Annotated in this window: 43 protein-coding genes and 1 pseudogene (2 of these 44 cut by a window edge); 19 read left to right on the forward strand and 25 right to left on the reverse strand. The window is 61.3% G+C overall.

From position 1 onward, the window contains the following. A protein-coding gene (locus ACILSR_RS15925; protein WP_395750779.1) for a galactitol-1-phosphate 5-dehydrogenase crosses the window boundary here: on the reverse strand, positions 1-572 show its 5' portion. The gene continues 565 nt to the left of window position 1, outside the view; only the first 572 of its 1137 coding nucleotides appear in the window; its start codon is at positions 570-572; the stop codon falls past the left edge of the window. 139 nt (positions 573-711) lie between these two features. On the opposite strand from ACILSR_RS15925, the gene ACILSR_RS15930 reads away from it, so the two are divergent. Further along, the gene (locus tag ACILSR_RS15930) at positions 712-945 is read left to right on the forward strand and encodes an addiction module protein (RefSeq protein ID WP_395750780.1); all 234 of its coding nucleotides are present in this window, start codon (positions 712-714) and stop codon (positions 943-945) included. A gap of 32 nt (positions 946-977) precedes the next feature. Then, positions 978-1241, forward strand: a pseudogene (locus ACILSR_RS15935) (type II toxin-antitoxin system RelE/ParE family toxin); the annotation flags it as partial. A gap of 26 nt (positions 1242-1267) precedes the next feature. Here ACILSR_RS15935 and ACILSR_RS15940 read toward each other — a convergent pair. Beyond that, positions 1268-1672, reverse strand: a complete 405-nt coding sequence (locus tag ACILSR_RS15940) for a peptide chain release factor family protein (RefSeq protein ID WP_395750781.1) — start codon at positions 1670-1672, stop codon at positions 1268-1270. Positions 1673-1901: 229 nt separating this feature from the next. On the opposite strand from ACILSR_RS15940, the gene ACILSR_RS15945 reads away from it, so the two are divergent. From ACILSR_RS15945 to ACILSR_RS15955, 3 genes are all read left to right on the forward strand, one after another. Beyond that, complete coding sequence (locus ACILSR_RS15945; RefSeq protein ID WP_395750973.1) at positions 1902-2699, forward strand: thymidylate synthase; 798 nt, start codon at positions 1902-1904, stop codon at positions 2697-2699. A 54-nt stretch (positions 2700-2753) separates the two neighbouring features. Next, a complete protein-coding gene (locus ACILSR_RS15950; protein WP_395750782.1) occupies positions 2754-3119 on the forward strand; it encodes a hypothetical protein in 366 nt (121 codons plus the stop codon). A 78-nt stretch (positions 3120-3197) separates the two neighbouring features. Further along, complete coding sequence (locus tag ACILSR_RS15955; protein ID WP_395750783.1) at positions 3198-4139, forward strand: alpha/beta hydrolase; 942 nt, start codon at positions 3198-3200, stop codon at positions 4137-4139. 17 nt (positions 4140-4156) lie between these two features. Here ACILSR_RS15955 and ACILSR_RS15960 read toward each other — a convergent pair whose 3' ends face one another. The 8 genes from ACILSR_RS15960 to ACILSR_RS15995 all read right to left on the reverse strand — a co-directional run bounded on the left by ACILSR_RS15960 (position 4157) and on the right by ACILSR_RS15995 (position 16730). After that, positions 4157-4900: a hypothetical protein gene (locus ACILSR_RS15960; protein WP_395750784.1), complete on the reverse strand. Its 744-nt coding sequence runs from the start codon at positions 4898-4900 to the stop codon at positions 4157-4159. A gap of 390 nt (positions 4901-5290) precedes the next feature. Next, positions 5291-6457, reverse strand: coding sequence for a glutamine-hydrolyzing carbamoyl-phosphate synthase small subunit (gene carA, locus ACILSR_RS15965; RefSeq protein WP_395750785.1), 1167 nt, complete (start codon positions 6455-6457; stop codon positions 5291-5293). Positions 6458-6955: 498 nt separating this feature from the next. Then, the gene (gene metG, locus ACILSR_RS15970) at positions 6956-8527 is read right to left on the reverse strand and encodes a methionine--tRNA ligase (protein ID WP_395750786.1); all 1572 of its coding nucleotides are present in this window, start codon (positions 8525-8527) and stop codon (positions 6956-6958) included. Positions 8528-8834: 307 nt separating this feature from the next. Beyond that, entirely contained in the window at positions 8835-9602 is a 768-nt protein-coding gene (locus ACILSR_RS15975; RefSeq protein WP_395750787.1) for a DUF4339 domain-containing protein, read from the reverse strand. A 71-nt stretch (positions 9603-9673) separates the two neighbouring features. Then, positions 9674-10384, reverse strand: coding sequence for a hypothetical protein (locus ACILSR_RS15980; RefSeq protein WP_395750788.1), 711 nt, complete (start codon positions 10382-10384; stop codon positions 9674-9676). A gap of 413 nt (positions 10385-10797) precedes the next feature. Next, positions 10798-14430 (reverse strand): c-type cytochrome domain-containing protein, encoded by a 3633-nt coding sequence (locus ACILSR_RS15985; protein WP_395750789.1) that lies wholly within the window; start codon positions 14428-14430, stop codon positions 10798-10800. Positions 14431-14505: 75 nt separating this feature from the next. Then, on the reverse strand, positions 14506-15453 hold the full coding sequence (locus ACILSR_RS15990; RefSeq protein ID WP_395750790.1) for a GYF domain-containing protein: 948 nt from the start codon (positions 15451-15453) through the stop codon (positions 14506-14508). A gap of 104 nt (positions 15454-15557) precedes the next feature. After that, a complete protein-coding gene (locus ACILSR_RS15995) occupies positions 15558-16730 on the reverse strand; it encodes a PQQ-dependent sugar dehydrogenase (RefSeq protein WP_395750791.1) in 1173 nt (390 codons plus the stop codon). A gap of 150 nt (positions 16731-16880) precedes the next feature. Here ACILSR_RS15995 and ACILSR_RS16000 point away from each other — a divergent pair, with 150 nt between their 5' ends. The 5 genes from ACILSR_RS16000 (at position 16881) to ACILSR_RS16020 (ending at position 20130) form a co-directional block, all read left to right on the forward strand. After that, complete coding sequence (locus ACILSR_RS16000; RefSeq protein WP_395750792.1) at positions 16881-17312, forward strand: hypothetical protein; 432 nt, start codon at positions 16881-16883, stop codon at positions 17310-17312. 76 nt (positions 17313-17388) lie between these two features. Next, positions 17389-17589 (forward strand): hypothetical protein, encoded by a 201-nt coding sequence (locus ACILSR_RS16005; protein WP_395750793.1) that lies wholly within the window; start codon positions 17389-17391, stop codon positions 17587-17589. Further along, the gene (locus ACILSR_RS16010; RefSeq protein ID WP_395750794.1) at positions 17586-17843 is read left to right on the forward strand and encodes a hypothetical protein; all 258 of its coding nucleotides are present in this window, start codon (positions 17586-17588) and stop codon (positions 17841-17843) included. The genes ACILSR_RS16005 and ACILSR_RS16010 overlap by 4 nt, the downstream gene beginning before the upstream one ends. A 43-nt stretch (positions 17844-17886) precedes the next feature. Next, complete coding sequence (proS, locus tag ACILSR_RS16015; protein ID WP_395750795.1) at positions 17887-19401, forward strand: proline--tRNA ligase; 1515 nt, start codon at positions 17887-17889, stop codon at positions 19399-19401. 153 nt (positions 19402-19554) lie between these two features. Continuing rightward, positions 19555-20130, forward strand: a complete 576-nt coding sequence (locus ACILSR_RS16020; RefSeq protein WP_395750796.1) for a hypothetical protein — start codon at positions 19555-19557, stop codon at positions 20128-20130. Here the strand turns inward: ACILSR_RS16020 and ACILSR_RS16025 are convergent. The 7 genes from ACILSR_RS16025 to ACILSR_RS16055 form a co-directional block, all read right to left on the reverse strand. Further along, positions 20127-21014, reverse strand: coding sequence for a YncE family protein (locus ACILSR_RS16025; RefSeq protein WP_395750797.1), 888 nt, complete (start codon positions 21012-21014; stop codon positions 20127-20129). The two genes, ACILSR_RS16020 and ACILSR_RS16025, sit on opposite strands and share 4 nt — an antisense overlap. Before the next feature lie 65 nt (positions 21015-21079). Beyond that, the gene (locus tag ACILSR_RS16030; protein WP_395750798.1) at positions 21080-21697 is read right to left on the reverse strand and encodes a redox-sensing transcriptional repressor Rex; all 618 of its coding nucleotides are present in this window, start codon (positions 21695-21697) and stop codon (positions 21080-21082) included. Positions 21698-21763: 66 nt separating this feature from the next. Further along, positions 21764-22555: a hypothetical protein gene (locus ACILSR_RS16035; protein WP_395750799.1), complete on the reverse strand. Its 792-nt coding sequence runs from the start codon at positions 22553-22555 to the stop codon at positions 21764-21766. Beyond that, the gene (locus ACILSR_RS16040) at positions 22552-23475 is read right to left on the reverse strand and encodes a hypothetical protein (protein WP_395750800.1); all 924 of its coding nucleotides are present in this window, start codon (positions 23473-23475) and stop codon (positions 22552-22554) included. The genes ACILSR_RS16035 and ACILSR_RS16040 overlap by 4 nt, the downstream gene beginning before the upstream one ends. Further along, on the reverse strand, positions 23472-24335 hold the full coding sequence (locus ACILSR_RS16045) for an ABC transporter ATP-binding protein (protein WP_395750801.1): 864 nt from the start codon (positions 24333-24335) through the stop codon (positions 23472-23474). The genes ACILSR_RS16040 and ACILSR_RS16045 overlap by 4 nt, the downstream gene beginning before the upstream one ends. Before the next feature lie 15 nt (positions 24336-24350). Next, on the reverse strand, positions 24351-24632 hold the full coding sequence (locus tag ACILSR_RS16050) for an acylphosphatase (RefSeq protein ID WP_395750802.1): 282 nt from the start codon (positions 24630-24632) through the stop codon (positions 24351-24353). Further along, positions 24629-26110, reverse strand: a complete 1482-nt coding sequence (locus ACILSR_RS16055; protein WP_395750803.1) for a hypothetical protein — start codon at positions 26108-26110, stop codon at positions 24629-24631. Before ACILSR_RS16055 ends, ACILSR_RS16050 begins: the two co-directional genes overlap by 4 nt. Positions 26111-26236: 126 nt before the next feature. Between ACILSR_RS16055 and folP the strand changes: the two genes are divergently transcribed. After that, positions 26237-27079 carry a dihydropteroate synthase gene (gene folP, locus ACILSR_RS16060; RefSeq protein ID WP_395750804.1) on the forward strand — a complete coding sequence of 281 codons (843 nt, stop codon included), beginning with the start codon at positions 26237-26239 and terminating at the stop codon, positions 27077-27079. A 12-nt stretch (positions 27080-27091) separates the two neighbouring features. Continuing rightward, positions 27092-27352 carry a hypothetical protein gene (locus ACILSR_RS16065; RefSeq protein ID WP_395750805.1) on the forward strand — a complete coding sequence of 87 codons (261 nt, stop codon included), beginning with the start codon at positions 27092-27094 and terminating at the stop codon, positions 27350-27352. Positions 27353-27921: 569 nt separating this feature from the next. Here ACILSR_RS16065 and ACILSR_RS16070 read toward each other — a convergent pair. The 3 genes from ACILSR_RS16070 to ACILSR_RS16080 form a co-directional block, all read right to left on the reverse strand. Beyond that, complete coding sequence (locus ACILSR_RS16070; RefSeq protein ID WP_395750806.1) at positions 27922-29058, reverse strand: hypothetical protein; 1137 nt, start codon at positions 29056-29058, stop codon at positions 27922-27924. A 71-nt stretch (positions 29059-29129) separates the two neighbouring features. Beyond that, a complete protein-coding gene (locus ACILSR_RS16075) occupies positions 29130-29591 on the reverse strand; it encodes a c-type cytochrome domain-containing protein (protein ID WP_395750807.1) in 462 nt (153 codons plus the stop codon). Between the two features lie 46 nt (positions 29592-29637). Continuing rightward, complete coding sequence (locus ACILSR_RS16080) at positions 29638-37821, reverse strand: MG2 domain-containing protein (RefSeq protein ID WP_395750808.1); 8184 nt, start codon at positions 37819-37821, stop codon at positions 29638-29640. Positions 37822-37940: 119 nt separating this feature from the next. Between ACILSR_RS16080 and ACILSR_RS16085 the strand changes: the two genes are divergently transcribed. The 5 genes from ACILSR_RS16085 (at position 37941) to ACILSR_RS16105 (ending at position 48604) form a co-directional block, all read left to right on the forward strand. Beyond that, positions 37941-39191: a polysaccharide pyruvyl transferase family protein gene (locus ACILSR_RS16085; protein WP_395750809.1), complete on the forward strand. Its 1251-nt coding sequence runs from the start codon at positions 37941-37943 to the stop codon at positions 39189-39191. 78 nt (positions 39192-39269) lie between these two features. Further along, the gene (locus ACILSR_RS16090; protein ID WP_395750810.1) at positions 39270-41648 is read left to right on the forward strand and encodes a PSD1 and planctomycete cytochrome C domain-containing protein; all 2379 of its coding nucleotides are present in this window, start codon (positions 39270-39272) and stop codon (positions 41646-41648) included. Positions 41649-41653: 5 nt separating this feature from the next. Further along, the gene (locus ACILSR_RS16095) at positions 41654-43045 is read left to right on the forward strand and encodes a DUF1501 domain-containing protein (RefSeq protein WP_395750811.1); all 1392 of its coding nucleotides are present in this window, start codon (positions 41654-41656) and stop codon (positions 43043-43045) included. Positions 43046-43145: 100 nt separating this feature from the next. Continuing rightward, a complete protein-coding gene (locus ACILSR_RS16100) occupies positions 43146-45878 on the forward strand; it encodes a hypothetical protein (protein ID WP_395750812.1) in 2733 nt (910 codons plus the stop codon). Then, positions 45875-48604 carry a carboxypeptidase regulatory-like domain-containing protein gene (locus ACILSR_RS16105; RefSeq protein WP_395750813.1) on the forward strand — a complete coding sequence of 910 codons (2730 nt, stop codon included), beginning with the start codon at positions 45875-45877 and terminating at the stop codon, positions 48602-48604. Before ACILSR_RS16100 ends, ACILSR_RS16105 begins: the two co-directional genes overlap by 4 nt. A 31-nt stretch (positions 48605-48635) precedes the next feature. Here the strand turns inward: ACILSR_RS16105 and ACILSR_RS16110 are convergent, their stop codons facing one another. Both ACILSR_RS16110 and ACILSR_RS16115 read right to left on the reverse strand, forming a co-directional pair. Continuing rightward, positions 48636-49520, reverse strand: coding sequence for an NAD(P)-dependent oxidoreductase (locus ACILSR_RS16110; RefSeq protein WP_395750814.1), 885 nt, complete (start codon positions 49518-49520; stop codon positions 48636-48638). Positions 49521-49538: 18 nt separating this feature from the next. Then, complete coding sequence (locus ACILSR_RS16115) at positions 49539-50363, reverse strand: MBL fold metallo-hydrolase (RefSeq protein WP_395750815.1); 825 nt, start codon at positions 50361-50363, stop codon at positions 49539-49541. A gap of 132 nt (positions 50364-50495) precedes the next feature. Between ACILSR_RS16115 and cphA the strand changes: the two genes are divergently transcribed. Both cphA and ACILSR_RS16125 read left to right on the forward strand, forming a co-directional pair. Beyond that, entirely contained in the window at positions 50496-52655 is a 2160-nt protein-coding gene (gene cphA / locus ACILSR_RS16120; protein ID WP_395750816.1) for a cyanophycin synthetase, read from the forward strand. Between the two features lie 121 nt (positions 52656-52776). Next, on the forward strand, positions 52777-53892 hold the full coding sequence (locus tag ACILSR_RS16125) for a hypothetical protein (RefSeq protein ID WP_395750817.1): 1116 nt from the start codon (positions 52777-52779) through the stop codon (positions 53890-53892). Here the strand turns inward: ACILSR_RS16125 and ACILSR_RS16130 are convergent. The 3 genes in view from ACILSR_RS16130 to ACILSR_RS16140 are tightly spaced (at most 11 nt apart) and all read right to left on the reverse strand, a layout consistent with a single transcriptional unit that may run on beyond the window. Next, positions 53887-55092: an acyltransferase family protein gene (locus tag ACILSR_RS16130; protein ID WP_395750818.1), complete on the reverse strand. Its 1206-nt coding sequence runs from the start codon at positions 55090-55092 to the stop codon at positions 53887-53889. The genes ACILSR_RS16125 and ACILSR_RS16130 overlap by 6 nt on opposite strands. An 11-nt stretch (positions 55093-55103) precedes the next feature. Continuing rightward, positions 55104-55583, reverse strand: a complete 480-nt coding sequence (locus ACILSR_RS16135) for a DUF1854 domain-containing protein (RefSeq protein ID WP_395750819.1) — start codon at positions 55581-55583, stop codon at positions 55104-55106. Further along, positions 55580-57671, reverse strand: the 3' portion of a protein-coding gene (locus ACILSR_RS16140) for an ABC transporter ATP-binding protein (protein ID WP_395750820.1). 128 nt of this gene lie beyond the right edge of the window; only the last 2092 of its 2220 coding nucleotides appear in the window; its start codon lies off the right edge, out of view — the gene reads right to left on this strand; the stop codon is at positions 55580-55582. Before ACILSR_RS16140 ends, ACILSR_RS16135 begins: the two co-directional genes overlap by 4 nt.

Consider the following 57671-nt stretch of genomic DNA (forward strand, 5'->3'; position numbering starts at 1 on the left):
ACCTCGGCTCCGTGATTGTGTCCGCAATCCTCGCCGCAGCCTTCGGTGTGGGCGTCTTGGAATGCCTCGCCCACTTCGATGCCATCGGCCAGATTCACCGCATGCAGGGCGATGGAGACCGGTTCGGCAAAGGCAGCCTTCTCATAGGAAAGCTCGTCGGGGATGCGGTACAGGATGCGTGTTGGCAGCGCGATCTTTTCCGCGAAGCAACCGTGACGACGGTATTCGCCGGGGGAGACGCCGAGCACCTTGCGGTTCGGGCAGAGATTGACGAAGCCCGCCTTGCACTCCTCGCACTCGCCGCAGTATTCGGTGGAGTCAAAGGTCACGCGGTCGCCGAGCGCCCAGCCTTCCACGCCTTCGCCCAGGGCGATGATTTCACCGGCTGCTTCATGGCCCATGACGATGGGCATCTGGCGGCGGCCGCTGCGGCCGTCCATGCCATGGATGTCACTGCCGCAGATGCCGCAGGCGGCCACCTTCACCAGCACCTCGCCAGCGGCGGGCGTGGGGTCGGGGAAGTTGGTGTCAAAGTTGAACTCGGAGGGGGCGGTAAGGACGAGCGCTTTCATGGTGGGGAGCGCGGATCATGCCTCGGGTGGGGCGGGAGGCAAGGAGGGATGTGACTGGGTGCGGGAGGATTCTTTCAAAAACCGGGAGCGGGAGCGCTGCCCAGTTGAAAAGAATCGCGGAAGCCTTTAAGCTCATCCCATGCCCACGGCTGACCTCGATCTCGCCAGCGTTCTCCAAAGCGTGCTCTCCATGCCACGGCCTGAGCGCTCCTACCTCGCCGAGCGTCTGCTGGTGAGCCTGGAGGATGACGACGAGATGCCTCCGCAATGGCGCGAGGAAATGGACGCCCGAGTGCAACGTCGTGAGCGCGGTGAAACCCGCTCCTACAGCCACGAGGAAGTCATGGCAGAGCTGGACGCCGCCATCGCCTGATGCGCCTCATTTAAACCAGCGAAGCCAGACTCGAAATCATTGAGGCCGGGGCCTATTACCGGCGCATCAGCAAGGAGCTGGCCCGTGAGTTCAAGCAACGCCTGGCCGCCGCGCTGGAGGATTGCAGGCACCACCCCGAAACATGGCGGCGTTTGGACGAGAAATACCGCCGCAAGCTCCTGAAGCAGTTCCCCTATGGGGTGATCTATCATCTGCCGCAACCCGACTGCGTCGAAGTGGTTGCGGTGATGCATTTCAGCCGCGAGCCGGACTACTGGCGTGGACGTAGCGTCTAGACATTCGCAGCGCTGTCAGTCGCGGCTCACTCGTCCCCACCCACCTTGCCGCGCCCTTCTTTAATGCCCGCCCGGTGTCTTTTACCTGCGACAAACCGCCGCTTCAGCCCGCGCGGCCGTGCGCGGGTCTGGCGGCGGAGTTTTTCGCGGTCGTTTTGGATTTCGAGCTGCGCGGATTGAAACACGGACTCCAGGCGGTCGCAGAGATCCTGACGGGCGATGAGGCGGTTCTGGGACTGCGAGCGCTCGCGCTGGCAGCGCACCTCGATGCCGCTGGGGACGTGGTGCAGCACCACGGTGGAGCTGGTTTTGTTGATCTTCTGCCCGCCCGCGCCGCCGCCGCGGATGAACGACTCCTCCAGATCCTCCTCACGAATGCGGAGTTTCTGCATGCGGGCGCGCAGGGTGGGATCATCAGGCAGGTCGGCCATGGGGGAACATCGGGGCAGGGGAGGGGGCGTGCAACTGGGGATGCGGGGGACGAGATGGCCGCAATGAGGCGCAAAAAGCCGCAAAAGGGGGAGTGATGGATTGAGTGAACGGGGGTCCGCTCATGAACTCCGGCTTTTTGTGTTTTCTGCGTCTTTTTGCGGCCACCCCTCCGGCATTCCCACTCTCCGAAACCTTTGCATCCTGCCCGCGCCCCGCTATGGCTGGACGATGGAAGAATATCACCGCCTGCTGCGCAAAGTGCTCGAACACGGAAGCTACCGTGAGGACCGCACGGGCACCGGCGCGTACTCCGTGTTTGGCGAGCAGAGCCGCTACGATCTCAGCACCACCTTCCCGCTCGTCACCACCAAGAAGCTGCACATGCGCTCCATCATTCATGAGCTGCTGTGGTTCCTCAAAGGCGACACCAATGTGAAGTACCTGCAGGACAACAAGGTCACCATCTGGGACGAATGGGCCGATGAAAACGGCGACCTCGGCCCCGTCTATGGCGCCCAATGGCGTCGCTGGCAGGGGGCCCCTGAGGCCGAGACGCACGACCAGATCGCCCGCCTGATCCACGGCATCAAAACAAATCCGTACAGTCGTAGGCACATCGTCAGCGCCTGGAACGTGCCGCACATCGAAAAGATGGCGCTGCCACCCTGCCACTGCCTGTTTCAGTTTTTCGTCGATCGCGGCAAGCTGAGTTGCCAGCTCTACCAGCGCAGCGCGGATCTCTTTCTCGGCGTGCCCTTCAACATCGCCAGCTACGCCCTGCTGACCATGATGGTCGCCCAGGTCTGCGATCTGCAGCCCGGCGAGTTTGTACATACTTTCGGCGACCTGCATCTCTACAAGAACCACCTCGATCAGGCGAAGCTCCAGCTCACGCGTGAGTGCCGCGCCCTGCCCGTGATGAAGCTGAACTCTGCGGTGCGGGAAATCGATGCGTTTAAGTACGAAGACTTCACCCTGGAAGGCTACGACCCACATCCGGCGATCAAGGCGGAGATTGCGGTGTGATTTTCCTCGGTTTGAGGGCATCATGGGTTTGAATCCAACCGACCCCGTCCTTGCATGATGCGTCTTCTTTTTGTGCTCTTGCTCTTGCTTTCGCTGTCAGGGCTGAATCCGGCGCATGCCAAACGTGCGCAAGTTGAGAAGGTGAGCCCTGTCGTGCATGAAGGCGTCCGCTACACTGCTCCGAACACCGATGGTAAACGCGGCATCGTGGAAGCGTGGGATGTGGCCAGCGGTCAAAAACTTTGGTCGGTCACCGTGTTTAAAATCTCCATCGATCCTCTTCTGGAGCAGGATGTGCAGTGGGTTTTTGTCAAAGAATTGAAGCTCGTCGGCGGGAAGCTGCTCGTCGTGGATGAAAATGGGCGGAAGTACCTGGTGGACTTGAAGTCACGAATGGTAACCAAATCCGAAGGCGAATAGCCCGCAGGGCAGGTTGCGGACAAAAGGCATTCATCTGGCCCGTTGAGGCATGGTTGCTCGTCTTGAGCGATCATCCTGATGAAATCCGCCCATTCCGTTCTCACCTCTCTTCTGCTGGGTTCACTCGCGGTTCTGAATGCCGCTGAACCCACCCCGCTCAAACCCACCTTCGCCGACGTGCCCTACGGCACGCATGTGAAGCAGAAGGTGGACTTTTACCAGGCGAAGTCAGACAAGCCGACGCCGGTGGTGTTTTTCATTCATGGCGGGGGCTGGCTGAACGGGGACAAGAATGGGTTCAATGGGCAGCGGCCTTATCTGGATGCGGGGATCTCGGTCGTGTCGATCGGCTACCGGCTGCTGCCGGAGGCGGCGGCAGATGGGCTGGTGCCGCCGGTGCAGGGGCCGCTGCTGGATGCGGCGCGGGCGCTGCAGCTTGTGCGCAGCAAGGCGGCGGAGTGGAACATCGACAAGGCACGCATCGGCGCGACGGGGAGTTCGGCGGGATCGTGCAGCGCGCTGTGGCTGGCGTTTCATCCGGACATGGCGGATGCGCAGAGCGCGGACCCGGTGGCGCGGGAGTCCACGCGGCTGTGGTGCGTGGCGGTGATCCGTGCCCAGACCTCGCTGGACCCGCAGCAGATGCGGGAGTGGATTCCCAACAACAACTACGGCGCGCATGCCTTTGGCTTCAAGGGGGAGGGCGGCAACAATGAGAGCGCGTATGCGGAGTTTCTGGCCAAGCGGGAGTCGATCCTGCCTTGGATCGCGGAATACTCGCCGTATGCGCTGCTGACGGCGGATGACCCGCCGGTGTATCTTCTCTACAACACGCCGCCCGCCATGGGGCAGCCGCAGGAAAGCACGGCGCACAGCGCGAACTTCGGCGTGGGCCTGCAGAACCAGTGCCGCAAGCTCAGCGTGCCGTGCGAGCTGGTTTATCCCGGCGCGCCGGAGGTGAAGCACGCGGACGTGGCGGCGTATCTCATCGAGCGGCTGAAAGCGCCGAAGGCACGCTGAGGCGGCGCGGTAGATGCCTACTTCGTGAGACGCTGGTCGGGGATGACTTCGGCGGTCATCTGCTTGAGGTGGGCGGCGAGGTTGGGATCTCCCTGGGCGGCGGCGTGCTCGGAGAGGGCGAGAGTCAGAGTGACGAGCCTGTTTTCAAAGTGCTGGCGGCTGGTGGCGGAGGCGGGGCTATTTGCAATGGCCTTCATCAGCTGCTGGTGCTCTTTGATTTTGCCCTGCAAAAACTTGGCGGTGTCGCCGCAGTGGCGGGCGAAGAGATCGATCTCGCCGGCGGAGAGCAGGGCGTCCTGCACGAAGCGGAAGCACTGCCTGGCAAAGGCAGGCTGTTTTTCGTCCAGGGTCTTGAAGAGTTTTACGGACGCGGCGTCATCGGAGAGCGTGCGGTTGATGGAGACGACGTCGTGAAAGATTTCGGGCTTGGCTTTGCCCTCCAGCGCGGCCTGCGTGCCCTCATCGCGCAGCTTGGTGAGAGCGGCCATGGCGGGCGGGTATTTTTCCCCCAGGTGCTTCCAGTAGGTGAGGGCAAAGGAAAGGCGCACGCCGTATTGCGCGGGACTGATGCTCAGGGCATTGGCGTGATACCACTGGTGGCGCTCCAGTGCGGCCTCGTATTCTCCTGCGCGGGTGAGGTCCTTGGCATCGTTGAGTGCTTGCGTGGCCGCATCCCCTTTTCCAGCGGCCTGGGAGGGAGAGACGGGACACACGGCTGCCGAGAAGGTCAGGGCGAGCAGGAGGGGGCGTAGGAAGCGCATCCGGCCATTACGGCAGGCGTGGCGCGGTTTGTCAATACGGCCGCGAGCGCCTGGGTAGGCGGTGGGCGCGGAGAGAGGTAGTTGTGCGGGGCTGTGAAGTCATACATCGCACCATTGAAAACGGGTCTATGACAAACCACCCAGACTTCAAACGGGGAGGTCCATGTTGGATCGTAGGTCGGCCGTGTTTGGCGTCGAAAACATTCCATGCTCCATCGCTTCACCGCCAAACCGCCCGACTGCGAGGAGGTTCGCAGGCCCCCAGTGTTTGCAGCACGCTCGCAGACGGGCGGGCTTACGCCACGACGGTCCTACGCGCATGCCAGCGCCGCTTGAGCCGTGCTCTCCATCGATCGGTGCTTGAGCAATCCTTGGCGTTTGTCTGCGCTCTTACCTGCCGGTCTCGATCATCCGGGCGAACTCCGCGAAGAAGTACTTCGCATCATGCGGGCCGGGGGCGGCTTCGGGGTGGTATTGAACGCTGAGCACGGGGGCCTCGCGGTGGCGCATGCCTTCCACGGTGCCGTCGTTGAGGTTGATGTGGGTGACCTCGACGTTGCTGGGGAGCGAGGAGGGATCGATGGCGAAGCCGTGGTTCTGGCTGGTGATGGACACCTTGCCATTGCGCAGGTCCTTCACAGGCTGGTTGCCGCCGCGATGGCCGAACTTGAGCTTGAAGGTCTTGCCGCCGTAGGCGTGGCCGAGAATCTGGTGGCCGAGGCAGATGGCGAAGATGGGCTTCTGGCCGATGAGCTGCTTCACTTCCTTGTGGATGTAATCCAGCGCGGCGGGATCGCCGGGGCCGTTGGAGAGGAAGATGCCGTCGGGATTGCGGGCCAGCACGTCCTTGGCGCTGGTGGTGGCGGGGACCACGTCCACGCGGAAGCCCTGCTGGCGCAGGCGGCGCAGGATGTTGCGCTTCACGCCGTAGTCATAGGCGATGATGTGGTGCTTGGCTTCGGGAAGGGGGTGGCGCACCTGGCCATCGGCTCCGGGAGCGCGGTTCTGGCTGGGGCTGGGGATGTCCCAGTCGCCACTCTCGGTGCCTTCGGGGTCCCAGAGGTAGGGGGACTTGGTGGTGACTTCCTTGACGTAGTCACTGCCTTCCATGGCGGGGCTGCTGGCGGCCTGCTTCACGGCCTCCTCCGCCGTGGCGGTGGTGGTGATGACGGCGCGCATGGCTCCGCGAGTGCGCAGGTGGCTGGTGAGGGCGCGGGTGTCCACTCCCTGGATGCCGGGGATGTTCCATTCCTTGAGGTAGGAGTCGAGGCTCTGGGTGCTGCGCCAGTTGCTGGGCACATCGCAGAGCTCTTCGATGACGAAGCCGCGCACGTGGGGCTGATCGCTCTCGGTGTCGAGGGGATTGACGCCGTAGTTCCCGATCATCGGGTAGGTCATGGTCACGATCTGCCCGCGATAGGAGGGATCGGTGAGAACCTCCTGATATCCGCTCATGGAGGTGTTAAAGCAGATTTCGCCGGTGTGCGTGGCATCGGCGCCGAACGCCGTGCCTTCAAACACCCGGCCGTCTTCGAGGGCGAGGAGGGCTTTCTTCATCAAGGTTGCTACGCTGGTCATAGCCAGAAGGACGGGGGGTGCAAGGGAGAAGGGGAGGAATGACGAATGACGAAATCCGATTGGCTGGAAATGCCGAGGGACGAATGCCGGAGAGGTGGCCGCAAAAAGACGCAAAAAGGCACAAAAAGGGAGGTGGAATTTGGAGTGCGGTCGCGCAAGGGGGAACGACTGGAGCTACCGCTTTCCGCCGTGGGGATAAGGGGGTGAAAACCGCTAAGCGCCCGAGGGTGGGAGCGTGGAGTGCTCGCAGGCCGGTGGGCATGCGGACGCCAGGAGATGCTCGATACCAGATGTCGAGCAAGGAATGAGGCCATGCCGTAGGATGGGTGTGGCGACATCCCGTCCGTCTGCGAGCGTGCTGCAAGCACCACGGCGTACGAACGTCCTCGCAGTCGGGCGGTTTGGCGGAGAGGGCGGTGGGGCGTGGGTGTGAGCTCGACGCCAAACACGCCCAACCTACGTCCGGAGCGCCGAGGCTCACTTCTTCTCCTCAGTCTCCAGCCTCGGGAAAAGGGGCACGGGCGCGCCGAGTTGGTGGCCGCTGGGGAGCAGGCCCCACTTGAGGTCGCTGATCTTGAAGCCGTCCGGCAGTGTCCAGCCGATCTGGGCACGGGCGGTGGCCATGGCGGTGGGCATGATGGGGCTGAGCAGCACGCTCACATGCGTGAGCGCCTCTGCCAGGTGGTAGAGGACGCTGTCCAGGCGGGCGGCCTGGGCGGGGTCTTTGGCGAGGGAGAAGGGCTTCGTGCTGTCCACAAACGCGTTCGCATGCGTGACGATTTTCCACGCGGCGGCGATGCCTTCGTGGATGTCCCAGCCGTTCATCTTTTCAAGGTAGAGCGGCAGCGCTTCGGCGACGGTCTGGCGCAGGGACTGGTTGATTTCGTCATCGTAGTCGCCGGGTGTGAGGACGCCTGCGCGATACTTCTGCGCCATGTTGATGGAGCGGTTGAGGAGATTGCCCAGGCCGCCGGCGAGTTCCTTGTTGTAGGACATGTCGATGCGCTCGCCACTGAAGTCGGCGTCGTAGCCGGTGGCGATGTCGCGCATGAGGTAGTACCGCAGGCCGTCGGGCGTGAAGGTGTCTGCGAGCACGTTTGGGTCGATGACATTGCCGAGGCTCTTGCTCATCTTGGCACCCTTCACATTCCACCAGCCGTGCACGACGAGCTTGGGGATCTGATCATCCGGGAAACCCAGGGCGTGCAGCATGATGGGCCAGTAAACGGCATGCGCGGGCACGAGGATGTCTTTGCCAATGATTTCGGCATCGGCGGGCCAGATTTTCTCAAACTGCGGCAGGCCTTCGTTGCCCACTTCATCGGCCAGATAACCGGCGAAGCTGATGTAGTTCGTCAGTGCATCAAACCACACGTAGTTCACGAATTTCTCGTCAAAGGGCAGCGGAATGCCCCAGCTCAGACGCTCGAGCGGGCGCGAGATGCAGAGGTCCTGCGCGGCTCCCTCGAGGGAATTGAGCACGTCATTGGCGCGATGTGGCGGGTAGATGAAATCGGGATTGCCACGGATGTAGTTTTTCAGCCACTCCACGTGGTCGCTCAGGCGGAAGTACCAGTTTTCCTCCTGCAGCTCGACGACTTCGCCCCACTCCTCGCCGAAGTTCCCATCGGGGCCGCGTTCTTTGTCGGTGAGGAACTGCTCCTGGCGCACGGAGTAGAAGCCGCCGTAACTCTTTTTGTAAAGCTGGCCGCAGTCGTGCAGCTTTTGCAGCATGGCCTGCACCACGCGCTTGTGCTTGATGTCGGTGGTGGCGGCCCAGCCGTCGTACCGCACGTTCAGCTTGTCCCAGAGCGCGGTGAAGTGCTGCGTGATGCCGTCGACGAATTCCTGCGGAGACTGCCCGGCTTTGTCGGCGCTTTTTTGCACCTTCTGGCCGTGCTGATCCACGCCGGTGAGGAAGTACACCTCGCGTCCATTCAGACGCTGAAAGCGCGCCATGACGTCCGCCAGCACCTTCTCGTAAGCGTGGCCGATGTGCGGCGGCGCATTGGTGTAGTCGATGGCGGTGGTGATGTAGTAGGGCTTCATGGTCAGGCGCGGGCCTTTCCATGCCGCCCTTCCGTGTGCAATTCAAGTGCGGCGTGCAATACGCTGGGAGCGCGGCGGATCGATGCTGGGAGCGCGGCACTCCGATGCCGCTCTGGTCAGCGTTCACTCAAACACACCTCCTCCCCAAGCCTCTCGGGTGGGCGGTGACGCAAGTGTCCTTGCTCCCTTTGGGTGCTGGCGGAGGGAGCAGACCGTGCGGCATCGAAGCCGAGCGAGGCGAGACAGACGAACGAAGTGAGCCCGAAGGGGAGCAGAGCGAATCAATGCCACGGTCCCAGGGGAGCGCTCAGCGCGGCTGCACGATGGAGGTGCTGGGCAGCAACAAGGCCACCAGAATCAACAATCCGATCAGGCAGATATAGATGACAATGATGATGCCGTAGAACTTCCAAAAGCGCCGCTGCTCCGCGAGAGCCTTCGTGAGGTGCGTAAACGACTGCGATTCCGCGAGCCGGGAAATGTTTGAGGCATAATTGCTCAGCTTCAGCGTCGGATACACGATGAGCATGCCCGTCACGCCATAGAAGAAGGCGGTGCCGACCACGATGCCCCAGCCACCATGGGTGCCTTGCTGGGACAACGCGTTGGCAAGGACGGATTGAAAGAGCAGGATGGCCAGCACGGCCCCAATGAAGAAAATGCAGACGAGCCACATCAGCACCGAGATCAGCCGCACCCAAGGCTTGGTGCCAGTGAGTTCCGCGATGACGGGATACGGCACTCCGCCGGTGGTCGGTTTTTGGGGCATTGCCCCACTGGCGGTGGGGGCGGCGTAGGGATTGACGCTTTGTGGCTGCGGCGCCGCGGGTTTCCGGAGCGGAGCGCTGGCGGGCGCGACAATGGTGCGGGTCTGCGGGGTGGCAGCTGCGGGGGCAGCGCTGGCGGGGGCCGTGGTGGTGCCGGCGAGTTCTGGCAGAGCCACCCATCCGTCCATGCCCTCGCGCCAGCCCCAGTCGGTCGCCTCAAAGTAGCCGGATTTGAGGCCTTCCTGGATTTGTGAGGCGTCAAAGGAGCCGAGTTCCTCGCCGTCGCGGGTGATTAAGTAGTCGCTCATGGATGTGAAGCTCTTAATAGCGCCCCGCCTCCCATGTCGAGGAATTTTTGGAGTGCATGGCGGGCGGTGGCTCAGTGAATCCGCGTCGCAAAAAAGGTCGTGAAGCCAAGCAGCAGAGCTGCGCAGAGGTAGAGGAGCGTGAGGATGCCGCAGAATCTCCAGACCCGCCGCTGCTCCGCGAGCGCCACAGCCAGGTCGGCGGGGGACTGGGTTTGCGACAGCCGGGCGATGTTGTCGGCGTAGTTGCTCAGCTTCAGCGCGGGATAAAGAAGGAGAAAGGTGAGGAGCGTGCAAACCGCCGCCACAAGGAGAGTCCGCGTGTCCCTGCTGAGGTGCTGCGCCCGCAGAGCGGCCCATGAGCTGTCTCCATTGAATGCCAGAAACAGACCAGCGAGAATGATCAGCACACAAACGATCGCCATGACCGAGGAGATGAGCCGCAGCCACGGCCAGGTGCGGGAGAGTTCTGACATCACGGATGGCGTGATCATGGCGCTGGCCGCAGCCCTTGCCTGGACCATGGTGGCGGCGATGGGATTGAGCGTCGCTGGTTTCGGAATGTCAGGTTCTTCAAGTGCCGGGCCCAATTCGAGTGAAGGAGCCTGGATGGAGGCAGGCGCCTGGACGGAGCCGACAATTTCCGTCAGCACCTTCCAGCCGTCGGCCTCGCACCAGGCCAGATCAGACACGCGAAAAAACTTGGTTTCGAGGCCCTTTTCAATCTGGGAGGTGGTGTAGGTGCCAAGGTCCTGACCTTCGCGTGTGATCAAATAGGCGCTCATGGGCATGCGGTTCCCAGCAGTGACCATGCCCAGATGGAGGGATGTTTTTTGGGGGGCGATGCTGGGAGCGAGAATCAATGCTGGGAGCGCGGCACTCCGGAGCTGGGAGCGCGGCACTCCGATGCCGCTCTGGTCGAGCGGCCGCAGAATTCCCAAGTCCGCCCAATGCCTCTCGGGTGGGCGGTAACGAGAGTGTGCTTGCTCCCTTGGGGGGGGCTGGCGGAATGGCAGACCGTGCGGCATCGGAGTGCCGCGGTCCCAGGGGGGCGCTCTGGTCGAGTGGCCGCAGAATTCCCAAGTCCGCCCAATGCCTCTCGGGTGGGCGGTGACGATTGTGTGCTTTCTCCCTTTGGGGGCTGGTGGAGTTGCAGACCGTGCGGCATCGGAGTGCCGCGGTCCCAGGATTCCCGGCGCTACTTCGGCAGCATGGTCAGGTACTGGTCGTTCATCTGCTTCACCTTGGTGCGCATAGGCTCGAGCTGGGGCTGGAGCTTGGCGAGTTCGGCGGTGGCTTCGGCGATGATCTTGTCCTTCTCGGGGATCTCCTTGGTGGCGGCGGCGATGGTGGCTTCGGCGTCGGATTTCTTCTTCTTGGCACCTTCGAATTCACCGCTGGCCTTGGCGACTTCGGCTTTCTTGGCGTCGAGAACCTTCTGCTCGGCATCGAGCTTGCCGTGGGCGGCGGCGTAGGCTTGTTCGAGGGGCGGCAGGGCAGTTTTGGCGGCGGCGATGGCGGCATTGATCGGCGCGATATTGGCAGCGTAGTCTTTCTCGATGGCGGCGGGAGCGGCCTGCTTTTCGGCGAGGGCCTTGCCCTGGGCTTCGATTTCCTTCTGAATAGCTTCGCGCTGGCCGCGCAGCGGAGCGGCCTGTTTCTCGGCGGTGGCGAGTTCGCTCTTGGCCTGGGCCAGCTGCTGCTCGGCAGTCTTCACGGCAGCAAGGGCTTTGTTGACGCTCTGGGTGCTGGCGGCACTGGCGGCCTTGGCGGCATCGCGGGCTTTGGACGCGTCATTGCGGGAGTTTTTCTTGGCGGCGGCTTCACCTTCGGCTGCCTTGACGGCATTGGCGATGTCTGCGGCGGCCTTTTCAGCGTCGGCGACCTTGGCGGTGAGGGCGGCATCGCCGGCTTTGGCAGCGAGTTCCTTCTTGGCTGCGGCCACGGCATCGGCGGCGGGCTTTCCTTTGCCACGGGTATCGTTCAGGGCCTTTTCAGCGGCGGTCTGCGCGGTCGTGGCGGCGGCCAGCGCGGCTTCCGCATCTTTCTCGGCCTTGGCTTTGGCGGTCTGATCTGCCGTGGCGTCTGCCTGGGCCTTTTTGGCGGCAGCCAGCGCGGCATCCTTCGGTGCCACGGCATCCTGCTTGGCCTTCACTGCTTTTTCAGGGGCAGCGAGCTTGGCGGCGACTTCGGCGAGGCTCTTCTTCTTGCCCTCGATGACCTTGGCGATGTCTTCGGCAGCCTTCTTGGCAGCGGCGATGCCTTCGTCCTTGGCTTTCGCAGCAGCCGCGAGTTCGGCCTCCTTGGTGGTGATGATGGTTTTCTGCTCGTTCACCTTGGCGGCGGCAACGGCGTCGGCATCACGCGTGGGCTTGATGGATGTCTCAAGACCGCCCTGCTCGCCCTGCAGCTTCTTCAGAGCGGCTTCCAGTCCAGGCTGTGCGGCGGTGGATTCTGCGATGGCTTTCTTGGACTCTTCGATGCGTGCGGCGGCAGAGACCTTGGCGGCTTCCGCATCTTTTTTGGCTTCGGTGAAGTCGTTGAAATCCTCTTCCAGCTTGGCGAGCTTTTCCTTCTCGGCCAGCACGCCGGTATTGAACTGGGCGGCCTTCAGTGCGGTGGGAACTTTTTGCAGGATGCCGATTTCATCGCTGGCAGACTTAGCGGCGGCCTGGGCTGCGGCGAGGGCGGTCTTGCCGGCGGCGGCGTTGCCTTCAGCACCTTTGATGCGATCCGGGCCTGCCTTCACGAGGGCGGGCAGCTTGGGCAGCTCGGCCTTCTTGGCGGCGATGCCTTCTGCGGTGGCTTTAATCTTGGCGTCGGTTTCCGCGATCAGCTTGTCCAGATCCGCAGGCGCAGCAGGGGCGGTGCCGAGTTCAGCCTTGGCTTTGGCGAGTGCGGCGGAAAGCTGATCGGCCCTGGCCTTGGCTGGGGCGATCTTCTGCTGCTCGGCTTTCGCAGCGGCGAGCTTGCCTTCGCTGTCTTTGACCTTGGCTGTGAGAGCGGCGTCTCCGGCTTTGGCGGCGAGTTCTTTTTTGGCTGCTTCGAGCGCTGCGGTGGCATCGGCCACGGCTTTGTCAGCGGCGGGCAGCTTGGCAGCCTCTGCAGAGACAGGGGCGAGCTCCTTTTCCTGCGCGGCGATCTTGGCGGATTTTTCGGCGAAGGCTTTGATGGCGGCAGTGCGTGCGGCCTTGTCCTGCTCGGCCTTGGTGCGTGCGGCTTTCAAGGTGGCAAGGGTCTTTTCGTCATTGGCGATCTCGCCAGGGAGGTTCTTGCTGCGAGCCTCGGTGGCGGCAACTTCCGCACGGGTTTTGGCCAGCGCTTCATCGCGTGCCTTGGCATCTGCCTCGGCGGATTTGATGGCAGCCTGCAGGGCGGGCAGCTTGGCGGTGAGCTCGGCCGTGCGCTGCTCGGTCTGCACGATGCGCTGGGAGATCTGCGAAGGATTGCTGGTGAGCTGGCCGGTCTCTGCGAGTTGTGGTGCGGCGATGTTCCAGATCTTGATCTCTCCGCGCCAGTTGGCGGAGATGGCGGATTTGGAATCAAACAGCGCCACGACTTTGGTGACGAGATCGCCTTGGCTGGCGGCTTCGCCGAGCTTGTTGCCATTGATATCCCAGACGCGGACGAGGCCGTCGTTGCCCGAGGAGACGATCTTGCCGTCCGGTGTGAAAGAGACGGACTGAACGCCGCCGCCGTGAGCGGCCCAGTTTTTCACCTGCTTGCCCTCATTCATTTCCCAGGTGCTGATGGTGCCGTCCATGGAGCAGGAGGCGAGGATGTTGGAGTCGGCACGCCAGGCGACGTCCACGCAGGAGCCTTTGTGCTGGCCGAGGATGTAGAATTCGCCGCCGTTGTCGGCTTCCCAGACGTTGACGTTGCCGTTGCGGTCGCTGGTGGCCAGCAGCACGCCATCGGGACTGAAGGCGGTGCTCATGACCCACTCGGTGTGCTTGTTGATGACGTATTCCTCTTCGCCGTTGGCGGTGTTGTACACCTTCACCTTTTTCGAGGGGCTGCCGAGGGCGATGAGCTTGTGGTCAGGGCTGATGTCCGCGGACATGACCTGATCGAACTCTTTTCCCACGGCTGTGATGCGTTTGCCGGTTTTGACATCCCAGACGACGGCGTGGCCGAACTTGCCACCGCGGCCGCCGCCCATCACGAGCAGAGAGCCATTGCGGCTGAAGCGCAGGCTGCGCGCGTAGCCTTCGGTGTAGGGGAAGATGCCCACGAGCTGCTTTGTGTCCGTGTCGTAGAGCAGGATCTGCTTTGGCGCGGCCAGCGCCATCAGCGAGGTCCACGGGCTGGCGGCCATGGCGGTGATGGCCGTGGTGTGCTGGGTGACGATGACAGGCTCCAGCAGAACGTGCTCTGGCTTGGCGATGGGGCCTTCCGGCTTGCCACCGGTGACGGCCACGGCCATGTCCACCTTCGGCTTGGCAGATTTTTTGGCGACGCTTGACTTGGTGTCCAGCACGCCGCCTTTGACCCATGCGGCGATGAGATCGAGATCCTTCGGTCCCAGCGGCGCGCCTTCCGGCGGCATGAAGGGCTCTTCTTTCTTGGCGCAAGTGCTCCAGATGCGGCTGCTGTCAGGATTGCCGGGATCGACAATGGAACCACCGCCGCCGCCGGTCATGAGGGCACCGAAGCTGGTCAGGTCGAGGTCGCCTTTTTTCTTGTCCGGGTTGTGGCAGGAGAAGCACTTGTTCTCCAGCAGCGGGCGGATGTGGTCCTGGTAGGTGATCTTCTCCCCAGAATCCTGGGCACGAAGGGACACTGCGGCGAGGGCCGCGCAAGTCAGCGAAAGGGTGGTTTTGGACAGCATAGAGGGGTGGCGTCCTGAATTACGCCACAGAAGGGCGGGGCCTTTCGCCGGTGGTGCGAGACACTGCAAATCTTGTCATTGCCCGGCCTTATCCTGCCAGTAGGCGTCGTCCCGCCAGTGAGCGCAGAGATTTCTCTGCTGGAGGAAGTTGCGGATGACGATGGTCAGCATCGTGACCGCCAGGATGATAATGGCCCATTCGGAGACAAGCTCCAAAGGCGTGAGATGCCCGCTGCTGTCGGTAGGGCTGGGTTCTTTAGCTCCGATGAGGTTCAGGGGGACGTGAATGAGAATCAACGTCTCCATGATAATGAGCAGGGGGCCGAAAGGAACGTGCACATTGATGACATCCCGGCGTTTGCGACTGTAATGCCGCAGGTCCCGCAGGCAGAACAGCGGCATGAACAGGCTGGCGATGGGCACGAACCACCAAAGCCCGGACGCATTGCTGCGGCGGATCATGTCTCCTCCATAAACCCGCTTCAGGGAGGCAAAGGCACAGCCCTGCCACACGGCGACGGCGATGGCGCTGAAGAGCGTTGCGAACAGGGCGGTCTGGTAGCCCACAGCTCCGGAGAAAAAAGAAAGGGATCTTGGCAGCCATTTTTGTTCGTTGGCCGCATTCAGTGCATCGGGAAGTCCCGCCAGAACCATCGACCAGCTGAGGATCTCAAAGAGCAGCGCCGCGCTGGCGAGGAACATGCCAAACCAAAGAGCGGGGTGCAGACTGGGGTCCGGCTGCACGTCCAGGGAAGCCTGTGGCGGTGCGTAAACAGCGGAGGCCGCAGGCTGGCTGTCATCGAAAGGCTGTGCATTCGTGAACGGTGCCGGGGCCTCGGACGGCGCGTCTGGCAGGGCTGGCATGCCTGCGATGACTCCGCCCAGAGCGGTCCATTCCGCCTCGCCCGCCTTCCTAACACGGGTGTCGTCCTGCAAGCGTCCGCGTTTGTGGAGGCCGTGCAGCATGGCATCGCTGATGGGGCCAAAGGTGGTCTCGCCGCGCAGGTAGTACCATTCATTCATGGAACTGGCAGCAAGGAGCTGTTGCCGGGCAAAAGCAAGAGCCAGACTGGGAGAGCGGGCTGCCAGCCGCGCTCTCCTGATGTCTCAAAGTGCCATCCGGTTGACTACTTGCCCAGCTTGTAGATCGCTCCGTTCCAGTCGAGCACCAGCATCTCGCCGGCGGCGTTGGCGCAGAAGGCGGTGGGCTTGACCAGCACGGTGGGCTTTTTCTTGGGATCGGTGGCAGGGGTCTGCGGGCTGGTGTAGAGAAGGTCATTGCCCAGTTCCTTGCCGCTGTCGTCCGTCTTGAGTGCCCAGATTTTGCCGAGGATGAAATCTCCATAGACATACTTGCCCTGGAGTTCGGGGAGCGCCTTGCCGGTGTAAACGATGCCACCGGTGATGCTGAGGCCGTCGGCGTGATTGTAAGCGTGGACGGGCTCGATGAGCTTGAGGTCGGCGGGGGGCGTGTCGGTGTTCAGCGGGAAGGCGGCAGGGCCTTCGCGATACTGCCAGCCGTAGTTGCCGCCGTTGGTGATCCAGTTGATCTCTTCCCAGATATCCTGGCCCACATCGGCGCACCAGAGGTGGCCTTTGGCGTCAAAGCTCAGTCCCCAGGGATTGCGGATGCCGTTCGCATAGATCTGCGGCAGCGCGTTCACGCCGCTGGCGTAGGGGTTGTCGGCGGGGATGCCGTAGGCCTTGGCGTAGTCGCGATTGTCCACGTCGATGCGGAGGATCTTGCCGTAGAGCGTGGCATTGAGCTGGGACATCTTGAGCTCGCCGTTGCGCTTCGAGTTGTCGCCCACGCCGATGTAGAGGAAGCCATCGGGGCCAAAGAGGATGTTGCCGCCGTGGTGGTTCCAGTTCACCAGCGGGATTTCGAGCAGGCTGCGCTCGGTGCTTTCGTCGGCTTTGTCGCCATTCGCCTTCATCTCGGTGATGATGAGGCGCTTGGGCTTCTGCATCGTGTAGCAGAGGTAAAAGAGGCCGTTGTCCTTGAACTTCGGGTGGAAGGCCAGGCCATTAAGTCCTTCTTCAAAAAGGCCGTCCTTTGCCTCCATGCCACGCGTGGAGAGATCGAGGAATGTCTTCGCCTCGGCGGCTGCTTCGTCTTTCGGCAGGATGAGGATTTTGCCACGCTGCAGCGCCAGGAATTCGCGCCCGCTGCCATCGTTCGGCACCACCACCGCGATCGGCCGCTCGGTGGGGAGCTTTTCATAAACACGGGTCAGCTTGTGGGTGTCGGCAGCAAGAGCCGCGGAAGAGAGGAAGGCGAGACAGAGAAGGGAGCGCATAGGTTCGAGATAGTCAGTCTATGCGGGCCGAGTCTTGCAGGGCAATGAAGATTTTTTCGCGGGGCGGGGAGAATCGAAATTGTCATCAAGGCACGGGTTTCATAGGCTGGCCACATTATGAAACCGGCTGCGTGCCATCTGCCCAGAATCATGCTGCTGATAGCCGGCCTGGGCTTTGTGGCGTGTAGAAGTTCACCAGCACTGTTGCCGTCTCGGCCAGCAGCCAAGTCAGAGCCCAGACCAGACTATTCCACCCGCCGCATCGGAGGTCGTGAAACGCTGAAGCTGCCCGGCATCGGCACCATTCACGCAGACCATCGGCTGGATGTGGAGAATGGCATGTTGATGTCTGGCCGGGTGTTTTTGGAAGTCGCATTGCCCCCTCCAGGTGAAAAACCCATGTTCCTGTATGCCTACGCAGACAGGGCCCGCTGCGAAACTAAGAGAACCATGCTCTATCTGGAGGGATGGGCAGTCGTCGAAGGCCCCCATTGGGTGGTTCGGGCTACAGAAGCTGACACGCGGATCGCTTTCGACGAGACTGGAAAAGTGACCATTGTAGGCAAACATGAAACTTTCTAAAACTGGGTGGGGCCTCCTTCGGAGTTCCTCCCAAGTTTCATTTGCCTTCAAGGGTCAAAGAAATAGAATCTAACTCATGAGTCTGGAAACCCTCATGGAAGAAGCGCGCAAGCTGGGCGAACAGGAGCGTCGCCGTCTGGCAGCCTTCTTGACGACGCTCAGGGGGGCTTCCGAACCAAGCTTCGCGGAGGAAATGGCCCGCAGGATTGATGACAATACGCCTGGACATTGGGTGACTTTAGAGGAGCTGACCAAGAGATACGCCGCTGATGCATGATCGAATATCGACTGCTGCTCGCGCATGAGGTCATCGTGTTTCTTGACTCTCTCAAGGCGGCGGATCGGAAGCGATTGATGAAGCGCTTTCTGGATATCACGAGCTATCCGGCGCGATATGCTGACTACGAGGAGCGTGACGCCGTGGGCCGTCGGCTCGATGTGCATATCCATGCAGGCTTCGCCATCGCCTATTGGGAGGACTTCGCCGACCGGCACTTGAAGGTCCTCGATGTCAGGCCAGCCGATCATTGACCGCCCGCGGTTTGCTTCTATCCTGCGCGTCCTAAATTATTCCATGAGCAACGCCACCGCCATCACCCCCACACGCGCCCAAGATTTTCCTGAATGGTACCAGCAGGTCGTTCGTGCCGCCGACATGGCGGAGAACTCCGAGGTGCGCGGCTGCATGGTCATCAAGCCCTGGGGCTACGGCCTGTGGGAAAACATTCAGCGCCAGCTCGATGTGAAGTTCAAGGCTACCGGCCATGTGAACGCCTACTTTCCCTTGCTGATCCCCCTGAGTTACCTGGAAAAAGAAGCGCAGCATGCCGAGGGCTTTGCCACGGAGTGCGCGGTCGTCACGCATCATCGCCTGGAGGCGCAGAAGCAGCCGGACGGCAGCACGAAGATGATCCCCACCGGCGAACTGGCCGAGCCGTTTGTGATTCGCCCCACTTCCGAGACCATCATCGGTGCCGCCTTTGCCCGCTGGGTGGAGAGCTATCGCGATCTGCCGCTGTTGATCAACCAGTGGTGCAACGTCATGCGCTGGGAGATGCGTCCGCGCCTTTTCCTCCGCACCGCCGAGTTCCTCTGGCAGGAAGGCCACACCGCGCACGAGACGGAGGCGGAGGCCATTGAGGAGACGCGTACCATGCACAAGGTGTATGAGGACTTCATGCGCAACCACCTGGCCATTCCCGTGATCCCTGGCGAGAAGACTGAGCGCGAGCGGTTCCCCGGTGCCGTGCAGACATTCACCGTCGAAGCCATGGTGCAGGACAGGAAAGCCATCCAGGCCGGCACCTCCCACTACCTCGGTCAAAACTTTGCCAAGGCTGCGAACATTCAGTTCCTTGGCCGCGACAATACCCGCCAGCTGGCCTACACCACGAGCTGGGGCGTGAGCACGCGCATGATCGGTACCCTGATCATGGCCCATGGCGATGACGATGGCGTCATCATCCCACCTCGCGTGGCTCCAAACCAGATCGTGATCCTGCCCGTGACGCCGAAGCCAGACACCCGCCAGGAAGTCATCGACGCCTGCGAAGCGCTGGCGCAGACTCTGCGCACGCAGACCTTTGCCGGCGAGCCGCTGCGCGTGCACGTGGACAAGCGCGACCTGCAGGGCGGTGCGAAGAACTGGGAGTGGATCAAGAAAGGCGTGCCGATGCGCCTCGAAATGGGACCGCGCGACATCACCAGCCGCAGCGTGGCCGTGTGCCGCCGCGATCAAGGCCCGAAGGCCAAGGAATTTGTGCCGAAGGAAGACTTCATCCAGTCCGTGACCGAGCGCCTGCAGGAGATCCAGGACGCCCTGCTCGCCCGCGCCACCGCGCTGCGGGACTCGAACATGAAGAAGCTCGAAACGCTGGAGGAGTTTAAAGCCTTCTTTGACGAGAAATCCGAAGGCGGCTTTGCCCTGATGCACTGGGCTGGCAGCAGCGCCGAGGAAGAGACGCTGAGCAAGGACATGAAAGTGACCATCCGCTGCATCCCGCACGGCGACCAATTTGCCGAAGAAGGGAAATGCTTCCTCACCGGCAAGCCGAGCACGCGGCGTGTGGTGTTTGCGCGGAGTTATTGAGTAAGGCCACGGCTGACAAATGGGATGTTCTGATCCAGACTTTTTCCTTGTCTGGACCAGACGATACGCAGAAAAGATTCAGCTATGAATTCTTTCAGGCGTTTACTGTGCCAAAGCATCTGTCTTGTTTCGGGTTTCATGGCGGCTTGCGTCATGAATCCTGACCATGTTCATCACACTGTAAAATTGACTCCCAAGCAAGAAGAGATGTACAGGCAGCGTGCTTTGCGTGGCGGATTACGCGATGGCAAATACGTCGAAGCCTCTCGAGACCGGCGAGGATTTCTTTACGTGACGGTCAGAGACTCGGAAACGGTGAATGGTTTGAAGCACGAGTTTAAGGAAGCCGTAATTACAAAGCCTTATTCTAAGGGTTTTTTTCGCTCGCTGTCACCGATGAAAGTTGTGGGTATCGATGAGAAATCTGAAACTGTCTTTCATATTCATGGAAAGGAGTTTCGTGTTCGTCATCACGATGGAATTGATGCATCAACCGTCGTGCAGATTGTGCGGGCTTTATCCAGCCGAAGTTTTTATTTTGACGGCAGTGTCGAAACCTCAGATAGACAGATTCTTCGAAAAACACTCGACACTATGAATGGCCAAATCAATTTGATCACAAAAGAGGCGGAAGGTTTTGTGATCATGTTTGACAACTTTGTTGGCCCAACCTTGGTGCGCAAAAATGGTAGATGGACCGTGACGAGTGTGGGAATGTTTACAAACTAGCGCAAAATCTCCCCCTTCGTCACATCTCCCGGCACGTCGAGCAGCATGATCTGATTGATGGTCTTGAATTGTTTGTGGTCAGCCACACTCCAGACGACCTTTTTGTCCGGGGTCACTTCGATGACCTGGGCCTGCTCGCCGATGTGGCCGTGGCCGAGATAGACGCAGAAGACGGTGTTGCCATTCGGCAGGCGCTGGCAGCCAGCCATGAGGCGCAGGGTGTTGCCGGGGATGTCGTTCTCCTTGAGCTCCCACACGATGTTTTCCTTGGCATCGATCTCGCGCACTTCGTGGCCGTCTCCGCAGGTGATGAGCAGGTGGCCTTCCGGCAGCGGCACGACTTCATGCGGATCGCCGGGGACTTTGATCTGGCGCAGCACTTTGCCATCGCCATCCAGTTCCACGATTTTCTCCTCGCCTTTGAAAGCGACGAGGTAGTGGCCGTTGGCGAGTTTGCGAGTGCCGCGGAACTGGTTGTGCAGCTTGATCTCGGGGGCTGCGGTCAGCTTGATTTCCTTGGCGATCTTGCCGGCGCGATCGACTTCGATGATGCGGCTCGTTCCGCATTCCACGATCATCACCTTGCCATCCGGCAGGGGCTGGCAGGCGTGCACTTCGACTTTCACATCGGTCGGCGCCTTGTATTCCCAGACGATCTTCTTGTCGGGCGTCACCTCCAGAGCGCCGCTGACGAAGCAGAAGAGGTAGTTTCCATTCGGCAGCTTCCAGCAGTCCTGCGGGCTTTTGCAGTCCCACTGCCACTCGATTTTACCCTCGGCGGATACCACGCAGACCTTGCCTCCGCCGTAGTCGCAGCAGAGAAACGGATGGGCTGCGGAAGCCGTAAGGGAGAGGGCGAAGAAAGCGGCGAGAAGGCGAAGCATGGCGGTGGTCGGTTGAGTAGGACCGACATCAACGCACGCGACGGCGCTTTTGCTTCAACGCATTCTTAGCGGATGAAGTAGCTCAGGTTCTCCAGCTCCACCGCCAGATCGACGCTGTTTACCACCACATGCTCCGGCACATCAAGCACGGTGGGGGAGAAATTGAGGATGGCCTGGATGCCGTTATGCACGAGATCGTTGGCCACCACCTGGGCGCTGCTGGCCGGAACGGTGAGGATGGCCATTTTTACATTCTGGCGCCGGATGAACTCTGCCATGTCGGTCATGGCGAGAATGGGCACATTGACCTGCGGCAGCTTGCGTGGGTTCAGGTCGAAGGCAGCGGCGACTTCGAAGCCTTCCTTGCGGAAACCGCCGTAGCGCAGGAGGGCGGACCCGAGATTGCCCACACCCACCAGGATGACGGGCTGCAGCTTGTTCTGCCCAAGCACATCGCCGATGGTGCCGCTGAGCGCATCCACATTGTAGCCCAGCCCTCGGGTGCCAAGCTGGCCGAAGTACGCCAGATCTTTACGCAACTGCGTGGACTTCACCCCGGCAGCCTTGGCCAGGGCCGCAGAAGACACGGTGTCCACCTGATTTTCACGCAGGCGCTGAAGGCAGCGCTGATAGATGGACAGGCGATAGATGGACTTGCGGGGAATGTCTATTTTGGCAGGCATTGGCTGGAACAATGTGAAAATTCACCCGAAAGCAACGAATGTCAACCGAGCTAGGGTGTCAGCCTATTAACGTTGCGGTCCCGCCTGGGGGTCGGCCGATTTCCGAATAGTAGGAGCATCTGGGATGCGCTGCGCCTGCGGAATGTTCAGATTTTGCTCCAGCATCTTGAGAAATTCGATCAGCCCAGGAGTGGCCTTTTTTTGGTCATAGAGCCTTTTTAGAATGGCGTAGCCCTTTTGCCACGAGGCTGGATCACTGGACTGCGCATAGGCATAGCCGGCGAAGCGCTCGGTGTAATTGAGCCCCCCATGCTGAAATGAATTCCAGTAGGCATCCCCGGAAGCCTTGAAGTCCTTGCTGCGGTTCCAGTGTGTGTCTCCAAGCTTCTGCCACAGCCTTGCGTTGTCCGGCAGGATCGTGAGGCCCTCGTTCAGGATGTCGATGCCGCGCTTGACATAGTCAGCATAGAGCTGTCCGCGCAGGGCGGGTTTCAGGTCCTGACTGTAGAGATAGTAGGAGGCCGCATTGTAGGCCATGTGCCAGGAGGCCTCGTCCCAGTAGCGGGGATTGCGCGGCTGCAGGCGGGTCACCAGCCGGTAGTAGCTGTCCACCTGCGCCCAGTTCACGTTGGTGAATTCCACATGGGCGCGCAGCTGAAAGATGCTGGCGGCCAGCCCGCGCAAACCTCCGAGCACGGCGGCCATCCCCATCTGCCCCATATTCTCTCCCACTCCCATGTGCAGAGGCTCATCCACGAGTTTCATGGCCCGCAGATGTTTCGTTATTCCCTGCTCGATGGGCAGCTTGACCAGGCCGAAGACCAGCAGGACGGCGGCGGCTTGAAGTTTGCGTTTCATAGCTCCTTCTCCGCAAAAACCAGGTGGGTGACGAAAAGATACACGGTGATGTACATCGCGGCGATGCCCGACATCTCATACACGGCGGCCAGCGGGACGATCTCGCCGTTCACCACGCTGTCCACAATGTCAAACTGGGCGAGATCAGGGGCAATGGAGGCGAGCGCGAGGGAGGCGATGCGCTTGGCAGTCGCGCCCAGGTGGGGCTGAAAGAAGAATTCACGAATCAGCGACTGACCATGGCCGATGATGGTCATGCAAAAGGCGATCACGATGGTGAAGAGCGTCGAACTCGAAATGCATGAAATCAGCAGCGTCAGCGTAGTGACCACGGCGGCCTTCAGGAAGATGGCGAATACCGCCCAGTGGAGGTTCCAGGTGAGGCCCTGCCTGGCCACGATGGCCTTCAGCTGCGCCACAGCTTCAGGCGTGGCCTGTTTGTCGGCCTCCAGGTGGGCGATGGCGGCGTCAAAGAGCAGGTGCTGCTGCATCCACAGAATGAGGCTGAGCATGGCATCCATGATGAGCAGACCCGAGGCGATGAGCAGCAGCACGCCGCAGAGCTTGCCCAGGAGGTAGTCAAAACGCGGCACCGGCTTGGAGAGGATGGTGTAGAGCGTACGGTCCTCGATGTCCTTGGGCAGCAGGAGCGCCGTGGCGACGATGCCAAACACGATGCTGAACAACTGCAGCGAGCCGAGCGACCACGTTTTGAGCTGGCTGAGCTGCTGCTCGGGATTGAATGCGGAGAAGCCAAAGCTGACGCCCACCAGGAGGATGCAGAACAGCACCAGGAAAGGCAGGATCTTCATGCGCATGAGCTGCGTCATGGTGGCAAGCGCCATGGTCCACACGCGCCAGGGCGAGAAGCTCACACGGGCCGTGGTGACAGCGGCTGGACTGGAGGAGGCGGTGCTCATGATTTTTTTACTTCGTTCGTGGCTGCGAGAAACAGGCGCTCCAGCGTGGTGCGTGGATTGCCGCTGCGCAGCAGCCGTGTTTCGCCGCCTTCCGCTTTGATCAAGGCCTCGATTTGGGCCAGCAGGGCAGGGGAGGCATTCTCCAGCACCATCTCAGTCTGGTTCTCCACCGAGATCAGATCCTGCAGCCGGCCTTCGCGCACCATGCGCCCATGCGCCATGATGCCCACGCGGTCGCACACCTCCTGCATCTGCTCCAGCAGATGGGAGGTGACCAGCACGGTGATACCGCGCTTACGGAATCCGATGATGAGATCGCGGATGGTGCGGGAGCCGGAAGGGTCCACGCCCGCGGTGGGCTCATCCAGCACGAGCAGCTTGGGCTCATGGATGAGAGCCTGTGCCAGGCCAAGGCGCTGCAGCATTCCTTTGGAGTAGCCGCCCACGCGTCGCGTGGCCGCATCTTCCAGTTCGGTGAGCGCCAGCATTTCATCGGCCCGAGATTTCAGCTGGGCACCGCTCATGCCGCACAGCCTGCCATAAAAATGCAGAGTCTCGCGGCCATTGAGGTGCTTGTAGAAATACGGATTTTCCGGCAAAAAGCCTACGCTGTGGCGGCTGGCCACATCCGTGCTCGGGATGCCAAAGATGCTGGTGCTGCCCTCGGTGGGTTTCAGCAGGCCCAGGATGGCCTTCATCGTTGTCGATTTGCCTGAACCATTGGGGCCGATGAGACCATAGACTTCGCCAGCCTGCACGGTGAGCGACACATCGTGCACCGCACGAAACGCGGCTTTGCCGATGTGACCTTTGAAAATCTTGGTCAGATGATTGACGGAAACTGCGGGCGTGGCGCTCATGGAGATTGGGACAGGTTAATCACGCAGAATGCTGAATCCACGCAAGTTCGGGTCTGCGGCGATGGCATTGACCTCGCGCCCTTTAATGTGTGAGCCCAGGCTGCTCTGCTGGATGTCTTCCAGAAAAGCTTCCAGCTCATCCGCTTCAAAAGCCTGCGCCATCATTTCCACGCGGCCGTCGGGCAGGTTTTTGACCCAGCCCGTCACATCAAAGCCGGAGGCGATGCGCTTGGTGCTGTAACGGAAGCCCACGCCCTGGACGCGGCCGGTGTAGAGAACATTTTTGGCGGTCATCATTTGATCAGAAGTTTCAAGGCGGCCCTGGCTTCTTCGCTCGCGGCCTCGATCAGCAGCACGCCGGACTCATCGCGATTTTTCAGCAGGCTGACGAACCGGCCCTGGACGGTAAATTCATTTTCGCCCTTGGTTTCATAGCGCTGCTTCAGGCAGTTGAGCATTGCCGTGTAAAACGCATCAGCGGAGGCCTTGTCCATGAAGAGCGTCTGCCATGCGGCGTGGTCGCGCTTGGCACCGCCATCGGCCGTCCAGGCCAGCAGGCGGTCTGCCACCAAGCCGCGTGCGCCGAGCGCCGCCGGTTCGTCGTCGTTGTAGGTGCGCAATGCGGTCACGCAGGCAAACTTGCCAAGACGGTCGTCGAGGTAGGGCAGCACGCCTTTGAGCTTAACGTCATCGAGTTGTACTTCCACCGTGGCCGGGTGCTCCGGATCGAGATACATTTCCGGCTCGATCACCTCCGCCGTGCTGACGGGGGGGCGGCTGTAAGCTGCATTGAGCTGGGCGAAGCTGTCTGCGCTGTGCAGGGTCTGGGCAAAATCAAATCCACGGCTGAACGGAAACAAATAGAGCTCCCGCAGAAAGGCCGGCATGGGCACCTGGTTCAGCGGATGGTCTGGATCTTCAGGCGGCAGATCATCCTTCGGCGCCGAAGCTGGCTTCTGCAGGGAATGCAGGAAGCGTGTGAGCGCCGCGTCCCCGGTGATCAGGGAATCGCGGGCCAGCCGCATGTCTGTTTTCAGTGCTCCATGCTGGGGCTGATAAAGGATGTCGCCGTACTCGCGCAGCAGCTGTCCGAAGGCGATGCCCAGCGGCTCGTTGGAGGTGATCGAAGGACCAGAGGCGGTGGCGGGATCGATGGTGAACATGGTCTCCGACTCCTCGTCATACCAGCCGCCCAGCTGGCGGGAGAGCATGGCGGCGCGTAGCGGAAGGGGATCGATGGCTTCAGGAATCCAGCCCAGTGCCGCGAGTCCGCGCGCGAATTTTTTGGCTTCATCATTCGGCTGCTGGCGTTTCAGCCAGGCCAGGATCACGAGCTCCACCTCCATCTGGCTCACTTCCGTGGTCACCAGCGGCAGCGCGCGCAGATTGCGCATCTTCATCATCTCCAGTCCCATGCCGACAAAGTCAGGAGCCACATCCTCGGCTTTCGCATCCATCTTCGGTGCGTTCTTCGCGCCCAGCATGCCCAGCTTCTGGATCATCTGCGCATTCTCGTCTTTCAGCGCGTCATTCTGTCCCTGAAGATATTCAATCTGCCCTTCCAGCAGCACGATCTGCTTTTTCAGGTCCTCCACGATCTTGTCGGCTGCCGCATTGGGAACCTCTTCGGACTTTGTGGGGGATGCAGCTGCGGTTTTCTCCGGAGTTGCGGAAGCCGTTGGTTTTGCAGGCTTCGTCTGCGGCAGCAAAAAGGCAGCCGCACCCCCGAGCGCGAGGAGGACAAAAAGCAGGGCGGCCGGGTTGATCTTCATCATGAAACCATGCAGCGGGAAAGCGGCGCGGGCAATACGGCGCGCTGTTTTTCCGCGTACTTTTCCACTTGGCGCACGCTTGATCCAACCCAACATACCCAGCACCGGGCGAAGCCGCCCTCTCCAACCATGTTTCGCTGGCGATTCGGCAACCACGACCTCGATCTCACCCATCGCGGCCTCATCATGGGCATCGTGAACGTCACGCCAGACAGCTTTTCGGACGGCGGCCGCTTCAACGATCCCGGCCGTGCTGTGGAGCATGCCTTCAAGCTGCTGGCGGAAGGGGCCGACATCCTGGACATCGGCGGCGAGTCCACCCGCCCGGGAGCCGAGCCGGTGGAGGAGGCTGAGGAACTGCGCCGCGTGCTGCCCGTGATCCGTGCCGTGCGTTCCCAGACCAAGGCGCTGATTTCCATCGATACCATGAAGGCGGCGGTGGCCCGCGCTGCGCTGGATGCCGGGGCCGACATCATCAATGACGTCACCGGTTTGCGTGGAGATGCCGCCATGCCGCGCGTCGCGGCACAGTCCGGGGCGGGACTCGTCGTCATGCACATGACAGGTACTCCACAGACCATGCAGAACCGCCCGCAGTATGACGACGTGGTGGCGGCCGTGGGCGACTACTTCACCACCCGCATGAGCGTGCTTCAAAACGAAGGCGTCGATCCGGAGCGCATCGTGCTGGATCCCGGCTTCGGTTTTGGCAAGACCTTGGAGCACAATCTGACGCTGATGCGTGAACTTCCCCGGCTGTGCGGGCTGCGGCCGGTGCTGGTGGGAATCTCGCGCAAGTCGAGCATCGGCCACGTGGTGCATTCGGACGCCATGGAGGACCGCTTCTGGCCCACCATCGCCCTCAGCGCCTATGCCCGCGAACACGGCGCAAGAATCGTCCGCGTGCATGACGTGAAGCCGAACCGCGAAGCGCTGCGGATGATGGAGGCGATTTTGCAAACGGAACGGTAATCCGTGATGGCCATGAATGACGAACCCGAGAGCCCTCGTCAGTCTTCTTACTATTCGGCCGTTTTGGCGATCTTGGTGGCGCTGCCTTTGCTCTATGCGCTCAGCATTGGTCCTGCCGCTTACTGCCTTTCCAAATTCAACGTTGGGCGGTCGACGGAGGACATGGTCGAGGCTTTTTATGCCCCAATTATCTGGCTCGCTGATCACACGTCCATGGAGAAACCCATTGATAGCTACATTGAGTGGTGGGAGTGGCTGGCTAGGAGGAGGTGAGAAAGCTTGCCTCGGGCACGCGAACCGATCTAACATGCAATCCTGATGAGCACGTCTTCCAGCACCTCCCAATCAACGGCCATCATGGTGCTTTTGGTGGCGCTGCCTTTGTTCTACATTCTCAGCATAGGGCCTGCTATCTATGCCGTTGAAAAGTTTCATCTCACATTCTCCATGAGGAGGCCTGTGAGTACGTTTTATTACCCGGTGCGATGGCTGCACGATCACACTCCTTTGAAGCAAGCCCTGGAGAGCTACGTGGAGTGGTGGATGCGGCTGGCGGGGATTCCACCCCCCGTGATGCCGAGCCGGTGAGGGAAGCGGAGGAACTAGCTTAGCATCGGGCCTGTGGCCTATCTCATGGATAAGTTTCATGCTCCCACCTCCTGGCATCTTTACGTTGGTGCTTTTTACCGGCCTGTTCGTTGGCTTCATGACAACACTTCGCTCAAGGAGCCGCTCGAAGCCTATGGAAGATGGTGGACAAACCTGATGCGGCGCTGAGCTCCACCACACGGATGGTATGAGGACGGTTGCGCCAGACTCAAACCGGCACAGCTGCCGACGGCTCACTCCCCAAACAACGGAATCCCCAGCTTCGTCGCCAGGCGCTTCGGCCTTCTCATCGCCTCGGCCATGCGCTGGGCTTCATCGGCACCGCGCAGGTCTTTGCAATCAGGGTGCGCTTCGGGAGATTCGATGAGGCCAAGCTGGTGCAGCACGTGGGCGGTGCTGTGTTTGTAAGGCGAGGCGCTCATGCGGTCGTCGAGGCGGAAGACGAGGTCTTCGAATGACTGGAAGGCTTCGAAGAGTTTATAAACGCGTGTGTCAAAGCGGCCGGTGCCGGTCTTGAATTTCTTGTCGGCCACGCTGTCGAGCAGCCACATGTCGCGGGCGGCGCAGATGAGCGGGCAGGCGCTGACGCCGGCGCCGATGAGCAGTGGCAGGCCGAGCTTGATGGCGGTGGCGATGCCGTAGTCGTCGCCGCTGTGCGGGGAGAAAGGCAGGTTCAGCCCTTTGCACATCGCGGCCCAGTAGTGGAAGTGCGGCTCATCGAGCGTGCTGACTTTGCCACCGACGTACGCCGGATGCAGCGCGATCTCATGGAACAGCCACGGATCAAACGGTGTGGCCCAGGGCACAAAGGAAGGCTCCAGCGCATGCGCGATGCCGGGGCGGATGAGGTGCTCGGCGATCTGAAAGTAGGCGTCGCGTCGCGGCTCATTCTCCAGCGTGTTGAGCAGCTTGCTGGTCATGATCATCATCTCGCAGTTGTCGTGCTCCTGCGCGATGTCCAGCAGCGGCCAGTAGCGCTCGGCTTTGAATGCGCTGTCATTCTCCGCACCGCGTGCGGTCACACCCGCGATGAAGCGCTGCGTGGGAAACTCCGCGCGGAATCGTTTCAGCACCTCGGCGTACAAATCATTGCTGAGATCAAAGATGTAACCGGTGTCTGCATTCAGCACGAAGACCATCTCCACGCCGTAGTGCTCGCCGCACTGCTGCATCCAGCGCACGCTTTTGGTGAAGCCCTCCCAGTCCGGCTTTTTGTCTTTGAATGGCAGCAGCGTGGCCACGCAGAGGCGCGCCTTGGTGCTGTGATCGACGAGTTCCTCCTCGCTGGTGTAGGCCCAGACCGTCTCGTTCCAGGCGGTGGAGGGCTTCAGGTCTGCAGGATTCGAAATGAGGGCGCGTGGGTCTGCCATGCGCTCAGTAGAGCATGAGCGTTCGCGGCGGCAAAGACGAATTGCGAATGCCGAAGATCGGAAAATCTGATTTATCGAATGATCTTCAGCGTGCCCGCTTTTCCTTCCGGCCACTGTGCCCCTTCCTTCACCCATTTGGTGAGGATGGTATATTCATCCTGGGTCAGGCGCTCGCCCACGGCGGGCATGACGCTGACTTTCTGGTGCACGGTCTTCACATTAGCCACCAGCAGGCTCGTCTCCGGATGACCGGGTACGATGACCGTGCCGAGGGCCTTGGTGCGCAGGGCCTCGCGGCGGTTTTCCAGGCTGATGTGGCCGGGCAGGGCCTTGCGGTTGTGGCACATCACGCATTTCGCCTCCAGCACAGGCTTCACATGCACCACAAAATCGACGGGGCCATGCTTGGCGGCATGGATGGCGTCTTTGCTCAGCACATTCTCGCCAAGGGGCTTGGTTTCCGAATCAGGAGGCGTGGTACAGGAGGCGAGTGCGAGGACGCAGAGCAGGCTGGAGAGGCGAAATAAGTGCATGGGTAAACAGAACTCTGGAAGATCAGTATGCAACGGGAAGAACTGCTCATTTCTTGAAGGCCTTCTCCGCTTTCACTCCCTTGCCTTCGTTTTTGAGCTTCTCCGACCACGCGGCGCGGTTGTCTGAATTGTTGAGGTCCAGTTTGCCACGCAGATTGAGGAGGTAGGCTTCCTTGCCTTCGGGCTTCGATTCCATGCGCCTTTCAATTTCGCGGTTGGCCATGGATGATGGAGCTGGAGGTTGCTGGGGAGGCGCGGCCAGCTGAATGGGCATGAGATTGCCGCTGCTGCGCAGGATGGCGTAGCGGGCGTCTCCGAGTTTGGCCACCACCACGGCCTGGCCGTGGATGCCGCTGGCATTGAAAGCGCCGCGCGGATCGGTGCGGCCCTTCTGCGGCTGCGCGATGCCGCTGGTGTCATAGGCGGCGATGTCGGCGTCCGCCACGTAGGCATTGCGCACGGTGTCGCGCACCTGTACACGCATGCCACCGTTTTCCGTGTCCTCATGCGCCTCCATCTCCAGGGTGGTGAGCAGCACCAGGCCGCTCGTCATCTGCGAGTCTCCACGGCAGATGACGAGGTAGGCGCCCTCGTCCTTCAGCGACAGCTCAATGCTGCGCTTTTTCCACGCGTAGTCCATGCCGTCTCCCAGGGGCACCTTCATCTCCGCCTGGGGCGTGATGCCGGAGAGATTCACGCTGCCGACGCTGCTCAGGTCCTTCTGCCGCTCCTGCAGCTTCATCAAATCCACGCGGTAGATGAGCAGCGCGGCCTCCTTCACATTGCGGTGCTCCAGTTCGAGCTTCACCGGCTCACCGGGTTTGGCGCGTGTGGCAAAGGGCAGCTTCACGGCCTTCTCCTGCAGCATTGTGATGGACTCGCGCGCGTCCTCAAATTCGTCCTTCACCTTTTCATACCAGCGCACCGCCTCGGCAAACTTGCCCTGCGCATGATGGATCTGCGCGGTGATGTAGCGCGCATTGGGCGCATCATCGCTGCTGCCCGCTGCCACGGGTGCGGCAGCCGCAAGCGCCTCGGGAAACTGATACTGCCAGAAGCGTCCCAGCGCCGTCATGTAGTGGAAGTTGTTCAGGAAGGAGCTTTTGGTGAAAGTGGTCGCGGCATTTCCTGCCGTCTGCACCACGCTGGCGTAGTCCTTCAGGTCAAAGAACACATTCGCCAGGCTGAAGGCGGCATCGTCCGCCAGATCAGCCTTTGAATGCAAGGTCAGCACACGCCGCAGGAGATCGCGGCTGCGCTCCAGAAGCTGTGTCTTCGTCCACTTCGCGGCGCCGGGACGTAGCGGAACAGACGATGGATCGGCGGCCAGCTCCTGAAAGCGCTGTCCCAGGCTGAAGAAGGCCAGGAGGCTGTCCGCGCCATCCGGGTATTCCATCCACAGCTGGATCTGATGCTCCGCACTGCCGGGAAAATCTCCGGCCGTTTCCATGGCGGCGCTGACTCCCGCATCACTCACAAAGCTGCTGTCCATCGTGGCGCGATACACGAGCCACGCGCGCTCAAATTCACCAATCTGGCGGTAGGCGGCGGCCACCTTCAAAATCTTGTCGAACGGAATGACGATGTCGGGATGGCGCTCGCTCAGCGCTTCAAAAAGCTCCACCACCTGCCTGGCGTCCATGCCTTCGCGCGAGGTGTGAATCCACAGGAGCATGCGCGCGATGTCGCGCTCGTGGTATTTCATGGCCTCCGCATCATTGCGCAGAAGTTCGAGGTGCGCGCGGGCTTCTTCGAGCGCGTTTTCATCGAACAGCAGCTCCGCGAGCTCCAGCCGCTCGAAGCCGTTCATCACATATGGATCGGTGGAGGGCTGGCCTGGAGGGAGGACGGTCAGTTTGCCATCGGGCCCCGTGTTGAATTGATCCTGACGGCAGGCATCGCGCACCAAGGTATGCGGGATATGGTAGGCGCCGGGGTGCAGCGCCATGAGATCGTAGGTGATGGCGGTGTCTCCGGTGAAGCTGCCAGGGATGAACCACAGGCGCAGCATGCCGGGCAGTTGCTCCACACGAGCTTGATTGGCCCTCAGCGAGGTGGGCACAAACAGGCATCCTGCGGGCAGCGGCTCATCGATGACGACGTAACCGGTCTGCGGCTTCTTCGGGGCCTTGAGTTCCAGCCTCACGCGCAGGCGCTGGCCATGGGCGGCGGCTGTCACTGGGGAACTGCTGCTGTTCTTCAGCGGCACATCGTGGTGGGTCAGTCCCTCATGCAGCCAGCGGCGCTGCGCGATGGTGGGAAGGGTGTCCACCGCGGCGGCTTTGGGATCGACCACCTCATCCTGAATGAATGAGACAAACAGGATCGGTTTCGCGGCGGGATTGGTGTAGGTCACGCTGAGATGGATCTTGCCATCCGGGCCTGCTTTCGGCACGGGGAGTGAGGCAGGCAGGGTCCAGTCATCCTTCACGCCGTCGATATGAAGCTGGAGGTTTTCCGCCTCCGGCACCTCATGCTGGCGTGTGCTGACGAAATGTCTGGCCAAAGCGGCCGTCCACAAGCCCTTCAGCGCAGAGTCATCTGCCGAGCCGAGACGATGCAGCAGCAGGTCACCGGCCTTTTTTGCCAGAGCGGAATCGGGAACGGTCCTCGCGGCGGCGTAAAGGATGATGGCGGTGGTGTCATCCGCATTGCTGAGGCGCGAGGTGGTCTTGCTGCCCGTCCATGCAGGCCTTGCTTCGAGGATTTTGAGCAGTTCCTTCGCTTCGTCCATCCGGCCCATGCGCTGGAAAGCCGCGGCCAGCCAGCCGAGCGCGGGATCATTCATTTTGGCGCGGTCACGATACATGCGGTTGGCCACGGAGAAGTCCGCCTCGTTAACACAGGCCATAGCGTGGAGGATGACGGCGGCTTTGTCCGGCTCGTCCGGAGGGATGATCGCCAAAGCCTTTTTAAGGTAAGCCGTGGCAGACTTGAGCGCGGCCTCGTCCACCTCATTTCCCAGTGCGCGCGCCTCCACCAGCGCCCATAGGGCCAGACTGGTGACCACGCTGTCGTGCTGCCATTGTACGTCCTGCCAGGGCCAGCCGCCACTCCGCTGCGTGATCTGCAGTGCCGAAATGTTTTTCTCGATCAGCATCTGAACGCCTTTTTTTGGCAGCGCTTTGTCGAAAGTTGCAAACACAGACACCTGTGCCAGCAGTCTGCTGGCTGCCGTTTGTGGAGTCCGCCCGGTGTTTTGCCACGCTGGCGCCAGCATGTTTTGCAGCAGCCGTCTCGGAGAGTCCACCACTCTTGCTGTCATGAACTGTCCTTTGCCCGGCGGGATGGCTTGATCGCCGGAGGCGGACAGCACGATGACCTCGGTGGTGGCGCTGGCTTTCTCCGCCGGTAGCACCTGCACCGTATTGCGGGTTTGAGCGGCTGCTTTTCCTTCATGCGCCACGTCCGCATCGAGCCAGGCCGTTTCTCGCATCATGGGCGTCACCACGGCATCAAAGCGCACGGTCTTCTGTCCGTCTTTGCTCACGCGGACTTCTTGAGATTGTGGATCGATTGGTTTGACGAAATTGCCCAAGATGCTGCTGAAGGTCAGCTTCACCGCCGTGTCCGCCATATTCGCTGGCGAACCGAAAAGAGTGGCCGCGGGCTGAAATGAATCTCCCACACGCAGCACTGAAGGCATGTCCAGCTTGGCGAAAAACTGCGCCTTGGTGATCAGCTCTTTTTCCGCCTCGCCCACCTCCGTCCTGACGGTGCAGCCGCGACTGGACAGACGCCAGGCCCCCGCAACGTCCGGCGTGAACACTTTGACCGTCACTTTGCCGGAGTCGTCTGTGACCAGCGGGCAATGCCACTGCACGTCCATCGCAGACGGCTTCGAGCCTGCAGTTTGGAAGAGATGGCCAACCACGGGAAAGGCACCGAGCGCGATCACACCGGTTTGCACGCCAATGCCGAGGTTGCCGCCTGCTAAAGCGAAACCACCGGAGCGAAGCCCCGCAGTGATCGCACCACCACCATACGGAAACGGGGCGATGCCTCCTTGCATTTCGAAGGCCGTCGGTGTGGTGGGTGTCTGCAGCGCGAGAAGGTTGTCGCCCACTCCATTGACGATCAAGCTGCCTCCGCCGGCGACGCTCAGTCCATTGGTCACCATGACGCCATTGGAGCCTGATTGAACAACAGCACCGCCGAGCGTGACGTTTTGTCCCGCTTGCGATGTATTGAGTAGTCCGAGGTTGTCGGTGCTTCCATTCACGACTGCCCGCTGCAACTGTCTGCGCCTGGCCTCCTGCTGATTCCACACATTGCGCTCGCGCTGCTCCATCTGGCGCAGCATCTCGGGGTGGGACTGCACCTCTTCCGCCACGCCAATGACATTGCCGGAATCATCTTTGGAAAGCAGCCGCGAGGCCGCGCGATGCTGGAAGGCTGCGGTGCTGCCGGTGCGAAGGCTGTTACTGCTGCGCAGGCCGCCGTGGAAAAACTCGTCCATGGGTTCGGTGTTGTCCGAATACTGGGCAAAAAGGGCGCTGCTGGCGAGGGCAAGGCTCAGTTCCGCCGCAACCGGTCTGCCGTTGGCATCGGTGGTGGTGAGAGTGATCTCGGCGGCTTCGCCGGGTTTCACAGGCTGGGCTGGCGTCTGAATTTCGATCTTCAGAGGGCGTTTCACCACGAAGCCGCGCCGTGCTTTGCGCAGCCTGGTTCCATCCAGGCAGGCGATGCCGACTTCAAACTGCGGCCAGTGTGCGGCGGCGATGGGGAAGGGGAGTTCATTGTGACCGACCCCCAGCTTGATGATGCGGTGCTCGATCATGTCCTCTCCTGCAATCGTGAGGAGAACCAGCGGTGCGCTGATGCGGCTGTGCGCATCCACCTTGAGCGTGCTGCCTTCATTGATCTCATCTTCCTCGCTGAAGAGGCGCAGTTTCGTCGCGTCATCAGGTCCGGAGGCCTGCAGGTCGTAATCAAGCTCGACGACATTGCCCCGCGCATCGGTGGTCTGTGCGACAAGCTTATGAGGCGCGGCGGACTGCAGCACCACCGTGGAACTGCCGAGGCCTGTGGTGGCGTCTGTTTGCAACGTAAACTCGGCGATGCGTGTCGGTGCGCTGGCCTGGGGCAGATACACCAGGCCGGGCAGCGCGGAGAGCACCGGATTGGCGGGCTGGTTGTCGAGACGCGAGAGTGTGATCTTCACCTCTGCCGCCGTGGGCTTGCCGTGATGATCGAGCGCCTTGATCCGAATGGGCGCGGGCTCTCCGGTGAGCGCGGGATCTGGCATGCGATCCCACTCCAGGCGCACACCCGCATGCAGCACGCTCACGGTGTGGTGGGCGCTGCGACGGCGCACCGGAAGCTCGGCGGAAAAGGTGACATACCCGCCCGGCTGGAATGCCGTGGTCTCCTGCGTGAAGTTAAAGCCGCCCGCCGCATCTGTTTTGCCTTCAAGCACGCGGCCGTCAGGCATGCGCAGGCGCACAGGCTCGTCCACCAGCGGAGCGCCCCAGGAATAGTTCACCCGCAATGTACCTTCGATGCGGTCGCCACGAAAAACCGCATCCGGTTTGGTTTCGATCACGGCGCTGATTTCCTCGATCTCGAACTCTCTGACCTCAAACGAAGCTTCATACTTTTCATCTCCCTCCACCGATTTTGCCCTGATGTAGAAAGTGTCCGAGGGAGTGGCGGAGGGCAGGGGCACGCTGTGGGTGAAGGTGCCAAAGTCGCTGAGCTTTGAGCGCATGCGGCGCAGGACGCGGCCTTCGCCATCGGTGATGCTGATGTCGTACTCACGTCCTGCGGGCACACTGTAGGAGCCATCCTGAACATCGCGAATGATGCCGCGGAAGTGGACGGAATCTCCAGCACGGTAAACAGGTTTGTCGGTGTAGATGAAGCCACGCCGGGAAAGCGCCACGCTGGCGCGGTCTGTGTCGCCGCCGGTGATCTCCTGCGTCATGCCGCGCAGATCGATCTGCTGGATGGCCTCTCCGCTGCCGGTGCGGACGTAGGCGCAGAGATCGGCGGTGGCGCGGATCATTTCGCCACGCAGGCGGAAGACGCCGTCCTTGCCGGTGCGGCCCTGGCCGATGATTTCCTTGCCGTTGCTCAGCAGGACCTCGGCATCGGCCACCACGGCTTCCTTGACGCGGTCCTGCACAAACACCAGCGCCTCGGTCCACGCGGACTGCACGATGAGGTCGATGTCGCTGCGGATCACGATGGTGCTGGCCTGCCAGTCTTCCCCTTCCACGCGGATGAGACACACGCCGGGCTTGGCGCCTTCAAATGGAACATCAATGGCCTGCTCGATGGGCTTGAGCCGCGTGTAGCCTTCCACCTTCACCTCCCAGGTTTTGTCCGGCTGGATGAGATCGATGTCGAGTGAGCCGATGCCTGATTCACCCTCCAGTCGATGGCGGCTGCGGAAATAGTCTTCAAGGTTGAGCGTGTATCGGGAGACCTTGAGGTTCTCGATGTTACGCACATTCACGCGCACCTGGGCGGTCTCGTTGGTGCGGAAAGTGCGCGGTGTGCTCAGTGCCAGCGAGCGTTGCGGCATCATCGCGGCGCGCTCGGCGGCCAGCTGTTTCCAGCCGCCCCAGGTGAGCCGCTGAAAGGTGTTTAGCGCATCCTCATGGCGGTCGAGGTGGTCCGCCTGGATGACGCCGGTGCGGTAAAGCGCCAGCGATGCCTCCTCGCTCTGCGGATGCTTGATGATGAGGCGCGCCCATTCGGCGACGGCATTTTCAAACAGCGCGGTGAGTTCGGGGGAGCGTGGTTTGCCCGCCTCCTTTTTGGCCAGGTCCAGCGCTGCTGTGTAATGCCACTGCCCATTGATAAAGAGCAGCTGTGCGCAGCGGGCATCCAGCGGATGCGCGGCGATGAATGCATCAAAGAGCTTGGTGGCCTCCGCACGGTCGCCGGCCGCCACGGCATTGAGGCAGATTTGAAACTCAGCCTCCATAATGCGCGACTGCGCCTGCTGCCAAAGGCTGCCATCAGGATGCTTGGCAATGTAGGCGCGCCATTGTTCGATGGCCTGCGGATACTGGCGTGCGGCAAAGCGCAGTGCGCCGATTTGGAAGAAAGCCATCTGCCGCCATGCCTCCAGGCGTTCTGCAGGAGTGCGCTTGTCCCTTTCATCCGCTGCGGGTGCGGGCCAGTCGGCGCGGTCGTAGAGCACCTTGCACGCTTCTATGGCATCGTCGCTTTTGTTCTGGGAGATCAATGCCTGAATGAGGGTGAATGCGGCCTCCGCGGAGCGCGGATGAGAGGGGTGCACCTTTAGAAACTGCCGCAGGCTGGCCACGTGCTTTGTCGCATCCATGGCTGGCACCGTGGAGAATCGCTCACCCTGTTGCACGACCTGGGTGCCCTGCTGCTGTGGAATAGCAGGGAATACCACGACGGTCAGCTGTCCCTGGCTGCGGCAGAGCAGCCATTCGATGTCTCCGACATCCGGTTTTGCTCCTGCTGCGGGCGCCTTGGCTTTCCACAGGGCCAGCACGTCCTCCGCGTAACGTCCGGCGCCTGCGCCTGCACCTGCCTGCAGCATGCCTTCGATGAGCATCTGGCGCACCTCCCAGCGATGTGTGCCGGTTTCCTTTGCTGCGGAAGCAGGCGGCGTGCTGCCGACGAGTCCTTTCCAGTCGGGATCAAACTCACGCAGGTAGGCGTCGCAGGCCTGCCCCAGTTCGTTGAGCTGTCTTAAATCGCGCACGCTGACTGCGGTTTGAAACAGCAGGTCCTCACGCACCTTGGTGCCGGTTTCGAGTTCAAGCGCTTTGCGGTACAGCGCCAGTGCCTTTGTCTGCGCTTCAAGGGACACGCTTTGCCCGGGCACCGCGGGTTTCTTGATCTCCTGAGCCAGCGTGACGAGAGAGTCCGCCAGCTTCTCCTTACGCGCGGTGGCAAACAGGCGTGTCGCTTCCGTGCTGTAAATGGCCTCGGCCTCCTGATGGCGCTTCAATTCAGCGAGGCATTGCGCTTTCAGGAAGAGGGCCTTGCGCTGCCATGCATGCCCTGCGGGAATGGCGTCGCAGTCGGCGATGGCGGTTTCATGCTGCTTCGATTCCGAACGGGCGACGGCGCGCAGGTAGTGCGCATAGCCAGCATCCACCGCGGCAGTGACGGCGGCGTCAGTCAGAGTGGTGGCGGCTTCGGTGTAGCGCTGCCGTTGCAGCAGCACCTCGGCATCATCGACTGGCGTTGCAGTCAGGGTTTGTGCGAGGGCGAGGAACAGAAGGAGTCGGTTGTGCATGGCGGCCTCAGTTGAGATTTGGCATTATGCGCATCAGAAATTGGCAATGGCAAGATGCATGAAGCCGTGGCAGTCAATTTACGTTCCGTTTACAGACAAATCGTAATCACCCACCAGCCATGCAGCGCCGCCATTTCCTCCAGACCAGTTTCATTGCCACCCTTGCGTCTTCCCTATACGCCGCCGCCGAGGGGCGCACACCCCGGCTTATCCTGCGCTCGTCATGGCAGACGGTGAACATCGGTGACATCGCCCACACGCCGGGCGTGCTGGCGCTGCTGGAAAAACATCTGCCGGAGGTGGAGGTGCGCCTATGGCCGAGCAATCTGGACAACGGCGTCGGGGAAATGCTCGCAGCGCGTTTTCCGAAGGTCAAAGTCATCCGGGGTGAGGATGTGAAGAAGTCCTTCGAGGAATGCGACTTCCTGCTGCACGGCTCGGGTCCTTCGCTCGTGGCGCAGGCAGACGTGGTGAAGTGGAGCCAGTCCACGGGCAAGCCCTATGGGGTGTATGGCATCACCTTCTCAGGCCAGCAAAGCTCGAAAGGCAAAACTCAGCCGGCGGTGAAAACCATCGATGTGCTCAGCGCGGCGAAGTTCGTGTACTTCCGCGACTCGGTTTCTCTGGAACTGGCAAAGAAGACGGGCTGCACCTGCCCGCTGCTGGAGTTTGGCCCCGATGGCGCCTTCGCTGTCGATTTAAAGGATGATGCGAAGGCCGAGGCCTTCATGAAGGAGCACGGTCTGGAGCAGGGCAAATTCCTCTGCTGCATCCCGCGCCTGCGCAATACCCCCTACTGGACCCTGCCGGAAAAGAAGGCTGCCATTGACGAGAAGAAAGACGCGCGCAACAAGGCCATGATGGACCACGACGGCAAGCCGCTGCTGGACGCCATCGTGAGTGTGATCAAGAACACCGATCTCAAAATCCTGCTCTGCCCGGAGGACAAGACGCAGATGAAAGTCGGCAAAGAGATGCTCTATGACAAACTGCCGGAAGAGGTGAAGTCCCGCGTGGTCTGGCGTGAAAGCTACTGGCTCACCAACGAGGCCATCAGCACCTACCGTCGCAGCGCGGGGCTCTTTGGCCACGAGATGCACAGCCCGATCATGTGCATCGGCAATGGCATCCCCGCCATCGTCTGCCGCTGGGCCGAGCAAACCAGCAAGGGTTACATGTGGCGCGACATCGGGCTCGGAGACTGGCTCTTTGATCTCGACAAGGAAGACGAGTTGCAAAAAGTCGCCGCCACCGTGCTGGCGATGGCGAAGGACCCGGCTGGCTCGAAGGCCAAGGCAGAAAAAGCGCGGGAGGTGGTCATGGCCCACTTTGCCGCCAGCATGAAGGTGGTGAAAAAAGTCTGGCAATGAGCTGATTTGAGGGAAATCGGGTCACCTGCTTTGACCCTTTTGGTATGATCAGCATCGCGGCTACGTTTAGTCTGCTGCATGAAGCTGTTTCCACTGCTCTGGGTGCTTCTCATCGCCGCAAAGGTGCACGGCGATGATCAGGTGGCTTTTTTTGAAGCGAAGATCCGGCCCGTGCTGGTGAAGCAGTGTTACGAGTGCCACTCCGCTGAGTCAGGCAAATCAAAGGGTGGGCTGATGCTGGACACGAAGCAGGGGATCCGCAAAGGCGGAGACACCGGCGCGGCGGTGGTGCCAGGAGATGCAGGGAAGAGCCTGCTGGTGGCTGCGATAAAACACAGCGATCCTGATCTCGAGATGCCGCCGAAAAAGCCGCAGCTGGCTCCTGCGGTGATCAGGGATTTTGAAACCTGGATCAAGGCCGGTGCGGTGGATCCGCGTGAAGAGGCTGGAAACGCAGCCGCCCGTCCGCCAGTCGATTTGGAATCGGGCAGGAAATTCTGGAGCTATCAAAAGCCACAGCGTGCTCCAGGGAGCATTGATGCATTCATCCAGTCGCGACTGAAGGAGAACAACCTGTCTCCAGCTCCTGAGGCTGAGCCGGTGGTACTGCTGCGTCGCTTGTGCTTTGATCTGACCGGTCTGCCTCCGACCCCGGAGCAGGCGGCGGCTTTTTCAATGGAGAAACTGGAGGCGACGGTGGATGCCTTGCTTGCGTCCAGGGAATATGGCGTGCGCTGGGGCCGTCATTGGCTGGATGTGGCGCGGTTTGCTGAGTCAAACGGGCGTGAGTCCAACCTGACTTTTCCGCACGCGTGGCGCTACCGCGATTATGTCATCGATGCGGTGAATGCCGATGTCCCGTTTGATCGCTTCATCACCGAGCAGATCGCCGGTGACCTGCTGCCGGCGAAAAGCGACGCAGAGCGTGCGCGTCTGCTCACCGCCACGGGATTTCTTGCCATGGGGCCGAAGGGCCTGAATGAGATGAATAAAGCGCAATTCGCCGCGGATGTGGCCGACGAACAGCTCGACACCGTCACGCGTGCGGTGCTGGCAAGTTCGGTGGCATGTGCGCGGTGCCATGACCACAAGACCGAGCCCTTCAGCATGGAGGATTATTACGGGCTGGCGGGCATTTTCAAAAGCACGCAGACCTATTATGGCAACTGGATCGACTCGGAGAACAACAATCACGGCCATCTCATCCGACTGCCAGATCTGCCCGGCCAGTTCATTCCGAAGCCCGGTCTCTCCGCCGCACGGGTGCAGCAGCTGAAGCAGGAGCTGGCAAAGCTCAACGCGGACGAGAAAGAACAGCAGGAATACCTGCTCAAAGCCAAGCTGGAAGGGCGGGATATCAGCAATGAGTACCACAAGATTCTCACCAACGCGATCCGCATCCTCTGGACGCGTGGCGGGGTGGAAGGGGCGCTGGAGACGGTGGATGACACGGGACGCTCACTGCCTTTGTGCATGGGGGTGCAGGACGCGAAACACATCGCGGATTCACCGCTCTATGAACGCGGTGAGATATCGCATCCTGGAAAGCTTATTCCGCGCGGCTTTCCACGGGTCATCGAGCTCAAGTGCCGCGCTCCCCTCCAAAGCAGCGGCCGTCTTGAGCTAGCACACTGGATCACCAGCCGGGATAATCCGCTGACTGCGCGAGTGATGGTGAATCGAGTCTGGCGGCATCTGTTTGGCGCCGGGATTGTCCGCACGGTGGACAATTTCGGATACAGCGGCGGGCGGCCGAGCCATCCCGAACTTCTGGATCATCTCGCGCTTCGGTTCATGGACGAAGGCTGGTCGATGAAAAAAATGATCAAGGAGATCGTGCTGACAAAGACTTACCGGCAGAGCTGCCAGGGGCGGAGTGACAGCGATCCCGACAATCTTTTTCTATCCCATGCCAGCAAAAGACGTCTGGACGCCGAGGCCATACGCGATGCCATGCTCGCTGTCTCCGGCACGTTGGACACTTCGCGCAGGCCCGGATCGTTGGTGGCGGAGCTGGACGGGCAGTCGGTTTCGCTGATCGGTTTCAATACGAAGCTGCCGCAGGATCTCGACGGTTCGCGGCGTCGTTCGATCTATCTGCCGGTGATCCGCGATCAGCTGCCGGATGTGCTGGAGCAGTTTGATGTGGCCAATCCGAATCTCGTCACCGGAGATCGCGACGTAACGAATGTGCCGCTGCAGGCGCTGTATCTTATGAACGGGCCGTTCGTGCAGGCTCAGGCGGCGGCGTTGGCGAAGCGGCTCACGCAGGAAAAATCGACGCTCGCGGAGCGCGTGAGCCAGGCATTCCTGCTTTGCTTCAACCGCAAGCCGGATGCGAAGGAGCAAAAGCTCGCGGAGGCGTTTTTCCAAACTCACGCAGCCGATGAGCCGAAGCTGCTGGAGGCATTCTGCCAGTCGCTTCTGGCCAGCGCTGAATTCCGCCTGATGGATTAAAGATTATGAACACGACTTTCTCCCGACGCGAACTGCTGACGACGATGTCGTCCGGCATCGGCTGGCTGGCCTTTTCAGCGCTGGCGCAGGCGAAAAGTGGCCTGGCGGCACGGGAGCCTCATTTTTCAGCGAGGGCAAAACGGGTGATCTTTCTCACCATGCGCGGCGGCCCCTCCCATGTGGACCTGTTTGATCACAAGCCAGAGCTGATCAAGCGTGATGGCCAGACGGCGTCGCTGGGGCGTGATTCGGCAGGCGCGAAGCTGTTTGGGCCGGTCCATCCGCTGAAGCAGTTCGGGAAATCGGGGCAGTGGATGACGACACTTTATCCCCGGCTGGCGAAGCACGCGGACGATCTGTGCATCATCAATTCCATGCACACCGATCTTCCGAATCATGCCCAGGCCTTCGGGCAGATGCACACCGGCAGCTTCCAGTTTGTGCGGCCTTCCATCGGAGCATGGACACTCTACGGCCTCGGGACGGAGAACGAGAATCTGCCTGGATTCATCACGCTGAATCCGCCGGCGGACAACGGCGGCGCGCAGAACTATGGCAGCGCCTTTCTGCCCGCAATCTGCCAGGGCACGCGCATTGGTGGCTCGCAGCTGCCGGAGCTTTATGCCGCGCTGCTGAACAAGGATGTGGCCCCGGGGCCGCCGATGAAAAACATCGTGCCGGCGGCGGCTCACGATATGCAGCGGGCGCAGCTCGACCTCATTCGCGGATTGAACGAGCGCAAGATGGAGCGCGACGGTTTTCATCCCGAGATCGAAGGGGCGATCGAGTCGTTTGAGCTCGCGTTTCGCATGCAGAGTGAAGTTCCTGGAGTGCTCGATCTGCGCAGCGAGCCGGAGCATGTTCTGAAGCTCTATGGCATCGGGCAGGGGAAGGATCAGTTCGCCCGGCAGTGCCTGCTGGCGCGTCGCATGGCGGAGGCGGGAGTGCGCTTCATCGAGATAGCCTCCCCTGGAAATTGGGATCATCACAATCGACTGCGCGAGTTGCTTGCCACCAATTGCGCCGCCACAGACCAGCCGATCGCCGCGCTGCTGACAGATTTGAAATCACGGGGCATGCTCAAGGACACGCTGGTGGTGTGGGCCGGTGAGTTTGGCCGCACGCCGTATGCGCAGAGCGGGGACGGCCGTGATCACAATCACAAAGGCTACTCCATCTGGATGGCGGGTGGCGGGGTTAAAGGCGGCCTGACCTATGGCTCGACGGATGAAGTGGGGCATCAGGCCGAAGTGAACCCCATGCACATCCACGACTGGCATGCGACGATCCTGCATTTGCTCGGCCTGGACCACACCCGGCTGACTTTTGCCTATGGAGGGAGAAACTTCCGACTTACAAATGTCGGGGGCGAAGTGGCGCAGGGGATTTTGGCGTAAGATTCAGATTGCGCCTTCGATAGGCGCAACGGTAATATCGAACCAATCCCATACAGGCACGGTCTGTATGGATCAGGTCGTCTCAAACTCTGAAAATGCCATGCGTGACGGTTCTATTGATGATTCAGCTCGTGCTGCGAAACCACCGTCTAGATGGGGCGGCATTTTCATCGGCCTTGTACTCGGCGCTGCGATTGGGGCGGCGGGCCTTTATGTGACGAAGGTCGATCCTTCTCTGCTGGCGAAGGCGTCACCATCATCATCCCCGGCCCAGCCGGTCGCTGCGGTGCCTGCGGACGAAGAAGCACCGGTGCCGGTCAAGGACAATGGACTTCCGCACACCCCCTTCGAGAAGGGCGCGCTGCCGGCTGATGAACCCGTCGAGACCATCAAGATCACGCTCGGAGTGGGCACCGAGGGCGCGGCATTGAGCGAGCCGGTGGACGTGCATCTGGGACTCGGCTTTCCGCTTCGTCTCTATCCACTGGGCGGTGTGAAGCGTGAGCCGTCTTTTGCGGCGTTTCCGCACACGTCTTCGCTGGACGCAGTGACGAATGAAATCCAGCCGGGGCAGATGGCGACGTTTGAATTCTCCGCCAAGGGCGATGATGCGGGCCTGGATGCGCTGCGCACGTCCCGGCAACTGCTCACAGATGTGAAATGCGGCGACTTGCAGCGCATTGGCTTTGCTTCGCAGGGCCGCACTGACTGGGTGCTGGCGGGATATCGCATCGAAGTGAACGGCAAACTTTTTGCCGCCAATGGCAAGGTGGAGGCTCGTGCGCAGGAGCGTCTGGCTTCGAGCCGGGAAAGCCTCATGAAGATTCTTCCCGAGTACGAGGCAAAGACGAATGCGACGGCGCTGACAGAAGAACAGAAAGCGGAGCTTAAAACCGAGTACGCTCTGGTGCGTGCGCTGAGCGGTCGTGTGGTGGGTGCCTTTCCTTGGTATGAAGAAACGGACGAGTCCTTCAAGCCAGCGCCGCCGCCGGGATCCAAAGTGGAGAACCTGCGCATCACGCTCACCGGAGGCAAAGGGCCGCAGCAGGGCTCTCGCAATCCAGTCTATCTCGTGGCAGGCGGGCGCAAGTTCCTGCTTTCCTCCGAGGCTGATCCGCTGCGCGACGCCAACGAGCCGCAGCTCTTTGATCTGGCCGCGTTTGAGCTGGCCATGAATCCGCTGACGAAAGAAGTGCTGTCCGCACCGGGGGTGGGCATCATCGGCAGTGGCGGGCCGACGAACAAGGTCCCTGACCGTGCGCAGCTTCAGAGCGTGCTCATCGAGGCGGACGGGCAGGAAATTTACAACAGTGACAAGCAGCCGAATGATCAAAAGACGTTGCCGCAGCTGTGGCTGGCCCCTCCCGCGTTTTTCGATGAGTCAGGCGATCTGGTGAGGAGCACGCCGACTGCGGCGGAGGTTCCTGTGTGGAAATCTGGCATGACGATCACCGGGCCTCCGGCTGCAGTGCCGCCAGAGCCTCCACCTCTGCCGCCGCTGGTGAATGTTCCGCCGGTTCCACCGCTGCCACCGCCTCCGCTATTGCCACCCGTGCGCACCATATTGCCCGGAGGCCTGCCGCCGCCGGGAGGCGGGCTGCTGCCGCTGCTGAATGCGCTGGCTCCGCTTCTCTTCCCGCTGCCGCCTCCCGCTGCGCCGCTGATCAGCGGAGTTCATATCGCACATACAACGGCGCCGGTCTGTGATGGCGACGTAGTGACGGTGAAGTGGAATGTGGGGGGCAATATTTCAAACATCACCTCCTGGCGGGTCGATTTGTTTGCCGTGCTGCCGCACAAGGCAGTGCCGGTGCTGATCACACCCATGGCGACAAAGATTGGAGGATTTCCCGGTTCAACGAGCCTCGTGATGCCGCCGATCAGCCGTGCCGCGATCGCAGCTCTGCTGACGCCGAACTCCGCTGAGGCGCTCTACCTTTACGTGCAGCCGCGTGTCACTGCGCTGGGCCCCTTCGGCAACGTGTTGACGGCGGCCAATGGCGCCATGCTTCCCTTGTTTCCGGCCGGCACCACGACGGCCTCGGTGGGCCTGAAACGCGGAGGCATTCTGCCGCCATTCGGCCCCGGCAATGCGCCCGCACCGAGTTTTCAGGTGACGCCCGCGGTGACGCCACCGTTTCTGAAATGGCAGGGCATGCCCCTGGCGGATCCGCTGGCGGTTCGAAACGCCTGGAGCCTGACAACCCGGCACGGCAGCCATTTTGGCCTGCTGTTTGGCAGTCATGAAATTGTTCCCGGTGTGGTCACACTGCCCGCATGGAGCACCGCGGCACGGCCCACGGGCGGCGGCGGTGAGCTGATCACCATTCGGTTCGAGGGACTGGTGCCGATGCCCGCCGGAGCCAATGGCCTGCGCGCGGTCGCCTATGTCGCCTTTGTGGGCGGTTCCTCGCCTGCCACCACCGGGCAGGTGCTGGCGCGTGCGGAGCTAAGCAGCGGACCGGTACGGCGCAATGGCGCAGGCAATGTGATGCCGCTGCCGTGGGGCGCCCAGCCTTTCTTCACGCTGCAAACGACCACGCAGGTGCCCGCTGTGCCGCTGGCCAAAAATCAGCCGCTGCTGCTGGTGGACATGCCGCTGCGGTTTGACCGCATGGCGGTGAATAATTTTGCCGGCTACCCGCTCGATCCCGTGAACGGTGCCAGCTATTCTTTTGCCGCGCCGCCGTTCAATCCGGCTGCCTATACCGCCCAGGCGGGCACGGGCACCATGTACGTCACGCTCACCTATATGATCGCGCTTAACACCACGGATGCGACGGACGCCGTGGGAGTTCTCGGAGTCCGTCTCGTCCCTGACAACACGCCATGAAAACGCTTCTGCCTCTTTTCATTCTTCTGGGTGCGCCATTGCTTCATGCGGCCGATGGGGCCGTGCACGGTCGTGTTTACGGCCAGAATGAGAAAGGAGATAATCTCGGCCCGGTCGCGAATGCAAAAATCGAACTGCGAGGAGAAGACGGCGCTGGAATGGCATCCGTAACCACAAACGAATACGGCTACTATCAGATCGCCACGCTCGCGGCAGGCGCGTATCGTTACAAGGTCACGGCGGCCGGCTTTCGTGATGAAGATGAGAAGCGGGGCTTCGCCATGCCGCCGGACACGCGGGAGTTTGTGCATGATTTCCTGCTCTCGCGTGAGCCAAAGCCGGGCAGCGGCCCGGCGCAGTCAAACATCGTTCAGCCCGCCGTCCATGGCCGTGTCTATGGCCAGACGGAAAAGGGAGACAACCTCGGCCCCATCCCAGGTGCAAAGATCGAACTGCTTGCGGGCCAGGGTGGAAAAGTCGTTGCGACTGCGACGGCGGATTCACCCGGAGGCTACTATGAAATCAAAAACCTTCCGCCCGCGGATTACGCCTATCGTGTGACAGCCTCCGGCTTCGCGACGGAAGATGCCGGACGAGGCTTCACGGTTCCAAAAGCCACACTGGAATACGTGCATGATTTTCTTCTCTCCAAGGTGCCGCCCAAGCGGGAGAGATGCGATCTGGCCGTGCTTGTGGTGAAGCGCATCAGCAGTGGCAAGGACCGTGCGAATGATGCGCGGATCCCCGTGGCAGGGGCAAAGCTGCTGCTTCAGCCGGCAGGGAATCTGCCCACACCGCTGAACCAGCCTTTTATCACGGATGCAAAGGGTGAATTCCTCGCGAAGGATCTTGCGGAAGGCGGCTACAATGTCGCTATCGACGGGCCCGAGTGCGAGCCCTTTATTGGAACTCTGGCCGTGAAATGTGACAAGGACGGGGACGTGATTTTCGAACTCCAGCCATGCAATGAACTTCTGCACGGTTACGTCCGCACCATTTTGACCGATGGCTGGGGCACTTCGTCCCAGGCCAGGGCTGCCGCAGATCGCGGCTACCAGCGTGCGACGAAAGTGGATGCCAATGACTGCGGCGTAAACTACGCAGCCGCGCTCGCGCAGCTCAGTGCGGGAGACTACAGCGCCGCGCAGCAAAATCTCGCGGCGGCGATTGGCAAGAAGAGCGACAGCGCGAACTGGGATCGTGCCTGCGAAGCCCGCCTGTGGATGAATCTCTGCCTGCACCAGTCCGCGCAGGCCGTGCGTGAGATCCGCTCGCTTGCACAGAATCACTATGCGGCGCGCAGTGCCAGCCCTGCCGCGAAGGATACCGCTTACCTCTGCGGAGTCGGTCTCGGTTTGTTCAAAGGCCCCTGGCAGGATCATGCGCGCGCCGGGGACATCGCGCTCATGGAGACCGAACTGCTCACTGCATTTAAAGGCGATTTGCAGGGCGAAGTTTTGAAAGCGCGTGACAACGTGGCCGTCGAATACGGCAAGCTTAAAACAGCGCAGGATGCCGCGCGCAATGCGTTGTTGGCGGGCATCACCGAAAAGCGCAATGCAGAGCTCGCGCGCCTCGCCGAACGCCAGACCGCCATCAGCAAGGAGGTGGCGGCTCTGGATCCTGACATCCAGGCTCTGCAGGCCACCGTGGCCCAGTATGACCAGCAGTACCGCGTTCAGGTGGCCGGGTTCATGCAGCAGCAGCAGGCCAATGCCGTGCAGCTCCAGGCGCTGAATGCCCGGCTGCAGCAGGTCTCCGCCTGCATGGCGCAGGATCAGCTGAAAATGGCAGGTGCGGCGCAGCAGCAGATGCCGCAATCTCCCACGACGATGCAGCCAGGCATGCGCCCAGGAATGATGCAGCCCGGAGTCAATAATCAGGCCGTCATGGTGGAGATCCAGCAGCACCAGGTGGAGATTCAGCAGATCCGTCAGCAGATGCAGGTCATTCAAAACCAGAATGCGCAGATGGGCGCCACCGTCGTAAATTTGCAGAATCAGTTCAAGCGCGATGCCGGCACCGCCCAGACCGATCTCGACACGAAGTTGCGGCGCAGGGAAGTGCTCGCCAGGGAGTTTGAGACGCTGGATCGCCAGCGCACCGCCCCATTTGATCCAAATGCTTACAGCACTCCGGAAATTGACAATTTGGTGCGCCGCGGGCGCTCGCTTAAAACCTACCGCGACCTGCCATTGGAAGTGCGCCGGGAAGAGGTGCTTGCCCGGTTCACCTGCGGAGCCGCGAAGGAGCCCAAACGCCTCGCGAACACCGCGCGTGCGGCCGAGATCAAAGAGCCTGATTTTCCCGGCGTCCGCACCCCTGCGGCGAATGCGCCGGTGTCGCCTTCAAGCGCACCGATGACCGTTCTGCCTGCCATGCCTGCTCAGACGCCACTGGCGCCTTTGCCAGACAGCACCAGCATGCCGCCGCTCAAGCCCCTGCCGCCATCGGCAACAGCCGTCAAGCCTCCGCCAAATGTTGGCGATCCGGCCGAAGTCGTCGTCACCAACAATCACGCGGGCGCGGTGCGCGTCTTTGGCCTTTCACCCGGGGCGGACAATGAGGTCTTCATGCGTCTGCTCGATCCCGGCGAAGAAGCAATGATCCCCGTCCGCGTCGGACAGACATTGATCATGCGCCCGTCGGCGGGAGGCCCCGAATTGAAACGCCACAAGGTCGGCAAAAAGCTGGAGCTTTTGAAGCTGGGCACGGCACCGCAGTAAAGTAGTCTTGTTGCGGTGCAACCGGCCTGCTTTAGGCATGCCGTCCTTTGAACGTCAGCTCGGCGATGCCGCTCTTGTCCAACCCGCCAAGTCCCAGGCTCACCATCTTTTCATACTGGGCCTTGGTTGCGTCGTTGAGAGGGAGGCTGAGGCCGACGGTCTTCGCCACGTCTGCGGCGATGCCGCTGTCCTTTGCGGCGTGCTCGGCGGAGAACCAGCAGTCGTGCTCGCGGGCCACCATGTCGGCGCTGTCGGTTTCCAGCACACGGGAGTTGGCTCCGGTCTGGCTGAAGACTTCGCGGATCATGTTCAAATCGTGGCCCAGTGCGGCGGCGAGGCCCAGGCCTTCGGCGAGGCCTGCGGTGTTGATGTTCATGACCATGTTCACCAGCGCCTTCACTTCTGCCGCCCGGCCCGGACCACCGATGAAGCGGCGGTTCACGCTCATCTTCTCGATCATGGGCTGCACCTGCTGGTAGATGGCTTCGTCCCCGGCCAGCATGAGGTAGAGTTTTCCTTCCCGCGCATGGCTGATGGAGGAGGCCATGCAGGCCTCCAGGCTGTGCGCGCCGGCCTTTTCGGCTGCGGCATACACCTCCCGATGGATGGCGGGGGAAAGCGTGGCGCAGTTGATGAAGATCCTGCCCTTCGCGTTGGTCAGCAGGCTGTCACCGCTGGCGAGGAAGATGCTGCGCATGGCGGCGTCGTTGGTGACGACGGTGAAGATGACATCCGCGGAAGCGGTCACGTCCGCGAGGCTGTTGCAGGCTTTGCAGCCGAGTTCTGCGGCCAGTTCAGCGGCGGACTGGGTGTTTACATCGAGCACGGCGGTGACGCTGTAGCCACACTCTTTGAGACGGCGGGCCATGTTGGCCCCCATTTTTCCGACTCCGACGAAAGCAACGGTTTGAGACATGATGGTTGGGTGGTTGGGTTATTTGAATTCGGGATAAAAGGGATTGTGCTCTTTTTCTTCTCCGACGGTGGTCATGGGGCCGTGGCCGGGGCAGATCACCGTATTGTCCGGCAGGGTGAAGATCTCCTTACGGTTGGTGGCCAGGGCATCGGCATAGGAAACCATGCCGCCCCCCATGCTGGAGGCAAACAAGGCGTCTCCCACGATCGCCACGGGCTGCTTTAACCCGGTGACGACGTAGGTGATGCCGCCTTTCGAATGGCCCCAGGTGCTGCGGGGCTCGATTTTCAGTCCGCCCGACTCCCAAGCCTCCGCCTCGCCCAGAGCGAAAGTTTTGGCCCCGGCGCAGGGCTCCTTGTCATGCACAAAGACTGTGACAGCGCCGTCGGCGGAAAGTCTGGCCAGGTCCGCAATGTGATCTCCGTGGGTATGCGTGAGGAAGATCAGGCTGAGATTCAGACCCTTGGCCTGAATAAACTCGATCATGGGGGTGGCATCCGCCCCGGTGTCGAAGGCAACAGCGTTTTTCGTGTCGGCATCCCAGACGAGGTAGGAGTTCACCGTCATGTCATGGTAGGCGGTGTTGAACTGTTCCAGGCAGGGCAGGTTGACCGCGAGGGGACGCCACTCGTTGTGGGCCATGGTAACCAGGGCCAGCCCGTCGAGCTGCAAATGAGGTGCCATCTTCCGCAGCACCCGGTCGTCCGCCTTGCCGTTTTTGGCGTCGGCGATGTCGTTCGCGCTGATGCCGGATTTGGCCGCGAGGTCGGCATCGCTGATGCCAAGGCCGCGCATGGATTTGGCGATCACATCATTAAACAAGTCTTCGAGAGGGAGGGACATGGGGTGCGATTCAAGGCGTTTTGACCGGCGAAGGCAAGGGCTATGTGCAAGGCAGGCTGCTGCAAAGCAAAACACGCACAGGCAGCGGGGAATTCTTGCCTCCGTGAGAGTCACACGTAACATCGGCGCGCCATGACCGATCTCGACATTCGTGAAATCCACTTTCTCCGCGGCCCCAATATCTGGTCGAACGATCCCGTGCTGGAAGCCTGGGTGGATCTGGGCAGCCTGAAGGACACCTCTTCTGACATCGTCCCCGGCTTTGCCGACCAGCTCAAAGCGTGGTTCCCCGGCATGATCGAACACCGCTGCAGCATCGGCGAACGCGGCGGCTTTTTCCAGCGGCTCGACAGGGGCACCTGGCCCGGTCACATTCTGGAGCATGTGACGCTGGAACTTCAGACCCTGGCGGGCAACACCGTGGGCTTTGGCAAGGCGCGGGAAACCTGCGTGGAAGGATTGTACAAGGTGGTCATCGAATACCTGGATGAAAACGTGGCCGAAGCCTGCATGCGGGAGGCGCGCGAGATCCTTCTGGCCGGATACGCCGGCAAGGAATATGACATCGCCGGCGCCGTGGCGCGCATGAAACGCGTGGTGGACCGCAATGCCCTGGGGCCGAGCACGAGCGCCATCATCGCTGCCGCGGAAGACCGTGGCATCCCCTGGCGTCGCTTACGGGAGGGCCGCAGTCTGGTGCAGTTTGGCCAGGGGGTGAACCAGCGCCGCATCTGGACGGCGGAGACGGACCGCACCGGCGCCATCGCCGAGCACATCGTGCAGGACAAGGATCTGACGCGGAATCTGCTGAGAAAAGCCGGAGTGCCTGTGCCCGAGGGGCGCGTGGTGGCCAATCCGGAGGATGCCTGGGAGGCTGCGGAGGACATCGGCACACCCGTGGTGGTCAAACCTCAGGACGCGAACCATGGCCGCGGCGTGTTCATCAATCTTACCACAAAGGAGCAGGTGGACAGCGCCTTTCAAACCGCAGCGACAGAAGGTGACGGCGTGATGGTGGAGCGCTTCATCCCCGGCAATGACCACCGTTTGCTGGTGGTCGGAGGTGAACTGATCGCCGCAAGCCGCGGCGACCACGCCGTGGTCACTGGCAATGGCAGGGACAGCATCGGCGTGCTTGTGGATACCCAGCTCAACACCAACCCGCTGCGTGGCGTGAGCGATTTCTGCCCCTGGTCCAAGATCGACACGGAAGAATGGGATCCGGCGATCCTTTCAGAATTGGAGAAGCAGGACTACGAGCCAAGTTCGGTTCCCAATGATGGTGAGCGGGTGCTGATCTCCCGCTTTGCCAACTGGTCCACCGAGGTCACCGGACTGGTGCACCCGCGCAACCGCGAGCACGTGACCATCGCTGCGCAGGTTGCAGGGCTGGACATCTGCGGGATCGACGTGGTGTGCACGGACATCAGCAAGCCCCTCGAAGACCAGGGCGGAGCCGTGGTGGAGCTGAACGCCAGCCCCGGACTCATCATGCACCTCCGGCCAGCGACGGGAGAGGTGAGACCTGTGGGGGAGGCGATCATCAACATGCTTTTCCCGGAGGGGAGAGACGGCCGCATCCCAGTCATCGGCATCACCGGCACGCATGGCAAAACGACCACCTCCAAGCTGGTGGCGCATCTGATGAAAGCCACTGGCAAGCTCATCGGGGTGTGCCACAGCGAAGGCCTGCAGTTTGGCGGGCGTCATGCATGTTCAAAGATGGGAGACCGCACCACCGGCACCTGGGGTGTTTTGCTGCACCCTTGGACGGAGCTGGCCGTATGTGAGAGCAGTGCGGAGTCGATCCTTCTGGAAGGGCTGGGCTATGACCGCTGCCAGGTCGGTGTGGTGCTCAATGTGGGCACCGAGCATCTTGGCCTGGGGTACATCGACACGCTGGAGCAGATGACCAAGGTGAAGCGCTGTGTGGTGGATGTGGTGCTGCCGGAAGGAACGGCGGTGCTGAATGCGGACGATTCTTTCGTGGCCGGCATGGCGGAGTCGGAGCACTGCAGGTGCGGCGTCTTGTTCTTCTCCCATGTGGCGGACAATCCCCTCGTCATCGCGCATCTGGAAAAGGGCGGGCGGGCCGTCTTCGTGAAGGATGAGTCCATCTGCCTGGCCGAAGGAAGCCTGCAGCGCCGGCTGTGCGCGCTGAGCGAGGTGGCTCTGCCCCTCACGGGACATTTCAGCTTCAACGTTCACAACGCGCTTGCTGCCGTTGGTGCGGGGTGGGCCTATGGCTTGAGCGACTCGGCGCTGGCCGAGGGACTTGGCAGCTACGTTTGAAATCGACCGCCGGCTGGAAACAATCGACTCTTTTTGGGAGTTCTTATGGCAGCAGAGTTGCTATCCGAACACTCCCCCGATCCATGCCCAGACTTCGACCCCTTAACCCGCTGCGTGGCTGATGATGGAAGCGGGCATTGGCATACCACTTTCCCCTGGTGCTGAAGACAGCTCCGGATGGACGAGCTTGTACGAGGAGTGGCGTCGTCTGGGGATTGATGAGGCTGTGGAAACGCACTCCGGCGAGGGTCGCTCCTGGCTGCGCCTTGCCGGTAGTCGCGCTCATGACTGGATGCCCGGTTTCGACACCCTCGGTCTGGCTGCAAAGCTGAACCTGAACGTGAGCATCAATGAGGACGATCTGCTGCGCGAGATCTGGCTGACCCTGCTGAACTGCCCGGTGGTGCTGGAATTTCCCAGCCCCGAGGAATTAATGGCCGCCGTGAGAGTTCGTCGCAACATCGTGCGCAATGCCAGACGCACGCGGCTGAATTTCAATCTGGACGCCATCGAGCGCCCGCAGGACTGCTGGCGTTACTCTGAGGACACGGGCTTTGTGCTCATTCCTGGCAGCCCGTTGATACCATCGCTCGTCAAGGCCAGCCAGCCGGAGGAAGGTGGGCAGTGGTACTCGTTCTCCTGCTACCGCGCCACCGAGTATGTGATCCTGCTCGCGATTGCCGAGGAAGCCCGCGAGCATAACCCCGAGCTGTTGCGCCAGTTGCAGGCGCAGTGGGAGAAGAAGGCCGTGCAATCCGGCCGTTTCCACGATGTTTTCATGCACGAGCTTGGCACCCTGGAGGAGCCTCTCCCCATCCATTACTATGTGCCTGGAGACCGGGCCTGGTTTCGCAATCCTGATCCCCATTCTTCGGACGTGCCCGGCTTTGAAGGGTCCTGGGTCTTCTATCTCGGAGGCGGCATGTTCGCCAATTTCTGGAAAGCCGACCGGCCTTTCAGCCTGCTGTCGAAGTGCCTCGAAATTCATCACTGGCGCGATGGCGCCGTCAGGGATGAACACGGCCGGCTGCAAATGGATGAAGCCATCGTCGAGCAGCTGGTGGCGCGGACGCTGGCAGATTCTGAAGCGACCGCCCGGATCTTCGCCCGCATGCACCGCCTGCGGGATGCCCAGGGCGTCTATGCTGAAGGTGGCTGCATGGATGCCACGCGGGAGGCGCCGAAGTTCGTCCTGGCGCCGCATTCAGATCTGATCCGTGCGCTGCAGGCTCTATAGCCGGATGAAGATTTTCCGGCGGTACAACCACAGCGTCACCAGCCAGAAAACGAGGAAGGTGCAGGCTCCGATGGTCACCGGCCTGAGCTCCGGACTGAAAACATCAAACACCCGCGTGCCGAAGTGCTTTTGCAGAGTTTCTGAAAACCAGATGTCCAGCGTGTGGCGCATCACATAAAAGGCCAGGGAATTCATGCCGAGCACCACGAAGACGAAGGACCAGCGCCGCCATTGCCTGATGTCGATGATCTGATACAGCGCCGCCAAAATCAGCAGGCTGCAGCCCCCGCTGAAGAAGACCCATGCCGGCGTCCACAACCGTTTCACAATGGGGCAGATGCCACCCAAATGCAGGATGAAGCTGAAGGTCAGGCAGGCCCCGCCGGCGATGGCCAGCGTTTTGACCGGACTGAGACCCTGTTTGTTCGCCTGCTTCAGCCAGGTGCCGGCGGTCAAGCCGAGAATCATGGTGCAGATGGTGGGGATGAAATTCAGTGTTGTGTAGCCGCCGAGGTAGCCCACGTATGGGGTTTCACGTGGGAACTGGTTGAGCAGCCAGGTGTCAAACTGCCAGCCGACATTGCGGTTATGATTCCAGTGCGCAAAGAATCCGCTGAAGTCATGCTGCCAGCCTTCCGGTGTGTTGAAGTCCATGCTGCTGGCATGGGGTGGGATGACTGGGTAAAGCGCGTAGAGCAGCCAGTAGGAGATCAGAATAATGGAAAACCAGATCCACCGCGTGCGGGTGCCGCAGTAGGCCAGGGCAAACACGGCCATGTAGCCCATGCCGGTCTGCGTCAGAGTTTCATCAAAAGTCCAGTGGGTCGCGTCACGGTCCACACTGCGTAAAAAGATCCCCAGAAAGATCAGCGCCACCGCCCGCCACAGCGCATGCAGAACGACGTGCCACTGGGTCTGCCCCTGTTTCGTGCGCGATGAGACAGAAAACACCAGCGAGGCCCCGGTCAAATACGCAAAGGACGGATGAATCAGGTCGTTCAGCGAGCAGCCCACCCACGGGATGTGGGAGGAATGGTGGCCCAGAAACTGCCAGACAGCGCTGTTTGGAAAATGCTTGGCCACCTCGTCAAACTCCAGCAGGCGCAGTCCCAGCAGGAACATCACAATGCCACGATAAACATCAATCGAGCCGATGCGCTGGGCCGCGGCTGGCGGCGTGGTTGCCTGGGGGGTGCTCACTGGATCAGAGGTCAGTAGTAATGCTCTAATTTACGTTTGCTCACACGGTCCAGACTGGCGGCGTTGGGAATGAGGTAGCGGGTGTTGCGCCGGTCGATGATGACCAGACGCCCATGGCCCAGGGGCTGGATGCTCTCGTCCGTCTCCACTTCAAAGCTGGTGTCCCCGCGGTCGGTGGTCACGTGCCATTCATGGCCGTCCGCCAGGCGCACAATGCGGTGGATCACCTGGATGATGGGAACGAAGTCCCGTCGTGAGAGGGCCTCGAGCAGCAGTTTGCGCGAGGCCTCGGGCAGCTTTTGCGGATCTTCGACGCAGAGGATTTCGCGCGAAGCTTCAGACTGAATGGAGATCCAGTGGTCCCTCTCGGTCAGTGGAAACATCTTGGCGGCATGTACGTTCGCATGGCGGATGCCGTTGCTGTCCACCAGGACCAGACGGCCCTGCTCGTCCTGCAAAAATTCAATGTTCTGTTCCGCGGGCGTGCTCATGCGTTGTTCACCTCCAGCATGGCCTGGTGCAGACGCGCGTAGGTGCCGCTGCTCCGCAGCAGTTCCTCGTGCGTGCCGATCTCCTTGATGCGGCCTTCCTCGATGACCACCAGCCGGTTCGCCTTGCGCAGCGTGCCGAGCCGGTGGGCGATGGCGATGGTGGTGCGGCCTTTGACGAGGTGGTCCAGCGCCGCCTGGATTTCTCGTTCCGTTTCGGTGTCCACCGCGGAGGTCGCCTCGTCCAGGATCAAAATGGCCGGGTCAACCAGCAGCGCTCGCGCGATGCTGATGCGCTGGCGCTCACCGCCGGAGAGCTGCTGGCCGCGCTCTCCCACCAGAGAGTCGTATGCGTCCGAAAGCCGCATGATGAAGTCATGCGCACGTGCGGCGCGGGCCGCCGCCACGATCTCCGCCCGGGTCGCATCGGGCTTCCCGTAGGCGATGTTTTCCGCGATGGTGCCATAAAAAAGATACGGCTCCTGCAGCACCAGTCCAAGGTTTCTGCGGTAGTCCATCACATCCACATCGCTCACATTGTGGCCGTCCACCAGCACCGCACCGTCGCTCACTTCGAAGAAACGGCAGGCCAGGTTCACCAGGGTGGTCTTGCCCGCACCGCTGGGGCCTACAAACCCGACCATTTCACCCGGCGCGATTTTTAAGCTGAGGCCCCTGATGATTTCACGCGAGCCATGGCGGAATTTCACATCCCGGAATTCGATCTCACCTTGCAGACGGCCCACCTTGATCGGGTTTTTCTGCGCAGGGACGTCGGGTTTCACGTCCAGCACATCAAAAATGCGGTGCGCGCTGGCTGCCGCCCGCTGCATGGAGGCAGTGAAGCGGCTCATGGAGTCCATGCGCTCGTAAAAGCTGCTGATGTAAAGAACAAAGCCGGTCAGCACTCCCACCGTGATGCTGTCATGCGCCACGCTCCAGGCACCCACGGCCCAGACAATCAGCAGGCCGATGTCGGTCAGCAGCTTGATCATCGGCGTAAAGAAAGACCAGGTCTTGTTCACGCGGTCGTTGGTGTCAAAGATGTGCTTGTCCGCCATGCGGAAGCGCTCGATCTCGCGCTGCTCTTGCGCGAAGGCCTTGACCACGCGCACCCCCGGGATCGTGTCTGCCAGCACGCTGGTGAGCTGGCTGCCCGCACGGCTGGCGGCTGCAAACCCGCCGCGCAGATAATCCCGCACGCGCTGCACCAGCCACGCCACCACAGGCACCGGTCCCAGCGCGGCCACGGCCAGCAGCGGATTGATGCTGAACAATATGACGGCTGTGAAAATGAACTGCAGCACATCGCAGAAGAAGTCGATGAAGTTCACCGAGATGAAGAGCGAGAGATGCTCCGTGTCCGAGCTGATGCGCGAGATGAGGTCGCCGGTGCGCTTGCGGTTGAAGTAGGTGAGGGAAAGAGTCTGCAGATGCTCGAAGGTCTCCCGCCGCATGCGGCTGGTCAGGAGTTCGGCGATCCGCGCCACCACGAACGTTTTTCCCCAGTTCAGCGCCCAGGTCAGCAATGCCGCCAGCGCCAGCGCGCCGATGAAGGCATAGACCCTGTGTACGTCCACGTGCTCGGTCTGGCTCTGCAGCGGGATGAGAACATCATCCACCAGAGACATGGTCAGCCACGGGGCGATCATCTGCGCGCCGGTGCTGGCCATCGTCAGAAACAGGCCCAGAAACAGCAGCCTGTACCAAGGCCGCGAAAAGACCAGGATGCGCAAAAGCGGCTTGCCCGGCTTGATGTTTTCCTCGGAAATCTCCGAGCCAAAAATCTCCTCCTCGTCCTCTTCGAGTTCAGGATCGCCGACATCCGTGCCGTCATCCACACCGCTCAGCAGGCGGCGCTGTTCACGGAAGCGTGCCAGGAAGGCCTCGGCCTCACGCAGGCGTCCGGAGGTCACACGCCACTGGCAGATCAGCGTGTCGTTTCCCATGAGCTGCAGGGAAATCGTGGCCCCCACTTCCTCCAGTTTGAGCTCCTGCAGGTCTGCCAGCTTCCAGGTTTGGACGCCGGGATGTCCCGAGCCGCCGTCTTCAAAATTGAGCAGCCGCGCGTTCGTCAGCACGATCAGCCCA

This window comes from Prosthecobacter sp. (assembly GCF_044222565.1).
Taxonomy (GTDB): Bacteria; Verrucomicrobiota; Verrucomicrobiia; order Verrucomicrobiales; family Verrucomicrobiaceae; genus Prosthecobacter.

Bases quoted from the DNA above. Each gene is read 5' to 3' on its own strand.
- metG (WP_395750786.1), bottom strand. From the start codon at position 8,527: ATGAAGCCCTACTACATCACCACCGCCATCGACTACACCAATGCGCCG.
- ACILSR_RS16025 (WP_395750797.1), bottom strand. From the start codon at position 21,014: ATGCTTCGCCTTCTCGCCGCTTTCTTCGCCCTCTCCCTTACGGCTTCC.
- ACILSR_RS16040 (WP_395750800.1), bottom strand. From the start codon at position 23,475: ATGAGCACCGCCTCCTCCAGTCCAGCCGCTGTCACCACGGCCCGTGTG.
- ACILSR_RS16030 (WP_395750798.1), bottom strand. From the start codon at position 21,697: ATGCCTGCCAAAATAGACATTCCCCGCAAGTCCATCTATCGCCTGTCC.
- ACILSR_RS16045 (WP_395750801.1), bottom strand. From the start codon at position 24,335: ATGAGCGCCACGCCCGCAGTTTCCGTCAATCATCTGACCAAGATTTTC.
- ACILSR_RS15955 (WP_395750783.1), top strand. From the start codon at position 3,198: ATGAAATCCGCCCATTCCGTTCTCACCTCTCTTCTGCTGGGTTCACTC.
- ACILSR_RS15960 (WP_395750784.1), bottom strand. From the start codon at position 4,900: ATGCGCTTCCTACGCCCCCTCCTGCTCGCCCTGACCTTCTCGGCAGCC.
- ACILSR_RS15945 (WP_395750973.1), top strand. From the start codon at position 1,902: ATGGAAGAATATCACCGCCTGCTGCGCAAAGTGCTCGAACACGGAAGC.
- ACILSR_RS16115 (WP_395750815.1), bottom strand. From the start codon at position 50,363: ATGTCCCTCCCTCTCGAAGACTTGTTTAATGATGTGATCGCCAAATCC.
- ACILSR_RS16110 (WP_395750814.1), bottom strand. From the start codon at position 49,520: ATGTCTCAAACCGTTGCTTTCGTCGGAGTCGGAAAAATGGGGGCCAAC.
- cphA (WP_395750816.1), top strand. From the start codon at position 50,496: ATGACCGATCTCGACATTCGTGAAATCCACTTTCTCCGCGGCCCCAAT.
- ACILSR_RS16135 (WP_395750819.1), bottom strand. From the start codon at position 55,583: ATGAGCACGCCCGCGGAACAGAACATTGAATTTTTGCAGGACGAGCAG.
- carA (WP_395750785.1), bottom strand. From the start codon at position 6,457: ATGAAGAAAGCCCTCCTCGCCCTCGAAGACGGCCGGGTGTTTGAAGGC.
- ACILSR_RS16085 (WP_395750809.1), top strand. From the start codon at position 37,941: ATGCAGCGCCGCCATTTCCTCCAGACCAGTTTCATTGCCACCCTTGCG.
- ACILSR_RS16100 (WP_395750812.1), top strand. From the start codon at position 43,146: ATGCGTGACGGTTCTATTGATGATTCAGCTCGTGCTGCGAAACCACCG.
- ACILSR_RS15980 (WP_395750788.1), bottom strand. From the start codon at position 10,384: ATGAGCGCCTATTTGATCACACGCGAAGGTCAGGACCTTGGCACCTAC.
- ACILSR_RS15930 (WP_395750780.1), top strand. From the start codon at position 712: ATGCCCACGGCTGACCTCGATCTCGCCAGCGTTCTCCAAAGCGTGCTC.
- ACILSR_RS16090 (WP_395750810.1), top strand. From the start codon at position 39,270: ATGAAGCTGTTTCCACTGCTCTGGGTGCTTCTCATCGCCGCAAAGGTG.
- ACILSR_RS16000 (WP_395750792.1), top strand. From the start codon at position 16,881: ATGCTGCTGATAGCCGGCCTGGGCTTTGTGGCGTGTAGAAGTTCACCA.
- ACILSR_RS15940 (WP_395750781.1), bottom strand. From the start codon at position 1,672: ATGGCCGACCTGCCTGATGATCCCACCCTGCGCGCCCGCATGCAGAAA.
- ACILSR_RS15975 (WP_395750787.1), bottom strand. From the start codon at position 9,602: ATGAGCGACTACTTAATCACCCGCGACGGCGAGGAACTCGGCTCCTTT.
- ACILSR_RS16125 (WP_395750817.1), top strand. From the start codon at position 52,777: ATGATGGAAGCGGGCATTGGCATACCACTTTCCCCTGGTGCTGAAGAC.
- proS (WP_395750795.1), top strand. From the start codon at position 17,887: ATGAGCAACGCCACCGCCATCACCCCCACACGCGCCCAAGATTTTCCT.
- ACILSR_RS16010 (WP_395750794.1), top strand. From the start codon at position 17,586: ATGATCGAATATCGACTGCTGCTCGCGCATGAGGTCATCGTGTTTCTT.
- ACILSR_RS16065 (WP_395750805.1), top strand. From the start codon at position 27,092: ATGAATGACGAACCCGAGAGCCCTCGTCAGTCTTCTTACTATTCGGCC.
- ACILSR_RS16075 (WP_395750807.1), bottom strand. From the start codon at position 29,591: ATGCACTTATTTCGCCTCTCCAGCCTGCTCTGCGTCCTCGCACTCGCC.
- ACILSR_RS15985 (WP_395750789.1), bottom strand. From the start codon at position 14,430: ATGCTGTCCAAAACCACCCTTTCGCTGACTTGCGCGGCCCTCGCCGCA.
- ACILSR_RS15995 (WP_395750791.1), bottom strand. From the start codon at position 16,730: ATGCGCTCCCTTCTCTGTCTCGCCTTCCTCTCTTCCGCGGCTCTTGCT.
- ACILSR_RS16105 (WP_395750813.1), top strand. From the start codon at position 45,875: ATGAAAACGCTTCTGCCTCTTTTCATTCTTCTGGGTGCGCCATTGCTT.
- ACILSR_RS16050 (WP_395750802.1), bottom strand. From the start codon at position 24,632: ATGATGACCGCCAAAAATGTTCTCTACACCGGCCGCGTCCAGGGCGTG.
- ACILSR_RS16070 (WP_395750806.1), bottom strand. From the start codon at position 29,058: ATGGCAGACCCACGCGCCCTCATTTCGAATCCTGCAGACCTGAAGCCC.
- ACILSR_RS15950 (WP_395750782.1), top strand. From the start codon at position 2,754: ATGATGCGTCTTCTTTTTGTGCTCTTGCTCTTGCTTTCGCTGTCAGGG.
- ACILSR_RS16020 (WP_395750796.1), top strand. From the start codon at position 19,555: ATGAATCCTGACCATGTTCATCACACTGTAAAATTGACTCCCAAGCAA.
- ACILSR_RS16080 (WP_395750808.1), bottom strand. From the start codon at position 37,821: ATGCACAACCGACTCCTTCTGTTCCTCGCCCTCGCACAAACCCTGACT.
- ACILSR_RS15990 (WP_395750790.1), bottom strand. From the start codon at position 15,453: ATGAATGAATGGTACTACCTGCGCGGCGAGACCACCTTTGGCCCCATC.
- ACILSR_RS16035 (WP_395750799.1), bottom strand. From the start codon at position 22,555: ATGAAACGCAAACTTCAAGCCGCCGCCGTCCTGCTGGTCTTCGGCCTG.
- ACILSR_RS16095 (WP_395750811.1), top strand. From the start codon at position 41,654: ATGAACACGACTTTCTCCCGACGCGAACTGCTGACGACGATGTCGTCC.
- folP (WP_395750804.1), top strand. From the start codon at position 26,237: ATGTTTCGCTGGCGATTCGGCAACCACGACCTCGATCTCACCCATCGC.
- ACILSR_RS16055 (WP_395750803.1), bottom strand. From the start codon at position 26,110: ATGATGAAGATCAACCCGGCCGCCCTGCTTTTTGTCCTCCTCGCGCTC.
- ACILSR_RS16005 (WP_395750793.1), top strand. From the start codon at position 17,389: ATGAGTCTGGAAACCCTCATGGAAGAAGCGCGCAAGCTGGGCGAACAG.